Genomic DNA, 57,671 nt, shown 5'->3' with positions numbered 1-57,671 from the left:
AGCAACTCGGCGCCGGCGTCGATGCCGGCACCGAATGGCATCGACTCGTTCGCCGTCCAATCGGCACGGGTCAGGTCTGTCGTCGGGATGGAACTGTGCGAATCGCCGGGTGCCGCGCCGTGCCCGGGGAAGTGTTTGAGCGTGGAGAGCACCGTGCCCTGCTCGCCACTGACGGCGGCTGCGACGCGGGGCGCCGCATCGTCGCCGGTGGCGCCGAGCGTGCGCGAGAAGATGAATGAGCTCGGGTCACCAGTGACGTCGGCGACGATGCCGAAATTGACCGTGATCCCCGACTCGGCAAGGAGCGCCGCACGCCCGGAAGCGGCAGCACGCACGTCTTCGGGTGCAGCGAACTTGAGGGTGTCAGCGCCGGGAAGGGTGTCCCAGGGCAGGCGCGTGACTTCGCCGCCCTCTTCATCGATGCCGATCAGTCGAGGCAGCGCTGGGTCGGGGGAGAGTGCGGCCGTCACGGTGCTCAGCGCAGCGGCGTCGGCAGGCACGTTGGCACCCATCAGCAGGAAGCCGCCGAGTCCGTGCGCATCAGCAAATGACCCCACGGTGGTTGGATCAGCGCTGGGTGTAGACGCCATCATGATGCTTGCAGCGCGCTGCGCCGTGCTTTCGGCGTCGACCATCTCGGTCGCACGTGCGAGTCGCAGTTCCTCAGGGCTCGGGGGAGCCGGGGTCGTGGGTGCTGACGAAGACGTCGGTGCCGGCGATGACGTCGGTGCCGGATCGCCTGCGGGTTCTGGAGCGCACCCCGTCAGGGCAACCACGGCGATCGCCACCCAGGCGATGGCGACCTGGGTGACGGAGCGTCGTGGGTTCACGTGCGAGTGACGACGGTTGGGCACGGCAGCGCCTGCAGCACCCCGTGACTGACCGACCCCAGGAGCAGTCGCGAGATGCCGCCACGCCCGCGGCTGCCCACCACGAGCATCTCGGCCTCCTCAGCCGCCTGCACGAGGGCGGCGACCGGAGCCGACTGCACGATTTCTCGACGCACGTCGAGATCCGGGTACCGCTCGGCGAGACCGGCGATGCCGATCGCGATCGCCTCTTCGGCGACGCTGCGCTGAGACTCCACGAGCTCTTCGCTCCACAGATATTCGAGGCCGGGGGTCAGCGGTGGCATCCATGCGTACACCGCCACGAGCGGAACCTCCCGGATCGAAGCCTGTGCGGCCGCGAATGCGATTGCCTTGCGTGAGGCATCGGATCCGTCGACTCCGACGACCACAGGGGCGTTCGGACGAGCTTCAGTCTTCGGAATCACCGCAACCGGGCAGTGCGACGTCGCCGCAACCTTGACCGCGCGCGTACCGAAGAACGAACCGGAGAACCGGCCGCCCTGGTGGGCACCGAGAATGACGAGGTCCGCGCGTTTCGAGGCCTCTTCGACTTCGGCGATCGGGTGCCCCACGACTGCGGTGCCCGAGATCGCCCCGGCGAAGCCGAGTGCGCGCGCGTGCTCGGTCTCCGCTTGCAGCATCTGCTCGGAAGCTGCCTGCGCCTCCGACAAGAACGCGACGCTTTCCGAGAGGAATGAGTCGTCGGCGACGTGAATCAATTCGACTGAGGCCCCGCGCTCGGTGGCGCGGGCGAGGCCCCAGGCGAGGGCGACCCTGCTCTGCTCGGATCCATCTACTCCGATGAGGTACTTCTCAGACATGATCTGTCCTTTCTCTCTCTGTCGATGTTCGGGGCGAGCAGGGCCGCGGTGCCTCAGCTCTCGAGTGCCGGCAGGTGAGCGGGATGCCCGCCTGCGAGCTGTTCGATGATGCGCACGACCTGGCAGCTGTAGCCGTACTCGTTGTCGTACCAGACGTATACGACGGCACTGTCTCCGGTGACGATGGTCGCGAGACCGTCGACGATGCCAGCGCGGTTGGAACCGACGAAGTCGGTCGAGACGATTTCGTCGGATTCGACGTAGTCGATCTGGGTGCGGAGCGCACCCGTCAGCGAAACCTGCTGCAGTGCGGCGTTGATCTCTTCACGCGTCGTCTCTGCCTCGAGCTGCAGATTCAGCACGGCCATCGACACGTCAGGGGTGGGAACGCGGATCGCGTTGCCGGTCAGCTTGCCGGCGAACTCGGGCAGCGCCTTCGCGACCGCCTTTGCCGCTCCGGTCTCGGCGAGCACCATGTTGAGCGCTGCCGAGCGGCCGCGGCGGGCCCCCTTGTGGAAGTTGTCAGTGAGGTTCTGATCGTTCGTGTAGGAGTGCACGGTCTCGACGTGCCCCCGGGCGACGCCGAAACGGTCGTTCAGTACTTTCAGCACCGGTGTGATCGCGTTGGTGGTGCACGACGCAGCGCTGAGGATGCGCTGGTCATCGGTGATCGCATCGTGGTTCACGCCGAAGACGACGTTGAGCAGGTCGCCCTTGCCCGGTGCGGTGAGCAGGACGCGGTCGATGCCGGGGTTCTCAAGGTGCTTGCCGAGGCCTTCGGCATCGCGCCAACGGCCCGTGTTGTCGACCAGAATCGCGTTCTCGATGCCGTATTGTGCGTAATCGACATTGGCGGGGTCGTCCGAGTAGATCACCTGGATGCGCACGCCGTTGGCGAGGATCACATTCTCGTCTTCGAGAACCTTGATCGTGCCGTTGAAGGGCCCGTGCACCGAGTCGCGCTTCAGCAGGTTGGCGCGCTTCTCGAGGTCGTTCTCTGCGCCGCGGCGCACGACGATCGCACGGAGGTTCAGGCCGTTGCCGCTGCCGGAGTGCTCGATGATGATGCGGGCGAGAAGACGGCCGATGCGGCCGAAGCCGTAGAGCACCACATCGGTACCCGTGCCGGGCTGCGCTCCGATGGCGGGGGCGAGGGCTTCGCGGAGGTACGCGTGCAGGTCGCCCGCGCCTGCGGCGCGGTAATCGTTGGCGAGCAGCGCGAGATCGACCGATGCGGGTCCGGGCTGGATCGCGGCGAGCGCGGAAACGATTGCCGCCGTCTCTTCGAGGGGAAGCTCGGCGTCATCGATCTTGCGGGCGAAGCTGTGCGCGCGAATGATGTCGATCGGGGAACGGCCCACGAGGCTGCGGCCGTGAATGGACATCACGACATCGTGATCGCGATAGAGCTGACCGATGAGCGGGATCATCCGCTCGGCGAGTTCCTGCTTCGCCTTCCAGGCTTCGAGGTGAGCATCAGCACGCTGGTTCATGTGAACGGAGGGTTCCTTCCCTGGGGTTACCTGAGTGGTTCGGCCTGCCCGCCGGAGACGTTGAACGTCCGATTCCAGTATCCCACGATGACGTCCGCGCGTGGCGACCGGCGCGCCACGGGGCGCATGACGCCGTGTGACGCCAAGATTTCTCGGTGTCCACGCCCGTGTCGCATGCTGGAACGGTACCGTGGGCGATCGCCCGCATCCCCAATGACATTGAGGAATCTTATGACCTTCACGAAGCGCGGCACTCTGGCCGCTTCGCTCGCAGCGCTGGCCCTCGCGGCTGCCACGGCGCTGGCCGGCTGCTCGACCTCCGCCTCCGACTCGGGTAGCTCCGACGCGGGCTCCGATACGACCGTCAAGATCGGCGTCGTCGGCGCGAGCGATCCGTACTGGCAGACCTTCATCGATGCCGCCGCCGAGGAGGGCATCACGGTCGAACTCACCGACTTCACCGACTACAACCAGCCCAACCCGGCGCTGAGCGAGGGCGAGCTCGACCTCAACCAGTTCCAGCACATCCAGTACCTCGCCGACTACAACGTGTCGAACGATGACGACCTGGTGCCGGTCGGGGCGACGGCGATCTACCCGCTCGCCATCTTCTCCACGAAGCACACGAAGCTCGACGAGGTTCCGAAGGGCGGAACCGTTGCGGTTCCCTCGGATCCCAGCAACCGCGCTCGCGCGCTGAACGTGCTGCAGTCGGCCGGCCTGATCGAACTCACCGACGGCGGCACGCTCTTCTCGACCCCGGACGACATCGATGCCGCCAAGTCGAAGGTCACGGTGACCGAGATGGATGCGTCGTTCACCGCGACCTCGCTCTCTGACGTCGACGCCGCGGTCGTCAACAACGACTTCGTCACCGATGCGGGCCTGAAGTTCTCGGACGCCCTGTACCAGGACGACCCGAGCGATGAGGGTGCGAAGTACTTCATCAACATCTTCGCGGCTCGTGCCGAAGACAAGGACAACGAGACCTTCAAGAAGCTCGTCGAGATCTACCAGACCAACGCAGACGTTCAGGCGGGCGTGCTCGAGAACTCGGGCGATTCCGCAATCCTCCTCGACACCCCGGTGTCCGAGCTCCAGGAGATCCAGGACGACGCAGAGGCGCAGATCGCGGCGAGCAAGTAAGTCGCAGCCTGACGCGCGAAGCGCATAGGATCGGGGCGTTCGGTTTTCCGAGCGCCCCGTTTCCGTCTATCCGAAGGGAGACGCGATGACCCGCGTCCAGATGATCGGCGTCTCGAAGCGCTACCCGGGCCGTGGCCCCAGCTCAGAACCGATCGTCGCCGTTGACGACGTGTCCATCGACGTCGCCTCGGGCGAGATCCATGCGATCATCGGATACTCTGGCGCCGGGAAGAGCACGCTGCTGCGCCTGGTGAATGGTCTGGAGCGTGCGACGGCGGGGCAGATCCTGGTCGGCGACGATGACATCACCGCTCTGCCCGAGTCGAAGCTTCGCGTCGCGCGAGGCAATATCGGCATGATCTTCCAACAGTTCAACCTGTTCCACTCGAAGAAGGTGGCGAAGAACGTCGAATACCCGCTCATCGTGGCCGGGGTTCCGGCAGAGGAGCGCAAGCGCCGCGTCGCCGAACTGCTGCAGTTCGTGGGTCTCGCCGACAAGGCCGGCGCTTACACGGATCAGCTCTCGGGCGGACAGAAGCAGCGCGTCGGCATCGCACGTGCACTGGCCACGAACCCGGGCGTGCTGCTGGCAGATGAGGCAACGAGCGCCCTCGACCCGCAGACCTCGCACGAGGTGCTCGCGCTGCTCAAACGCGTCAATGCGGAGTTCGGGATCACCATCATCCTCATCACCCATGAGATGGAGGTGGTGCGCGAGATCGCACATCGCGTTACGGTCATGGACAGTGGGCGCGCGGTCGAACAGGGTGATGTCTTCGACGTGTTCTCCGCACCGCAATCGCAGACGACGCAGCGCTTCGTCGCGACTGCGCTGCCGACGCAACCCGAGGCCGAACACTTGGAGGCGCTGCGCGAGCGGCACCGCGGGCGCCTCGTCTCGCTGACGTTCAGGGACGGCGATGTGGATCAGCCCGTCGTCTTCCGCACGCTCGCCGAGCGCGGCGTGGGCGTCAGCATCGTGCACGGCGGCATTACCGATGTCGGCGGCCGCAGCTTCGGCAAACTCACCCTCGAACTGATCGGCGAAGACCTGAAGGTGGAGCACGCCATCGCTGCCCTTGCCCAGGAGACGACCCTGGAGGTGCTCGCGTAATGGACAACCTCATTCAGCTGCTCGAGAGCGGCAAGTTCCTCGAGGCGACGTTTCAGACTCTGGTGTACGTCGTGTTCGCGATGCTCATCGGAGGGGTGCTCGGGCTCCTCATCGGCACGGCACTCACGGTCACGCGACAGGGCGGCATTCTGCAGAATCGCGGCGTATTCCTCGTTTTGAATCTGCTCGTCAACTTCTTCCGACCGATTCCCTTCGTGATTCTGCTGGCGGCGATTCAGCCGCTCGGCCGTGTCATCGTGGGCACGGGCATCGGCGATCGCTTCCTGATCTTCGTGCTCTCGTTCGCCGCGACCTTCGGCATCGCGCGACTCGTCGAACAGAATCTGCTCACGGTGCCTCCGGGGGTGATCGAGGCGGCACGCGCCATGGGTGCTGGGCCGGTGCGCACGATTCTGACCGTCTTGATTCCCGAGGGACTCGGTCCGTTGGTTCTGGGCTACACCTTCGCGTTCATCGCGGTCGTCGACATGACGGCGATGGCGGGCGTCATCGGCGGTGGCGGCCTCGGAAATCTGGCGCTGCAGTACGGCTATCGCCAGTTCAATCCGTGGATCACGTGGGCGGCGGTGCTCGTCATCATCGCCATCGTGCAGCTCGTGCAGCTGCTCGGCAACGTCATTGCACGAAAGCTGTTGCGCCGATGAGCGCCGAGCTGCCGACTGCGTCGGTGCTCTCCGACCTGCGCGCTGCGGCGGAGTCACTGTGGCCAGTGGAGACCGCCGAGAGCTGGGATCGTGTCGGTCTCGTATCGGGTGCCGACGACGCGCCGTTGCGGCGCGTTCTGCTCGCGGTCGACGCAACAGCGGAAACCGTGGGCGAAGCGCTCGACTGGCATGCCGACGCCCTGCTGACGCACCATCCGCTGCTGCTTCGCGGCATTCACAGTGTGGCCGAGGATACGGCGAAGGGGCGTCTGCTCGCAGACCTGATCCGTGGCGGCTGCGCGCTGTACGCGGCGCACACCAACGCTGATCAACCGGCCGGAGGCGTCTCCGCGGTCATCGCCGAACAACTCGGGCTCACGGGTGCCGTTCCCATCGTGCCGCACGCGAGCGATGCCGCGATCGGGATCGGACGCGTCGGGGATCTCGCGTCACCGCTGACACTTCGCGCCTTCGCCGAGCAGGTCGACGCGGTGATGCCCGCGACCGTCTCGGGTGTGCGGGTCGCGGGCGATCCGGAGCGCACGATTCGCCGTGTCGCACTTCTGGGCGGCGCAGGCGACAGTCTGCTCGACCACCCCCTCGTGCGTTCTGCGGACGTGTATCTGACCTCAGACCTCCGCCATCACCCGGCACAGGAGGCGAGCGAAGCCGCGACTGCCGCAGGAGGCCCGGCGCTCATCGATGTGGCCCACTGGGCAAGCGAGTCGTTGTGGCTTGAGGGTGCTGCGGCAACGCTGGGCCGGTTGCTCCCGGGAGTGGAGTTCCGGGTGAGCTCCCTGCGCACCGATCCGTGGATCTTCTCAGTGGGCGCCCACGCCGAGTGAACCGGAGGATCGCCACGCCGCGATAGGCTGAACCTCATGAAGGCCAGCCCGCGACAGCAGCGACTCCTGCTCGATCTCCAAGATCTCGATACGACGCTCGCGCGACTCCGCCGTCAGCGCAAGACGCTGCCGGAACGCGAGCAGCTCGCCGGTCTCGCCGGCGAGACGTCAGACGTGCGCACGCGGTACATGGCGGCGCAGCGCGAGCTCGATGCGCAGAACGCCGAGCTCGAACGTGTCGAGTCCGACGTCGCACTGGTGCAGCAGCGTCGCGACCGCGATCAGCAGCTGCTCGCCGCGAGCACGTCGAGTAAAGAAGCGCAGGCCCTGCAATCGGAACTCGAGACGCTGACTCGACGTCAGTCGGAACTCGAGGACCGCGAGCTCGAGCTCATGGAGGTGCAAGAGCAGGCGCGCATCGCCTTCGACGAGGCACAGGCCGTGCTCGATGGCGTCGACGCGCGCCGCACCGATATTCAGGCCGCGATCACCTCCTCCGAACAGCGCATCGATCGCGACATCGCGTCGCAGCAGGAGGAGCGCGACGGCCTCGCCGCCGAGGTGCAGCGTGACGTGCTCGGCGTCTATGAAGATCTTCGGGCCCGCATCGGCATCGGTGCTGCCCGTCTGCGCGGCAACGTGTCCGAGGCGAGCAACATGGCGCTCGCGCCCGCCGAGCTCAGCGACATCAGGTCGGCGGCCCCCGATGAGCTCGTCTTCTGCCCGGGAACCGGTGCCATTCTCGTGCGCATCGAGGAGTAACAGCCGCAGTGCTCTAAGCTGGTCTCTGGGAATGGGCCGGTGAGACGGTCGCGTCGTTCCGGAGCTTCGGCTTCTGAGCGCCGAGGAACGTCCGGGCTCCGCAGGGGAGAACGGTGGGTAACGCCCACCCGGGGCAACCCGCGAGAAAGTGCAACAGAGAGTAGACCGCCCGCACGGTTCGCCGTGCAGGTAAGGCTGAAAGGGTGGTGTAAGAGACCACCGGCGCTCGTGGTGACACGGGCGGCCAGGTAAACCTCGTTCGGAGCAAGGCCAGACAGAGGATGATGACGCGCCCCGCCGAGTCCTCGGGTAGGCCGCTAGAGGGTGTCGGCAACGGCACTCCGAGAGAGATGACCGTCACTGATCGGCTCGCCGATCATGACAGAACCCGGCGTATGATCCGACCCATTCCCCTCATCGAGCCGAAGCGCCGTGTCAGTCGCCCGACACGGTCAGCAGCTCGAACCCGTCTTCGCGAATCACCACGGTGTGCTCGAACTGCGCGGTGATGCTGCGGTCTCGCGTGGTGACCGTCCAACCGTCCTCCCACTGATCCCACTCGTGCGTGCCGAGGGTCAGCATCGGTTCGACGGTGAACACCATGCCGGGCACGATCACATCGTTGTACGCCGGCGCGGAGTCGTAGTGGGGGATGATGAGTCCGCTGTGGAACGACGTTCCGACACCGTGGCCCGTGAAGTCGCGCACCACGCCGTACCCGAAGCGTTTCGCATAGGTTTCGATGACGCGGCCGATGACGTTGACTTCGCGACCCGGCTTCGCCGCGCGAATTCCGCGCAGCATCGCCTCGTGGGTGCGCTCGATGAGCAGGTCGATCTCCTCGGATACCTCGCCGACGCGGTAGGTACGGTTCGTGTCGCCGTGCACGCCATCGAGGTACGCGGTCACATCCACGTTGACGAGGTCGCCGTCGCGCAGCACGGTATCGTCAGGGATCCCGTGGCAGATGACCTCGTTGACCGAGGTGCATGACGATGCGGGGTAGCCCCGGTACCCGAGCGTCGAGGGGTACGCGCCCTGAGCGATCACGTAGTCGTGCGCCACGCGATCCAACTCGGCCGTGGTCACGCCTGGTCGCACAGCCGCGCCCACTGCGTCGAGTGCCCCCGACGCGATGCGCCCGGCTGCTCGAATGCGATCAATTTCCGGCTCGGAGTAGGTGTTGTCGCCGACGTAGTGCGGCGGCACAGCGAGGCCGACATAGGGCGGCCGTGTGATCGCCGCGGGCACTGCGCGCGGTGCGGGGCGAGTGCCGGGTACGAGATGGCCGTGTGCGTCGAAAGGCATGCCTCTAGTCTAGGAAGTACGTTCGGCACCGCCGACCGCGAACGTCATCTGGCAGCGCGCGAGCGCAGAAGGAAGAGAACGATGAGCAAGCGAGAGTGGGGGATCGAGGATCCTTCGGAGACGTACTGGTACAACTCGCGCACCGGCGACATCGAAGAGGGGCCGCAATCGCTCTCGGTCGATCGCATCGGCCCGTTCGCCACACGCGAAGAGGCTGCGCGCGCCAACGAGATCGTCGCCGAGCGCGCTCGCGCCTGGCGTGAAGAAGAATCGGCCGACGACTGAGACGTAACACGATCGTCATGGTCGCGGGATAGTCTGAGGCCAGCGGCGCGCGCGGGCTTTCCGGGCGGCGCGCACGAGTGCAACATCCTGAGCAACGGACGGAGGAAGCGTGAGCAAGCAGCGAGATTTTGTTCTGCGCACGATCGAGGAGCGCGGTGTCAGGTTCGTTCGGCTGTGGTTCAGCGACGTCTCTGGCACGCTGAAGTCGGTCGCGCTCGCACCGGCAGAGGTCGAGGGAGCCTTCAGCGAGGGCATCGGTTTCGACGGCTCGGCCATTGAAGGCCTGACGCGCGCGTACGAATCCGATCTGCTCGCGGTTCCGGATCCCTCGACCTTCCAGTTGCTGCCCTGGCGCAGCCAGTCGGCGCCGACCGCCCGCATGTTCTGCGACATTCGCACGCCGAACGGAGAACCCGCCGTCGCGGATCCGCGCAACGTGCTCAAGCGCACGCTCGCCACCGCCGCGGAAGAGGGGTTCTCCTTCTACACGCACCCCGAGATCGAGTTCTACCTGCTGAAGTCGAAGGAATTCGATGATCGTGGGCCGGTTCCCGTGGACCGTGCGGGGTACTTCGACAACGTACCCGGCGGAACCGCGCACGATTTCCGGCGCGAGAGCGTCAACATGCTGGAAGAGCTCGGCATCTCGGTGGAGTTCAGCCACCACGAAGCCGGTCCCGGCCAGAACGAGATCGACCTGCGCTACGCCGATGCGTTGACGACCGCCGACAACATCATGACGTTCCGCACGGTCGTCAAAGAGGTCGCCATCGCGCAGGGCGTGCACGCGACCTTCATGCCGAAGCCGCTCGCGGGGCACCCGGGCTCGGGTATGCACACGCACCTCTCGTTGCTTGAGGGCGACACGAATGCGTTCTACGACCCGGGCGCCAAATACCAGATCTCGCAGACCGGTCGTCGGTTCATTGCCGGCCTGCTGCGCCACGCCCCTGAGATCACCGCGGTCACCAACCAGTACATCAACTCGTACAAGCGTCTGTGGGGCGGCGACGAAGCTCCGTCATTCGTGAGCTGGGGGCACAACAACCGCTCCGCACTCGTGCGCGTACCGATGTACAAGCCGGGTAAGGGCGACGCCGCACGCGTCGAGTATCGCGGCATGGACAGCGCAGTGAACCCGTATCTCGGATTCTCGATGCTGCTCGCCGCAGGCTTGAAGGGCATCCGCGAGGAGTACGAGCTGCCGCCCGAGGCCGAGAACAACGTCTGGGCGCTCAGCGATGGCGAGCGTCGGGCGATGGGCTTCGACCCGCTGCCGACAAGCCTGGACCACGCGCTCGCCGTGATGGAGCGATCCGAACTGGTCGCCGAGACGCTCGGGGAGCAGGTCTTCGCCTACTTCATCCGCGACAAGCGCCGCGAAGTCGCCGAGTACCGCAGCCAGGTGACGCCGTACGAGTTGTCGTCGATGCTCGACACCATCTGACGCGTAGTCTGGACGCATGGCACGGGAGCACGCGACGATCACCCTTTCCGAGATCGCACGTGCGGGGTTTCAAGACCTCGGCGAGGCCCGCGACTCGCTGACCGCGCTGGGGGTTCAGCTCGGCTACGCGCCGACTGAGTTTCTGCCGGCGTTGACGGCTGCCGCGGATCCCGACGCCGCGCTTCGCCGGGTGCGCGAGCTGGCAGATCAGCACCGGGGTGTGCTGAGCGAGATCGACTTCGACGAATTCGGGAGATTGTGTCTACTGGTGGGCGCGTCTCCGGCTCTGGGCGACTTTTTCGCACGGCACCCGAACCGCCTGGTCGAAATCTTGCGCGACGGTGGGGCGGTGATCGACGCCGAACGTGCACGGGCCGAGCTCGCCGAGGCAGTCATCGACCCCTCCGACGGTGCGGTGCGGTGCGGTGAATCGGGCTGGATCGCGCTGCGCGCACGGTATCGAGAACTCCTCGCCACACTGATGCTCTACGACCTCGACGCCGGGCGTCGAGGTGTGGCCACCGAGGTCTTCGAAGACGTCGCCGCGTCACTCTCGGGCCTCGCCGCAGCGGCCATCGATGCCTCGTTGACGGTCGCGCGCGCGACGTTCGCCACGGGTGCATCTGGCCCGGCGGTGAGCCGGGAGCGGCTCGACGCATTGCGTTTGGGCATCGTGGCGATGGGCAAGTGCGGTGCCGGTGAACTCAACGTCGTCTCGGACGTCGACGTGGTGTTCGTCGTTGACAGCGCAGACGACGATGTGCTCGGCGGCGATGCGCTGATCCGGCTCGGTACACGGCTCGCCAGTGAAGTGATGCGCGGCATCCATGACCCCGCGGTCGAGCCGCCCCTGTGGCAGCTCGACGCGAATCTGCGACCCGAGGGGCGGCACGGAGCACTCGTGCGCACGCTGAGCTCCATGCGCTCGTACTACGACCGCTGGGCCAAAGCGTGGGAGTTTCAGGCGCTGCTCAAGGCTCGTCCCCTCGCAGGCGACCTCGAGCTCGCGGGCGAGTTCGTGGCGCAGACCCGCGAGGGCGTCTGGGCGTCAGCCACTCGTGACGACTTCGTCGGGTCGGTGCAGCGGATGCGCGAACGCGTGACCGAGCACATCGCCGATACAGATCTCGACGTGCAGTTGAAGCTCGGCCCCGGAGGGCTCCGCGACATCGAGTTCAGTGCCCAGCTGCTGCAGCTTGTGCATGGTCAGTACGACGAGCGCCTCCACGTCGCCGGTACGCTGCCGGCCCTACGTGCGCTGGTCGAAGGTGGATACATCGCACGAGGAGACGGTGACCGGCTCGCCGCGGATTATCGGCAGCTGCGGGTGCTCGAGCACCGACTGCAGCTGCGCGACCTCCGCCGCACAGCGCTGATGCCCGTCGACGAGCACGGACTTCGGGTGCTCGCCCGTGCCAGCGGACTCGCGAAAAGCGCTCCGGAACTGCAGCAGCACTGGGAGCGCATCAAGCGAGAAGTGCGTGAACTGCATGTCAAGATCTTCTATGCCCCGTTGCTGAGCGCCGTTGCGGCGCTGCCGGAAGAGGAGCTCGTACTCGGCAGCGATGCAGCTCGGGCTCGCCTCACGAGCATCGGGTTCACAGACCCCGACGGAGCGATGCGACATATGGCGGCGCTGACGCGCGGCACCACTCGTCGTGCACGTATCCAGCGCAACCTCATGCCCGTTCTCCTGCAGTGGTTGGCCGAGGGTACCGACCCAGATTTCGGCCTGCTGGCGTTTCGTCGGGTCAGTGAGGCAAATCGGGAGTCGCCCTGGTATCTCCGACTGCTGCGTGACGGAACCGAGGCGGCCGAGCGCCTCATGCGTGTGCTCTCGAACTCCCGGTTTGCCGCCGACCTGCTCGAATCGGTGCCCGAGGCCGTCGCCTGGTTGGAGCGCGACGAACGCTTGCAACCGATGCCGCTGCCGCTGCTCTTCGACGAGATGCGCGCCATCGCCTCGCGCCGCGCAGGCCTCGATTCCGCAGCGACCGCGTTACGCACCGTGCACCGACGCGAAGTGCTTCGCCTGGCGCTCGGGCGCGTGGTCGGTGCCATCGACGACGCAGCCGTTGCAGCGGGTCTTGATGCCGCGCACACGGCGCTGCTCGACGCGCTGCTCCTCGCTATACGCGCCGAGGCATCACCCGGGTCTCCGCACGGCCTCGAGATCGCGCTCATCGGGATGGGGCGATACGGCGGGCGCGAGCTCGGGTTCGCATCAGACATCGACCTGGTCGCCATCTATCGGGCCGGATCGGGGACGCCGAACGACATCGCTGCCCGCGAGGCGGTTCGACTCGTCTCGGAACTCCGCCGTGCCGTCGCCGATCCGCGCTTTCCTGTCGATCTCGACTTCGACCTGCGCCCCGAGGGCAAGAACGGGCCTTTGGCGCGGAGCCTGGACGCGTCACGCGCCTACTACGAGCGATGGTCGGTGACCTGGGAAGCGCAGGCGCTCTTGCGCGCCCGCTTCGTCGCCGGCGACGCACAACTCGGCGCTGACTTCATCGCGCTCGCCGACGAGATTCGCTATCCGGCTGAATTTGGTGATGCTGAGACGCGCGAGGTGCGACGCATCAAGGCTCGTGTCGAAGCGGAGCGCCTCCCGCGCGGCGCCGATCCCAAGCGCCATCTGAAGCTGGGGCCCGGTGGGATCAGCGATGTCGAGTGGCTGGTGCAGCTGCTGCAGCTGCGTGGTGCGGCACAGCATCCTGAGCTCAGAACGGTGTCAACAGTGGGTGCGCTCCGCGCAGCCACTGAACTCGATCTCCTCACGCCTGACGATGCGGAACACTTGCTCGAATCCTGGAGATTCGCGAGCCGGGTGCGCACCGCGTTGAAGCTCTGGACCGGACGTGGCTCGGATTCGCTGCCGACCGACTGGAACGATCTCGCCGGAATCGCCGGCGTGCTCGGCCTTCCGCGCGATCGTACGTCAGAGCTTGAGGAGCAGTGGTTCGGGGTAGCCCGCCGCGCGCGTGCCGTGGTGAACCGAGAGTTCTTCGGATACGACGACGACCCGCGATTCCCGTTGCACTGATTCGACACTTCGATGCTTGGGCGACCTCCGCGGTCACGCCATGCAATATTTACACGGCGTTCACACTCAGGGCTAGCGCAATTCGTTATCGAAGTGTAACTTGATCGTTATGCAGTACTTACAAACATTCCTTGAGGCGTTGCTCGCAGAAGACGGCGCCGAGTTCGAAGACGAACTCGAGTCCTAAGTCCCTCCCACCCGATGACGATGACGTCTTCGGTACCAACGAGTGAGCCCCGCTGACCTTTTTAGGTCAGCGGGGCTCACTCGTTTCTCCGAGAGATCAGACGCCGTAGTAGAGCTCGAACTCGAACGGGTGCGGACGGAGCGCCATCGGAGCGATCTCGTTCTCGCGCTTGTACGAGATCCAGGTCTCGACGAGCTCTTCCGTGAAGACGCCGCCCTCGAGCAGGAACTGGTGGTCGGCCGACAGCGCTTCAAGCGCCTCTTCGAGCGATCCCGGAACCTGAGGGATGTTCTTGGCCTCCTCGGGGGGCAGCTCGTACAGGTCCTTGTCGATCGGATCCATCGGCTCGATACGGTTGCGGATACCGTCGAGGCCCGCCATCATCTGTGCGGCGAACGCGAGGTACGGGTTGCCGGAGGCGTCGGGGGCGCGGAACTCGATGCGCTTCGCCTTGGGGTTCGACCCGGTCAGCGGAATGCGCACTGCGGCCGAGCGGTTGCCCGCCGAGTAGGCAAGGTTCACCGGAGCCTCGTAGCCCTTGACCAGGCGACGGTAGCTGTTGATCGTCGGGTTCGTGAATGCGAGGAGCGCGGGTGCGTGGTGCAGGATGCCGCCGATGTACCAGCGGGCGATGTCGGAAAGCTGCGCGTAGCCGTTCTCATCATAGAAGAGGGGCTCGCCACCCTTCCAGAGCGACATGTGCGTGTGCATGCCCGAGCCATTGTCGCCGAAGACCGGCTTCGGCATGAAGGTCGCAGTCTTGCCCCAGAGCTCGGCCGTGTTCTTCACCACGTACTTGAACTTCAGGACATCGTCGGCGGCCTTGACGAGGGTGTCGAAGCGGTAGTTGATCTCCGCCTGGCCGGGTGCGCCCACCTCGTGGTGCGAGCGCTCCAGCTCGAGTCCGGCTTCGATGAGGCGCAGCGAGATGTCGTCACGCAGATCCGCCTGCTTGTCGACGGGGGAGACGGGGAAGTAACCGCCCTTGTCGGGGGTGGTGTTGCCGAGGTTGCCGCCTTCGATCTTGCGGGCCGAGTTCCAGTTCGCCTCTTCGGAATCGATTTCGTACATCGTGCGACGCGGCGTCGTCTCGTACCGCACGGAATCCAGAATGTAGAACTCGGCCTCAGGGGCGAAGAACGCGGTGTCGGCGATGCCGGTCGAAGCCAGGTACTGCTCGGCCTTCTTGGCGACCTGGCGGGGGTCCTTGGAGTAGATCTCGCCCGTGCGCGGGTTGAAGATGTCGCAGATCACGATCAGCGTGCGCTCGGCGCGGAACTGGTCGAGGTACGCCGTCGTGACGTCGGGGATGAGCTGCATGTCGGACTCGGCGATGCCGGCGAACCCGCGAATGGAAGAGCCATCGAACATCTGGCCGACCTCGAAGAAATCATCATCTACCGTCGCTGCGGGGATGTTGAAGTGCTGCTGCACCCCCGGCAGATCGGTGAAACGAATGTCGACGAACTTGACGTCGGTTTCCTTGATGAAGTCGATGACTTCCTGCGGGGTAGTGAACATGCTGCTCCTCGGGTGTTGTTCGGCCGGAGGCATTCGGTTCCTCAGCGCGCCGATCGTGTGGTTCCACCCTACGCGAGCATGATTTCAGAACCGTGAGTCCCATGTTTCGCGCGTGTTACGCGATGTTCATCGGCATACGCTCGGCGAACACGGCTGACGCAGGGCGGTCAGCCGCGGACGAGCACGGTTCCGGCGATCTTGTCGTGGAACGCACGCTGATCTGAGTCCCACACCAGTACAGGGATGACGAGACAGAGCAGCAGCGTGCGAACGACTGGGCGCCACAGGCCGACCCAGCCGCCGGTCAGCGGTACAACGCGCAAGCCGAGCAACCGGTGGCCGAGAGACCCGCCGATCGTTGGAATGAACACGACCTGCATCACGGCGAAGACGACCACGTTCCAGAGTTCGGGGTGCAACCCACCGATCAACAGGTACGCCGGGAGGGCGGCAAGCGCCCAATCGATCAGGATCGCAAGAACTCGACGACCGAAGCGAGCTACCGAACGCTGCCCGGTCTCCGGGAGTCCGAGTCGTTCGCCAGGCCACTCGCTGGGTTCGAGCTCTCCGAATCGCTGCGGCGACGATGCGGGCATTGGTTAGCGGGGTCGCTGTGAACGGACGCGGTTCGGATCCATGCCCTTGGGGATGCCGACCGGGGTGCTCTGGAGTGAGGTGAGTCGACTGTGCACGGCATCGACTTCTGCACGACTCATCACCGTCTTGAGCTTGACGAGTGTGCGCGACAGCTTCGGCAGCGGCACCCCGTCACCATCAGGGCCGACGTACAAATGCACAACGGCGACATTGCGGAGTGCGCGCTTCACTTTGCGCTCCTCGTCTGCGGCCATGCGCTGCGTGCGCTGTTTCGACCCCTCAGAGATGAGCACGACGCCACCGCGGCCGACGACGCGGTACACCGCATCCTGCGCGCGATTGATCGCGACCGGAACCTCGGAGCCGCGCCAGGATCGACGCAGCGCGCTCTGTACGACCGCGCCCACGGCGCCCGGGCGCCCGGAGATCTGCTCATACGCGGTGTGCTCTGCGCGACGGCCCAGCACGATCATCACCAGGAGGATGCCGACGAGTACGCCGGTGATCGGCCACAACACCCACGCGAACCAGCTGCCGGGAAGCAGCCAGGCGAGGAGCACCGCCACGAGAATCGGAGCGATGAAGCACAGCAGCAAGATCCACGGCAGATTCGTGTCGTGCACCTTCGTGGTGCGGTAAATCTCGATCATCTGCCGAATGCGGCCGTTGCGCTTCGCCTGCTCTGCTGCCATACCCTCCAGGATACCGGCAAACGGGGCGAGTGTTGACGCACTGCGAGCGGACCGACGCTCAGAAAAGCTTGACGCGCTCACACCCACCGTTCGGAACCGTAGCGCTTGACTTGTCCACGTTCGCGCATGAGTACTCGGGGCGATGGCCGATCGCGCGGCAGACTGCCACCTATGAACCAGGGCTCGACCTCGCGCACTGAGCCGGATCTGTCGCGAGGTGCTGCGCGCTTTCGGCCACACGCGCCGAACACGGCGCGTGCCGGCGCGGCGCAGGCGCTCGTGAGCAGGGCGTGGCAGTGGCTCGAATCGGCGTGGGAGCGCCGCGCGACGGGGAGGTGCGGAGTACCGAGAGGTGCCGAACGCAGGCACCGAAAATCGGGCCACGATGTGGGCTGCGCAGGGCTCGGCTTGCCGATGCACGAACTCCGACGCATGCTCCGACGGGCTGACACCGTCGAGGTCGCAGACATTCTGGGCGACGTGATCGGTCTCGCTGCCGCAGAGCTGGCGAACCCTCGACAACCATGGTCAGTCGAACGGGCGCGCGAGGCGGTCGCTGAGGCGTGCGAACGAACGTTCGAGTTCGACGATCACAAGTGGCCGCCGAGGAGCGCTGTGGTTTCGACGGAAAACGCGCTGCGCCGCGATCGATTCAGAGAACGACCGCGGCGCAGCGCGTAACGGGGCGGGCGTGAGCCCAGATGGCCTAGATTCCGAGGTTGCCCTCGAACTGTCCGGCCTCGAGCCGTTCGCGCACGAGCGACAGGAAGCGCGCCGCGTCCGCTCCATCGACGATCCGGTGATCGTACGAGAGCGCGAGGTACACGGTCGAACGCACCGAAATGGAATCACCCTCGGGGCCCGAGATGACGACCGGCTTCTTCACGACTGCGCCGGTGCCGAGAATCGCGACCTGCGGCAGGAAGACGAGCGGGGTGTCGAAGAGCGCCCCACGCGATCCCGTATTCGTGAGCGTGAAGGTGCCACCGCTGAGCTCATCAGGCGTGAGCTTGTTGTCGCGCGTGCGCGCCGCGAGGTCGGCAATTTCGCCCGAGATCTGAGCGAGATTCTTCTCGCCTGCCTCCCGCAGCACCGGTGTGAGCAGCCCGCGCTCGGTATCAACAGCGATGCTGATGTTCTCGGTGTCGGGGTAGACGATCGAGTCGCCGTCGACCGTGGCGTTGATGATCGGGTAGGTGCGAAGCGCCTCTGCCGCCGCGAGTGCGAAGAACGGCAGGAACGAAAGCTTTGAGCCGGACTTCGCCAGGAACTCGTCCTTCTTCTTCTGCCGCAGCTGGGCAATGCGCGTCACGTCGACTTCGACCACGGTCGTGAGCTGAGCAGTCGACTGCAGCGACGCCACCGCGCGCTCAGCGATCACCTTGCGGAGACGGCTCATCTTCTGCGTCGTGCCGCGCAGCTCGGACACCTCGACCGTCGGAGTCGATGCCGCAGGAGCCGCGCTTGCTGCACCTGCGGGTGCCGCGACTCGCTCTGCAGCTGCCAGCACGTCCTCCTTGCGGATTCGACCGCCAACGCCGGTGCCGGAGATGGTGCCGAGATCGACACCCTTCTCGTTCGCCAGCTTGCGGACGATCGGCGTGACGTACCCGGCGTTGCTCTCGGTTTCGGCGGGAGCGGCGTGCGACGCCGCGGGAGCCGGAGCAGCCGGAGCTGTGCTGGCCGGAGCCTCGACTGCAGGTGCAGGTGCAGGTGCAGCAGGAGCAGCGGGCGCGGCCGGTGCCGGAGCCGCAGCGGGAGCGGCTTCAGCAACCGGAGCCTGAGCAGCCGGCGCAGACGGAGCCGCTCCGCTGCCAATGCGAGCGAGTTCGGCGCCCACCTCGATGGTCTCGTCTTCCTGTACGAGGATCTCCTGAAGTACCCCAGCGATCGGCGAGGGAACTTCGGTGTCGACCTTGTCCGTCGATACCTCGAGCAAAGGCTCATCGACATCGACGGTGTCGCCGACGCTCTTCAGCCAGCGGGTGACGGTGCCCTCGGTGATGCTCTCACCGAGCGACGGCAGGGTGATGCTCTGCGAATCGCCACCAGCGGGAGCAGGTGCCGACTCGGTCGCCGTCGCTGCAGCGGGTGCCGGCTCTGCGGCAGCGGGCGTCTCGGCCGCGACCGGCTCAGGGGCCGAGGAGGCCTCGGCCGGGGAAGCTGCAGGCGCTGCTGCTGCTGCTGCAGAACCGCTTCCGTCTCCGACCTTGGCGAGCACCGCTCCCACTTCAGCGGTTTCGTCCTCTTGCACGAGAATCTCCTCGAGCACGCCCGCGACGGGCGACGGGATCTCGGTATCGACCTTGTCGGTCGAGACTTCGAGCAACGGTTCATCGACCTCGACGGTGTCGCCGACGTTCTTCAACCAGCGGGTCACCGTGCCCTCAGTCACGCTCTCGCCCAGTGCGGGGAGGACCACCGATTCACTCATCGTGCATATCTCCGTTCGTAGTAATCAGTCTGTGCGCAGCGCTTAGATGGCGTGCAGCGGCTTGCCGGCGAGCTTCAACATGGACTCGCCGATCGTCTCGTTCTGCGTCGGGTGGCCGTGCACGAAGGGGGCAACATCTTCGGGGTAGGCCTCCCAGTTCACGATCAGCTGCGCTTCGCCGACCAGCTCACCGACGCGGGCGCCGATCATGTGGACGCCGACGACGGGGCCGTCAACGACGCGCACTGCCTTAACGCTGCCCGCCGTACCGAGAATCGAGCTCTTCGCGTTGCCGGCGAGGTTGTACTCGTAGCTGACCACGCGGTCGTCGCCGAACTGCGCCTTCGCCTTCGCTTCGGTCAGGCCGACTGAAGCGATTTCCGGGTCGCAGTACGTGACCTTCGGGATGTTGACGTCTTCGACGATGACGGGGTTGAGGCCCGCGATCTCCTCTGCAACGAAGATGCCCTGCTGATAGCCGCGATGCGCGAGCTGCAGTCCGGGCACGATGTCGCCGATGGCGTACACGCCCGCGACGTTCGTCGAGAGGCGCTCGTTCGTGAGCACGAAGCCCCTGTCCATTTCGATGCCGACCTCTTCATATCCGAGGCCCTGGGTGACGGGCCCGCGGCCGACGGCGACGAGCAGGTAATCAGCCTCGACGGTGTTGCCGTCTTCGAGAGCGACCGTCACGGTGTTAGCATCCTGGGTGACCGACTGGAAGCGGACGCCGAGCTTGAAGTCGATGCCGCGCTTGCGGAAGGCGCGCTCAAGCTGCTTCGAGATGGACTCCTCCTCGTTCGGCACGAGATGGGGGAGACCCTCGATGATGGTCACCTCTGCACCGAACGACTTCCAGACGCTCGCGAATTCGACGCCGATGACGCCGCCGCCGAGAATGGCGACGCGCTTCGGGATCTCCTGCAGCTCGAGAGCCTGCTCGCTCGTGATCACGCGACCCTCGATGGCGAGGCCGGGGAGTGACCGCGAGAAGGAACCCGTCGCGAGCACCACGTTCTTGCCGATGATGCGATCTTCGCCCACTTGCACCGTGTTCGCGGCAACCAGCTTGCCCTCGCCCGCGATCACCGTGATGTTGTTGGCTTTCAGGAGGCCCTGGAGACCTTTGAACTTGCCGGCGACGAGGTTCTCGCGGAACCGAGTGACGCCCGCGATATCGACGCCCGAAACGCTGGACAGCACGCCGTACTTCTCGCCTTCGCGAGCGACATCGGCAATCTCTGCGGAGTGCAGCAGCGCCTTCGTCGGGACGCAGCCGCGGTGCAAGCACGTGCCGCCCAACTTGTCCTTCTCGATGACGGCGGCGCTGAATCCCAGCTGCGTCGCGCGGATCGCCGCGGCGTAGCCGGCGCTTCCGCCGCCCAGAACCACGATGTCAAACTGCTGATCGGCCAAGTGGGGTCTCCCTCGGAATACTCGCAATGTGAAGGGCGTCCGAAATGTGCAGGGCGCGCCTCGACCAGCCTACACCGGAGCGCCCGAGTACCATTGCGCAGGGTTTCGCTGAGGGCGTGATGATTTCGCGGCTCGTGATGCGCGCCGTTCGTAGGATTGAAGCGTGACGGAATCGATCTTTTCTGCTGATTACTCGGAACGCCGAGCTCGGGTACCGCGCGGCCTGCCCCTGGTCGTGGCGATGCAGGGCCTGAGTGATGCCGGCGGCGCCATCGCGCAGCTTGAAGAATTCCTGTGGAAGCACGGTGAACCCGAAGAACTGGTGCGGTTCAACGCCGATCTGCTGCTCGACTACCGGGCGCGACGTCCCATCATTACGTTCGATGAAGATCACTTCGTCGACTACGCCCCCGAAGAGTTGACGCTGTCCTTGTTGCACGACGAGCTCGGTGCCCCGTTCCTGCTGCTCAGCGGGTACGAGCCCGACTTCCGATGGGAGCAGTTCATCGACACGGTTCTGCTGCTCGTGCACGAGTTTGAGGTCTCGATCACCGTCTGGTCGCACGCGATCCCGATGCCCGTGCCGCACACGCGGCCGATCTCGATGACCGTCAGCGGTTCCCGCGATGATCTGATCGAAGCGCGGTCCGTGTGGAAGCCGACCACGAAGCTCTCGGCCTCGGCGTCGCATGTACTCGAATATCGCTTGCACGGGCTCGGTGAGGAGGTGGCTGGGTTTGCCTTGCTGATCCCGCACTATCTGGCGAACACGGAATACCCCGATGCGCTCTACTCCGCGCTCGACGGCATCATGGCGGCGACCGGACTTATTCTGCCCACCGACGAGGTGCGAAGGCTGGCGCGACAGTTCACCGCTCAGGTCGACACGCAGATCGCGGAAAACGAGGAGTCTGCGGAGATGGTGCGCAACTTGGAGCAGCGCTATGACGCATACATGGAAGACCAGAGCCCGCGATCGCCCTTGGTTGCGGAAGACGGTTCGATTCCGACGGCCGACCAGCTCGCAAGCGAGTTGGAGCGGTACCTGGCGGAGCATCAGCGTCGACGCCCCGAAGATGACGCCCCGGAAGCGGTGTGAAAATAGCACCCGGCGCGTCGAGTGGCAAGAACTTCCTGGGGTCCGTGCAATAATTGATGTGCAGCCCATGCAATCCGGCTCTCATTCTCGCTCGCGGGAATACGCCGGGCTTGACATGGGTTTTCATGCTGTGAGCACCTGACGGCGATTTCACCGTCAGCACAGGCCGAGATCTGAACGAGAGAGGCGGCTGCGTGGCAACTGCATCCACGACCACGACTCGAGCATCCAAAGCGGGTGCGACCCAGCAGGCAGGACAGACCGAGGAGGCCGGCGAGATGACCGAGACCACTGCGGCTCCGCGCAAGACGGCAGCAGCCAAGAAGACCACTGCTGCAGCGAAGAAGGCATCGACGGCGGCGAAGAAGCCAGCGGCGACCAAAGCGAAGCGCGCGACGAAAAAGACCGAGGACGAGATCGATCTCGACGCTCCCGAGGTCGATGAAGAAGCCGAAGCCGCCGAAGAGGAGAAGGCGGCTCCGGTGATCACCGAGCCGCTGCCGACCGGCGCGATCGTGCTGAAGGCCGGTGACGAGGAAGACGTTCCGACCATCACGACCGCGATTCCCGGTGCGACCGCTGATCCGGTGAAGGATTACCTGAAGCAGATCGGCAAGGTGGCGTTGCTGAACGCCGCTGAAGAAGTCGAGCTCGCCATGCGTATCGAGGCCGGCCTCTTCGCTGAAGAGAAGCTCTCGACGGAAAAGGGTCTGGCGAAGAAGCTTGAGCGCGAGCTCAAGTGGGTGGCGCGCGACGGCCAGCGCGCGAAGAGTCACTTGCTCGGAGCAAACCTCCGCCTCGTCGTGTCGCTTGCAAAGCGCTACACCGGCCGCGGCATGCAGTTCCTGGACCTCATTCAAGAGGGCAACTTGGGTCTGATCCGCGCGGTCGAGAAGTTCGACTACACCAAGGGCTTCAAGTTCTCGACCTATGCGACCTGGTGGATCCGTCAGGCCATCACGCGCGCAATGGCCGATCAGGCGCGCACGATCCGTATTCCGGTGCACATGGTCGAGGTCATCAACAAGCTCGCCCGTGTGCAGCGGCAGATGCTGCAGGATCTCGGTCGCGAGCCCACGCCTGAAGAGCTGAGCCGTGAGCTCGATATGACTCCTGAGAAGGTCGTCGAGGTGCAGAAGTACGGGCGCGAGCCCATTTCGCTGCACACGCCACTCGGCGAAGACGGCGACAGCGAGTTCGGTGACCTCATTGAAGACACTGAAGCGGTGGTTCCGGCCGACGCGGTGGGCTTCACGATGCTGCAGCAGCAGCTCGAACAGCTGCTCGATTCGCTCTCAGAGCGCGAGGCCGGCGTGATCCGCATGCGGTTCGGCCTGGGCGACGGTATGCCGAAGACGCTCGACCAGATCGGTGACACCTTCGGCGTCACGCGTGAGCGTATTCGCCAGATCGAATCGAAGACGATGGCGAAGCTGCGGCATCCGTCGCGCAGCCAGCAGCTCCGCGACTACCTCGACTGAGTGATTTGCGGCGTCGATCGACGCCCATGAGAAAGGGCCCCGGTGAAGATCACTTCACCGGGGCCCTTTCTGTCTCGCGAGTTACGCGTTGAGCTTATGGGTCTCGTCGTGCCAGGTCTCCGCCATCGGGCGCAGTTTTGACTCGTGCTTGTTCGCGTGATGCGCGCAGAAGAGCAATTCGCTTCCGCCCAGCAGCACCCGGACGTATGCCTGCGCACCGCAGCTATCGCAACGGTCCAGCGCACTCAGGGGACGATCTGCGGACTCAACCTCTTGGGTTCGATCCTGCTCGAGTGTCGTCATGGCATCCTCCTCTTCTTTCATCACTACGCCACCATCCAAGCACGACCTCCCGAAAATTCCCGCATTCTGTCGCCGTGGTTCGCTGACCGCGTAGCACGGGGACTCGACCTGGGCACTCGCCGGATCGCCTGACCGCCGATGTCCGTGGTGTGGCCTAGGGTAGATCCGTCATCAACCTGAGGAGATCCGAGTCGTGGCAGATTCCAGCTATTCCGCGAGACATCTCACCGTGCTCGAGGGGCTCGAAGCGGTGCGTAAGCGGCCGGGCATGTATATCGGCACCACCGATTCGCGTGGATTGATGCACTGCCTCTGGGAAATCATCGACAACTCGGTCGATGAAGCGCTGGGCGGTTTCGGCAACGCCATCGGCGTGGTGCTGCACGATGATGGCAGCGTGACCGTTGCCGACAACGGCCGCGGCGTACCCATCGATATCGAACCCAAGAGTGGGCTCAGCGGCGTCGAGCTCGTCTACACGAAGCTGCACGCGGGCGGAAAGTTCGGTGGCGGTGGCTACCAATCGTCAGGTGGCCTACACGGCGTCGGTGCGTCTGTGGTGAACGCGCTCTCCTCACGACTCGACGTCGAGGTCGACCGAGAGGGCAAGACCTGGGCGATGTCGTTCCGTCACGGTGAGCCCGGGATCTTCGCTGGCGATGGGCCTGACAGCGCTTTTACGCCCTTCGAAGAGGCGTCTGAACTCCGCGTCGTCGGCAAGGTGAAACGGGGGGTGACCGGAACGCGTGTTCGCTACTGGGCCGACCCGCAGATCTTCTTGGCGTCGGCACGATTCGAGCCGGAGTCGCTGGTCGCGCGCGCGCGGCAGACGGCGTTCCTCGTTCCGGGCCTCGCGATCGCGATCACCGATGAACGGTCAGAATCCCGAGGCGACGACGGTGTCGCTCCGGTGCATGAATTCGCGTACGAGGGTGGCATTTCGGAGTTCGTCGACTTCCTCGCGGTCGATGCTCCGCTGACCGAGACCTGGCGCGTCACCGATACGGGCACGTTCCGTGAGACCGTTCCGGTCATGGACGCGGAAACGGGTCATCTGGTTTCACGAGAGGTCGAACGCGAGTGCGAGGTCGACGTCGCACTGCGCTGGGGAACCGGGTACGACACCGAGATTCAGAGTTTCGTCAATATCATCTCGACGCCCAAGGGCGGCACGCACCTCACCGGCTTCGAGCAGGGACTGACCCGCTTCTTCCGCAAGCAGATCGAGACCAACGCTCGGAAGTTGAAAGCGGGCAGCGACAAGCCGGAGAAGGATGACATTCTGACCGGACTCACCGCGGTCGTGACCGTGCGGGTCCCCGAACCCCAGTTCGAGGGGCAGACGAAAGAGGTGCTCGGCACTGCAGCCGTGCGCGCGATCGTGACGAAAGCGATCGTTCAAGGGCTGACCGAGCGCTACGAGTCCTCGAAGAAGGCCGACAAAACCCAAACGGCAGCGCTGCTCGAGAAGATGGTCTCTGAGATGAAGGCGCGGATCGCGTTGCGCGCGCAACGCGACACCGCGCGGCGCAAGAGTTCGCTGGAGAGCTCGTCATTGCCGGCGAAACTCATCGATTGCCGCTCCAAAGAGGTCGCGGAGACGGAACTGTTCATCGTCGAGGGTGACAGCGCGCTCGGCACGGCCCGCCCGGCGCGCGACAGCGAGTTCCAGGCGCTGCTTCCGATTCGCGGCAAGATTTTGAATGTGCAGAAGGCTTCGGTCGCCGAAATGCTCAATAACACAGAGTGCGGCGCCATTATCAAGGTGCTCGGCGCAGGTTCGGGGCGCGACTTCGAACTCGAATCCGCACGCTACGGCAAGGTCATCCTGATGAGCGACGCCGACGTCGATGGTGCGCACATTCGCACACTGCTGCTCACGCTGTTCTTCCGCTACATGCGACCGATGCTCGAAGCGGGTCGCGTGTACGCTGCCGTGCCTCCGCTGCATCGCGTCATCGTGCAGAATGCCGGCCGGAAGCCCAATGATGTGATCTACACGTACAGCGAACGCGAACTCAACGCCTTGCTTGCTGATCTAAAGAAGCGCGGAAAGAAGTATCAGGAGCCGATCCAGCGGTACAAGGGTCTGGGCGAGATGGATGCCGATCAACTCGCGGAGACCACGATGGATCGAGAGCATCGTGCGCTGCGGCGCGTTCGCGTCGAAGACGCCCACTCGGCCTCGCAGATCTTCGAGTTGCTCATGGGCAACGATGTGGCACCGCGCAAGGAGTTCATCATCGAGAATGCCGATGACCTGGATCGCGAGCGCATCGACGCCTAACTCGAGCGAGGCGTTCTCTCCGAAGTTTCTGGTGTGAGGATGCATCCGGCCCCGTGCTCCCGCGTTTGCGGAGGCACGGGGCCGAAGTGTCGCCGGTGCGGCGAACGTCAGGGAGCGACGCCCACGTAGGCAGCCGAGCCATCGATGGGCTGGCCTGAGCCGTCGCGTTTGCCGAGTTCGACGGGAAGCTTGCGAGCGGTGCCATCAGAGGCCAGAGCGCGCGGCTCTCCCGTACCCACCCAAGCGCACGCGATCTGGTCTTCCCACTTGAGGAAGCGTTGAGCACGGACGCCGCCGGTGCCGCGGCCCTTTGCCGGGAACTCGGCCCAGTCAGAAACTTTCGCCGTTGCGACATCGGTGCCGGGAAGGGTGATCGAGCTGTCGGCGATGGTGACGACGCGGGCCTCGGCATCAGCCGCAACCGATCCGGCGAACACGACGCGTGCGTCGGCAGCGAGACGAATGCCCGCCATACCCGCAGCGGGCCGGCCCTGGGGGCGAACCGACCCGGCGCCGAACCTCAGCAGCTGCGCGTCGCTGGTCACGATCGCGAACTCATCAGAGTCTGCGGCGACGAATGCGCCGACCAGAGAATCACCGCTCTTCAACGCGATCACTTCGAAGCTCGGCTTGGCGGGCAGGTCGGTGAGTACGACGCGCTTGACAGTTCCCTGCAGAGTGAAGAGCCCGATGGGGGCCTCCGTGTCGAGCGGAACGATGCCGACGACGCGGAGCTTCTTATCGGTGACTCCGATGTACTCCGCAAGTTTTGCACCCGCGGAGAATGCGATGCTCGCGGCGGGAACCGACGGAAGGTCGACCGGGGTGAATCGCTGCAGTGTGCCGTCAGAGAGAATCGCCCCGAGCTCACCGCGAACCGTGCCGTCAATGCTCGCGAGCACGGCGCCATGCTTCGTGGCGCGCGGTGCCGGCCGGGTCGACTCGGGGGCTTCGGGATCACGCTCGATGCGCAGGGCCCGACCGGTGACCGAGAGCAACACGGTGCAGGGGGAGTCGGCGACCTCAAGCGAGGCCGTTGAAGCCGCCGAACGGGTCGGGCGCATGACCGCTCCGGTCAGAACGGTACGCCGCGGGGTGCCGAATGCTTCCGCTGCAGCGTCCATCTCGTCGGCGACCACGCCGCGGAGTCGCTCGTCGCTGCCAAGGATGGCCAGCAGCGACTCGATTTCTGATTGCAGCTCGTCACGCTCGGCTTCGAGCTCGACCCGCGAAAACTTCGTCAGGCGACGCAGGCGCAATTCAAGGATGTACTCGGCCTGCAACTCGGACAGGTCAAAGACCTGCATGAGTCGAGTGCGAGCGGTTTCGGCATCATCGCTTGTGCGAATGAGCTGAATGACTTCGTCGATGTCGAGGATGGCGATGAGCAGCCCCTCGACCAGGTGCAGACGTTCGCGACGCTTCCGCAAGCGGAACTCGGTGCGTCGGGTGACGACGGAGATGCGGTGATCGAGGAAGACCCGCAGCATTTCGCGGAGTCCGAGCGTCTGCGGCTGCCCTTCGACGAGCGCCACCGAGTTGATGCTGAACGAGTCTTCGAGCGGCGTGTATCGATAGAGCTGCTCGAGCACGGCTTCGGGGGAGAACCCGGTTTTCAACGTGATGACCAACCGCAGCCCATTCTTGCGATCGGTCAGGTCGGCGACATCGGAGATGCCGGAGAGTTTCTTCGCGTCGACACCCTGCTTGATCTTCTCGATCACGCGCTCGGGACCCACGAGGTAGGGCAGCTCGGTGACGACGAGCCCGGTGCGTCGTGGTCCGAGCTGCTCGACGGACGCCTTGGCGCGGGTGCGGAAGGCTCCGCGCCCGGAGCGGTAGGCGTCTTTCACGCCGTCGAGGCCGACGATCGTGCCGCCGCCAGGAAGGTCGGGACCGGGGATGAACTCCATCAGCTCGTCGACGGTCGCCTCGGGATGGTGCAACAGGTGTTTGGCGCCATCGACAACCTCGATGAGGTTGTGCGGTGCCAGGTTCGTCGCCATGCCGACCGCGATGCCGCTGGCTCCGTTGACGAGCAGGTTGGGAACCGCAGACGGCAGCACCTCGGGCTGCATGATCTGGTTGTCGTAGTTCGGCACGAAATCGACGACGTTCTCGTCGAGCGACTCCGTCATGGCGAGCGCTGCGCCCGCGAGCCGTGCTTCGGTGTATCGGGACGCGGCTGGTCCGTCATCGAGCGAACCGAAATTGCCGTGCCCGTCGATCAGCGGCAATCGGAGGGCGAATCCCTGTGCGAGACGCACCAGCGCGTCGTAGATCGACGAATCACCGTGCGGATGCAGCTTGCCCATGACCTCGCCGACCACGCGAGCGGACTTCACATGCCCCTTCTCGGGGCGCAGACCCATGTCTTGCATCATGAAGAGGATGCGGCGCTGCACCGGCTTCAACCCGTCGCGCGCGTCAGGAAGCGCGCGCGAATAGATCACCGAATAGGCGTACTCGAGGAAAGAGCCCTCCATCTCTTGCGAGATGTCGATATCTTCGATGCGTTCGCCGGCGAGCTCATGGGGTGCATCCGGTGTGCCGGCGGATGACGTGCGGGGGTCGGTCATAATGGAAATCATGCTACCGACGACGACCGACAACGGTGCGAGGCTTGCCGCGATTCTGCCAAGCGGCCTGGCGGCGATGGCCCGCGGTGCCGGGCACGCGGTGCCCGAGGAGTTGCGCATCGCGTCCGATGTCACCCTCCCGGCGATCCGCTCGTTCGTCATGATCGTGGTCGACGGTTTGGGGAGCGCGAATCTTTCAGCCACAATCGGTCATGCGCCGACCCTCGGGCGATTGCAGCGCAAACGCATTGAAACGGTGGCCCCGTCGACGACGGGAGCCGCGCTCACCACTCTGGTGACGGGAGCACTCCCGGGGCAGCATGGGCTGATCGGCTATCGAATTCGGCACCCCGAACTCGGGTTGATCACGACACTGCGTGATTGGGACGGGATCGCGGATCGTGCGGCGTGGCAACGCGTGCGACCGCTGTTCCATCTCGCCGGCGATATCGGAGCGCGCGCCTTCGCGATCGGTCGCCCGGCGCACGCGTCAGGCGGGCTGACCGAGGCGATCCTCGCCGGGGCGGAGTACGTCGGCGGGCAGCGAATCGAGGATCGCTTCTCGGCCGCATCTCAGCTGCTGCGCGGCGACGAGCCGGCAGTCGTCTACCTCTACGTCGATGAGCTCGACAAGGCGGCGCATGAATTCGGCTGGCAGAGCGACACGTGGCGGCACCGTCTCGAGCAGTTCGACGGCGCACTCGAATCGCTGCTCAGAGGGTTGCCCGGCGATGTCGGCGTCGTGGTGACCGCGGACCACGGCATGGTCGATGTCGCGGCGCATCAGCAGGTCGTGATCGGCGCCGATTCACCGCTGCTCTCCGGGGTCGAGGACATCGGCGGGGAGCCGCGCTTTCGCGCTTTGTATCTCAGCGATGGCGCCGATGCAGAGGAGGTCGCTCTTCGCTGGCAAGAGGCCGAAGGTGGACGTGCGTGGATCTTCACGCGTGATGAGGCCGTGCGATCCGGAGCGTTCGGCAATATCGCACCGGAGGTCGCTCCGCGTCTCGGCGATGTGATGGTCGCCGCACGCAAACAGATCGCCTACTACTCGCATCTCGACGACCCGAGATCGCTCTCGATGGTGGGGCAGCACGGATCATTCACCGATGAGGAACGCGGAGTGCCGCTCGCGCTTGCCGGCGCGCTCGCCGGAACAGGATTCGCGAACGCCGTGGCCGCGGTAGCTCGAGCGCGAGTCGGGGCCTGAGCGGCCATCCACTCAGCGTCTACTGCGCCGGATCTTCGTCGCTGCGGGTGCCGAACAGGATGTCGTCCCAACTCGGAATCGACGCCCGACCTTTCTTCGCAGGGCGCTCGGACTCGCAGGACGAAGCCGGTTCGTTCGGGCGCATCGAGCTCGGTCGCTCCTGGATTTCAGGGGTGCCCGAATTACGCTGGGGTGCCTGATCGCGCGTCGAGCCGGGGGCCGACACCCCGGCGTTGCCCCAGATGCTGCGAGGGGACGCAGCGCGCTCTGAGACTTCCGGAAGCGAGACGGGTGCGGTCGCGTCGTTCGTCGAGTCGTCGTCCTTGTGTTCCACGGGAGACGGTGTAACCGCCGGTCCAGAATCTGCGAGAGCGTCCAGATCAAGCTCCTGAGGCTGCAGCGCGGCATCGCGTTTGACCTGGTCCCGCTCCCCGCGCCGCTTTCGAAGCGCATCGAGCAGATCTGCAGTCTGGCTGAGATCCGCCGGTGCTGCGGCGTCTGATGAGATTGCGCGCTGATCGATCTCCTTGCGGCGCTCGTACTCGGCATTCGAATCTGCGGGCGGCGTGGCGTCGGTGTCCGCTTCGGGATCCGACTCGGTCCCGATGCCGGAAGCGTCGGCAGAGAAATCTTCGCCGGTATCTTCTGCGAACGTATTCGCCTCGAAGCGGCCGCTACGTTCCCCACCGTCGACTGCGCGCAGCTTCGGAATCAATCGATCGCCGACTTCGCCCTGCTTCGACAGGTTCACCGCGTCCGGATTGATCGGCGCGAGAATGTTCTTGCGATGATCGAACGTCCACACCGCGCGATGTGCAACGTCATGCGAGATGAACTCGAGACTGACCATCCACCCCCGCTCCTCATCGCGCCACGAACTCCACTCGCTCGTGTCCGACGCGAGCCCGATGAGTCGCTCGGCGATGACCGCACCGAAACGCTCATCCGCCTCGTCAAGCGCATCGGTGCGCACCGGCACAGCGTGCGCACGCTCAAGGATGTAGCGACGTTCGGCGAGTACTGGCTCCTCGTAGCGTTCGACGTCGGCCTCGTCGAGCCCGGTCTCCGCAATCACCTCGGCGCGTGACTTCCCGGAGCGGATGAGCGCCTGGATTTCACGTGGCCCGACTTTTCCGGGCTCACGCTCGCGACGCGACAAGTGACGAAGCTCGCTCAGCGCGGCCTCGTCTACCAGGAAGCGGAACTCGTCGCCGGCGTCGTTCGCGACGATCAGCGACCGGTCATCTCGGCGCACAAAGCGCAGTTCGTCCATCGGCGCATCTCCTTCGTGAGTCGCGAACCAGAGTGACATAGAGTGTTGGCGATTCTGCGCATTGACGCGGGCGCGTGGCGATATGCCTGCGCGGAGGGTGTGCGCGACTTCGCGCTCAGAGAACTCTGAGCGGAACAGTTTGCGCCAGACGAGGTTCGTGCGGCAGACTATGGCCGCTCGAAGGATAAGGTGCCGATAGACCGGCACGGGAATGCAGGAGAGAATGGCCACCGATTACGACGCCCCGCGCAAGACCGAAGAAGACGCCGATTCGATCGAGGCGTTGAAAGAGCGTGGACCAGCCAAGGGCGCCTCGGGCCTCGATTCAGAGGATGCCGACAACCCCAGCTTCGATCTGGGAGGCAACGACCTCTCCGACGTCGAACTCGATGTCGTCGTGCTGCCGCAGCAGGATGACGAGTTCACCTGCGTGAGCTGCTTCCTAGTGCGTCACCGTTCACAGATCGACCACGAGACCGATCTCGGTCCGATCTGTCGGGAGTGCGCAGCGTAATTCCCGCTGAAATGACTGTGGCTGCGTGCCGCCCGGAATCGGGCGAACACGCAGCCACAGTCGTAGTGCGTGAGATTCAGGCCTCGTGCGCGTCGCTTCGCGTCGACGCGATCGCCGCGGAGAGCTTCTGCGGGTGTCGGGTCGTCAGAATCCAGAACGGCGCCGGGTCGTTCGCATCCGTGACCTCGATCCGCACACCCCGATGAATCCATCCGCGCAAGAGCAGGTAGTTCCGCGCGTCGGCTCCCGGTCCGATCGCCGCTTTCAGTGCCTCGGCTCCGAGAAGTTCGACGGCTCCGAGGTGATGGAGCGGGATCCGCGCACGCCCGGCGACGAGTGAATCGTCAGCGACCTCGATCGATGGGCTGAGCAGCAAGAACGTGAACGCAAGAATGACGTACACGATGATGCCCGTCGGAATCGCCCACTGCGCATTGATCGGAGTCAACACCAGGGCTACCGCCGGGATCACCAGGATGAGTGAAATGAACAGGCTCGGGCCGGGAAGCAGCCGTTCCCGGTAGGAGGAAGTCGTCGGCGCGGAGGCATCACGGGTCATGCTGCCATTATCTCGCGGACCGAGCTGGGAGCGGTCGATCCAGCGCATGCGCGGCCCGATCAGATACGCTGAGCGGGTGAGTGATGTTGTTGAGGTGCCGATTGTCGCCGAGTTCGCCCCCACGTATGCCCATCCCGGAGATGCGGGAGCAGATCTCAGGGCCGCGGAGTCAGTCGTGCTCGAACCGGGCGAGCGAGCGCTCATCGGAACTGGTGTCTCAATCGCCCTTCCCGATGGGTACGTCGCGTTCGTCGTTCCGCGCAGCGGCTTGGCGGCGAAACACGGCATCACCGTGGTGAATTCGCCCGGCACCGTCGATGCGGGCTATCGCGGAGAACTCAAGGTCACGTTGCTGAACACGGATCGCTCGGCTGCGTTTGCCGTGGAGGTGGGGGATCGCATTGCCCAGGTCATCATCATGCCCGTGAGCCGTGCGGTGTTCACTCCGGTGCCGGAGCTTCCGGAGAGCGTCCGCGGCACCGGCGGCTTCGGCTCGACCGGCGTACAGAACTGAAGACAGACAGTCGGCGCATGAGCGCCGCAATCGGCCGATACCGGCCGCAGGAGGAGACGCAATCATGAGTGATGCACAGACGCCCGAGTCTGACGAGCTCGACCCGAACGCCGCTGACGCGTTGGAGGTGCGCGACGCAGAGCTTGCCGCGCCCGACGACAGCAAGTCTGCGCCCACGGATCGCGAAACGGCGGGTCCGTTCGATGTCAGCGAAGTCCCTGCCATGCGTCCGTATGTCGACCTGGGCGGCATCAAGGTTGCGCCTCGTGAGGGGTTGCAGTTGCGCCTCGAGGTCGATGAGCGTGCGAATCGTGTCGTCGCCGTGTCACTGGAGTACGCGGAGTCGCTGCTGCAGGTGCAGGCATTCGCCGCACCGAAGACGACCGGCCTCTGGCACGGGGTGCGCTCAGAACTCGCCCATCAGATGACCACTCAGGGCGGCACCGCGACGGAAGAGGAGGGTGTGCTGGGAACGGAGCTGTTCGTGCAGACCCCCGCGCCTGATGAGCAAGCAGGCACTCGTGCAGCGCGCTTCATCGCCGTCGATGGACCGCGGTGGATGCTCCGCGGCGTCATCATGGGCAAGGCCGCTGTCGATGCAGGTGCGCGTGAACGGGTCTTCGACCTGTTCCGTGAGCTTGTCGTGGTGCGCGGTGATCAGCCCATGCCGCCGAGCGAACTGCTGCCGCTGAAGGTACCCGCCGGAGTGCAAGGCGAACGCCAGGCACCCGAAGGCGGAACGCTCGCAGTGTGACCGGCCCCGAAGGTTCTGCAGAACCGGAACGCAGCGCGCCTGAGGGCGCACAGCCGGAATCTGAGCGGACTCCGCTGATCCCGCCTCCTGCGACCGAACCCGTGTCGGCGACGCGTGAGTTCGGAGGCGCGCTGGGGCGCACCGTGCGCGCCGGAATGTCTGGAGAGGCGCTTTCGGGTCGTGGCGTCCTCGAAGCGATTGGAGGGTGGCGGGGTATCGCCGAAACCCTCGTGCCCGGCCTGCTCTTTCTCGTGCTCTTCACGCTCACCCGCGACGCGAGACTGTCGGCGATTGCGCCGGCCGCTCTCGTCGTCGTGCTCATCGTGATTCGACTGCTGCGGCGCGAACCGCTTGTGTCGGTCTTCTCTGGGGCGGCCGGCGTCGCAGTTGCCGTCGCGGCAACGATTTTCACGGGGCGAGGAGCCGACTACTACGTTCCGGGCTTCATCACGAATATCGTCTGGTCTCTGGGCCTGCTCCTGTCGGCGGCGGTCGGATGGCCGCTCATCGGACTCGCTCTCGGAGCACTGCGCGGCGATCTGACCGGCTGGCGCCGGGTGCGGGCGCTGAAGCGCATCGCGACGTGGCTCACCCTGCTCTGGGCGGCGCTGTTCGTGGCGCGACTCGCCGTGCAGCTCCCGCTCTACTTCGCCGCGCGTGGCGACGACGGGGGAGTGGCGACCGATGCGCTCGGGATCGCTCGCCTGGTCATGGGGGTGCCGCTCTTCGCCCTGGTGGTGGTCTTCACGTGGATGGTGCTCAATCGCCTGCCCCGATCATCTGATGATCCAAGCGGAGAATCTGAGGAGAACACTGGGCAAAACGCCCCGTCGGCGTGACAATGGTGGTGTCGGTTCGGGTATAGAATTATCTCGACATCGAGACACATTGGAGGAGCTCAATGGGAGCCGTCAACAGCTTCGACGCGAAGAGCACCCTCGCCGTCGGCGAGAACGAATACGGAATCTATCGCATCGATCAGGTCCCTGGCCACGAGCGGCTGCCGTACAGCCTGAAGGTGCTGCTGGAGAACCTGCTCCGCACGGAAGACGGCGCGAACGTCACCCGTGAGCACATCGAAGCCCTGGGCAATTGGGATCCTTCGGCGCAGCCCGATACGGAGATTCAGTTCACCCCCGCGCGCGTCATCATGCAGGACTTCACTGGCGTGCCCTGCGTCGTCGATCTCGCGACGATGCGCGAGGCCGTTGTCGACCTGGGTGGCACCCCTGACAAGATCAACCCGCTGGCGCCCGCCGAGATGGTCATCGACCACTCGGTCATTTCCGATGTGTACGGCACTCCCGGTGCGGCAGCGCGCAACGTCGAGATCGAGTACCAGCGCAATGGCGAGCGTTACCAGTTCCTTCGCTGGGGCCAGGGCGCGTTCGACGAGTTCAAGGTCGTTCCGCCCGGAACCGGTATCGTGCACCAGGTCAACATCGAGTACCTCGCTCGTGTGACGTTCACCCGCGACATCGACGGCGAAACCTTCGCATACCCCGATACCTGCGTGGGCACCGACTCGCACACCACGATGGAGAACGGCCTCGGTGTGCTCGGTTGGGGTGTTGGTGGTATCGAGGCCGAGGCGGCCATGCTGGGTCAGCCCATCTCGATGCTGATTCCCCGAGTGGTCGGCTTTAAGCTCTCCGGCCAGATCCCCGCGGGCGTCACCGCCACCGACGTGGTGCTCACGATCACCCAGATGCTGCGCAAGCACGGTGTGGTCGGCAAGTTCGTCGAGTTCTACGGCGAGGGTGTCGGATCGGTTCCGCTTGCGAACCGCGCGACGATCGGCAACATGAGCCCCGAATTCGGCTCGACCGCGGCGATGTTCCCCGTCGACGATGTGACGCTCGATTACCTGCGTCTGACCGGCCGCTCAGAAGAGCAGCTCGAACTCATCAAGGCCTACACGCAGGCGCAGGGCATGTGGCACGACGCGTCGCGCGAGCCCGAGTTCAGCGAGTACCTCGAGCTCGATCTGGGTACCGTGGTCTCGTCGATCGCCGGCCCGAAGCGCCCGCAGGATCGCATCGAGCTGTGGCACTCGAAGTCGCAGTTCGAGACGGACCTCAAGAATTACGCCCAGGCGGCCAACCCCGCCAAGGTGAAAGACGCGCAGGGGCGGGAGTTCGAGATCGACCACGGCGCGGTGACGCTTGCGTCTATCACCTCGTGCACCAACACCTCGAACCCTTCGGTGATGCTCGCTGCGGGCGTGCTCGCTCGCAATGCGGCAGCGCGCGGTCTCCAGGCGAAGCCGTGGGTCAAGACGACGCTGGCTCCCGGGTCGAAGGTCGTCACCGACTACTACGAGAAGTCAGGCCTGAAGGTTGACCTCGAGAAGCTCGGCTTCTACACCGTCGGCTACGGCTGCGTCACCTGCATCGGCAACTCGGGTCCGTTGAACCAGGAGATCTCCGACGCCGTCAACGATCACGATCTCGCGGTGACCGCGGTGCTCTCTGGCAACCGCAACTTCGAAGGTCGCATCAACCCCGATATCAAGATGAACTACCTCGCCAGCCCGCCGCTGGTGATCGCGTACTCGCTTGCCGGAACGATGGACTTCGACTTCGAGACCCAGGCCCTCGGCCAGGACTCCGAGGGCAACGACGTGTTCCTCCGCGACATCTGGCCTGACCCCGTCGAGGTGCAGAAGATCGCCGACGAGTCGATCGACTCCGACATGTTCACGCAGAAGTACGCCACGGTATTCGATGGTGACGAGCACTGGACCTCGTTGCCGACCCCCGATGGCAACACGTTCGCGTGGGATGAGAAGTCGACCTACGTGCGCAAGGCGCCCTACTTCGACGGCATGGAGCTCACGCCGTCACCGGTCACCGATATCTCGGGCGCACGTGTGCTCGCGAAGCTCGGCGACTCCGTGACGACCGACCACATCAGCCCTGCGGGCAGCTTCAAGGCCGAGACGCCGGCGGGTCAGTACCTCGTCGAAAACGGCATCGCACCGAAGGACTTCAACACTTACGGCTCGCGCCGCGGCAATCACGAGGTCATGATCCGCGGCACGTTCGCGAACATCCGTCTCCGCAACCAGCTCCTGGCTTCGGAGAACGACGGTGCAGGCGTCGAGGGCGGCTTCACGCGCGACTTCACGCAGGCCGATGCGCCGAAGTCGTACATCTATGATGCATCGCAGAACTACCAGAACGCGGGTATTCCGCTGGTGGTGCTCGGCGGCAAGGAGTACGGTTCGGGCTCGTCGCGCGACTGGGCGGCGAAGGGTACCCGACTGCTGGGCGTGAAGGCAGTCATTACCGAGAGCTTCGAGCGTATCCACCGCTCGAACCTCATCGGCATGGGCGTGCTTCCGCTGCAGTTCCCCGAAGGGCAGAGCGCCGATGACCTCGGTCTTGACGGCACCGAGACCTTCGACATCTCGGGCATCACTGCGCTCAACGATGGCGAGACGCCACGCACGGTCGCTGTGACGGCAACCAAGGCCGACGGTTCGCAGATCGCCTTCGACGCGGTGGTTCGCATCGACACCCCGGGCGAAGCGGATTACTACCGCAACGGTGGCATCCTGCAGTACGTGCTGCGTTCGCTGGTCTAGCCGCTGCGTGCATTGCGCGGGCCCGGTCGCTTCGGCGATCCGGGCCCGCGCTCGTTTACGGCGCTACTAGACTGATCAGATTCGCGGTTCTCATGCGGCGAAACGGAACGGAGGCCAAGTTCATGGCGATCCTGGATCGAATCTCAGGGCCTCGAGATCTCGACGCGCTCACACTGGATGAGTGCCAAGACCTTGCCGCGGAAATCCGTGAATTCCTCATCGCTGCCGTCTCGCGAACCGGAGGTCATCTCGGGCCGAACCTGGGGGTCGTCGAGCTGACGATTGCACTGCACCGCGTGTTTCAGTCGCCGCGTGACCCCATCGTGTTCGACACCGGTCATCAGAGTTATGTGCACAAGCTCTTGACCGGGCGGAAAGACTTTTCCGGACTCCGCAGTCGTGGGGGCTTGGCCGGGTATCCTCAGCGCACAGAATCCGAGCACGACATCGTCGAGAGCTCGCACGCGTCAAGCTCGCTGAGCTGGGCAGATGGAATCTCTCGAGCCTTCGCGCGCCGCGCCCAATCTGACCCCACCCAGCTGCATCGGCACGTCGTCGCCGTGGTGGGTGACGGCGCGCTCACCGGCGGGATGACCTGGGAAGCACTGAACAACATCACCGACGACAACGACCGGAACCTCGTCTTGGTCGTCAACGACAATGGGCGTTCATACGCGCCGACGATCGGCGGCATGGCACGCTTCCTGAATTCCGTGCGCTCGAAAGACGCCTACCGCGACCTCCAAGAGGGCAGCGAGAAGCTGTTTTCACGTCTCGGCGCTCCCGGTCGCACGGTCTACCGCGCGGCACGAGGAGCGATGCGCGGTATGGTCAGTCGGGCATCGGACAACCAAGACCTCTACTCGAATCTCGACATCAAGTATCTCGGCCCCGTTGACGGCCACGACCTCGCCGCGGTGGAAGAAGTACTGCAGCAGGCCAAGGGATACGGTCGCCCGACTCTGGTCCATGTGATCACCGAGAAGGGGCGCGGATACGCTCCGGCGGAGAACGATCTCGCTGACCAGTTCCACGCGATCGGGCAGATCGATCCGGGCAGCGGCGAGCCCGTCGAACCAGCGCATGGACGCAGTTGGACGTCGGTCTTCCGCGATCGGATCATCGAGCTCGCCGCAGACGATGACCGCATCGTCGGGATCACCGCTGCGATGCTGGCGCCGACGGGACTGGACGGCCTCGCCGCAGCGTATCCCGGCCGCGTGATCGACGTCGGCATCGCCGAGCAGCACGCAGTCACCAGTGCCGCCGGGCTCGCCTACGGCGGGATGCACCCGGTCGTCGCGGTCTACGCGACGTTCATGAATCGTGCGTTCGACCAGCTGCTCATGGACGTGGCCCTGCATCGAGCCGGCGTGACGTTCGTGCTGGACCGCGCCGGAATCACGGGGCCCGATGGGGCGAGCCATAACGGCGTGTGGGATCTCGCAACCCTGCAGGTCGTGCCGGGCATTCGGATCGCTGCGCCTCGCGATGCAGCGCGCCTGGACGAACTCCTGGCCGAGGCCGTGCGCGTCGACGACGCACCCACCGTGCTTCGGTACCCCAAAGGCGCAGTCGGTGACGACATCAGCGCGCTTCGACGTACCGTCGACGGTGTCGATGTGCTCCGAGATGCGGTGCGTTCGTCGAGCCACTCTGAGCACAGCGCTGGCGGCGACGTGCTGTTCGTTCCCGTCGGGCCGCTCGCCGAGGTCGCGTTGGAAGCGGCTGACGTGCTTGAGCACGACGGAATCACTGCCTCAGTGATCGATCCGCGATGGGTGGTGCCCGTCCCCGCATCAGTGATCGACGCAGCGCGGAACCATCGACTGGTCATCACCCTGGAAGACGGCATTCGCGTCGGTGGAATCGGCACCCGTATTCGTCAAGCACTTCGAGATGCGGGCGTCGACACCGCGGTGAGCGAGCTGGGAACGCCGGATGCGTTTCCCGACCATGCTTCGCGCGCCGAATTGCTCCACGATGCCGGATTGACGGCTTCGCAGATCGCTGCGAATGTCGTACAGCAGGTGCAGGGCACCCGTATTCCGGTCGCGCGCCCCGAGACGGGAACCGTCCCCGAGAACTGAGAGGAGCGGGGCGCCCTCGTTGAACCTGAGGACGCCCCGCCCGCCAGCCGCGCTACGACCGGTGTGCCCCGGCAATACGCGGATCGTGGAACGTGCCGCCGAACGCTCGCTCGCTTGCCCCTGACCGATCCAGGTAGGGTGTCGCCCCGCCGGCCTGGAATGGCCAGCCTGCGCCAAAGATCAGACACAGATCGATGTCTTCCGCCGCCGCGACCACGCCCTCGTCGAGCATGATCCTGATCTCGTTCGCCAGTTCGTCCTCGACACGGCGCAGGATCTCATCTTCACCGACGGCGTGCTTGCCGAAGACGCCGGTCTTCTTGGCGGCCTTTGACAGCTCCTCGACCTTGCCGAGCTTCGTCTTCACCAGGGGCGTCTCGACCTCGGCGAGACGGTGCAGATTCTCTGACGCGTAGAACCGGTCGGGGAACGCATGGACCATCGTGTCCTGCACGTGTGCCGCGACCTTCCATCCGACGAGATCGATGAGTTCGAACGGCCCCATCGGCAGTCCGATCGGTGCGAGCGCGCGTTCCACGATGGGGAGCGGGGTTCCCTCATCGAGAGCACGTGCGGCTTCGCCCATGACCTTCGCCAACAGACGGTTGACCACGAAGCCGGGGCGATCCGCGGTGATGACCGCGTTCTTCCCCAGCTTGCGAGCCGTGACCATTGCCGTGGAGAGTGACGCGTCGTCCGTTGCGGGAGTGCGCACCACCTCGATGAGCGGCATCACGGCGACCGGGTTGAAGAAGTGGAACCCGACGAGTCGCTCAGGGTGAGCGAGATTCGCGCCGATCTCTTCGACTGATAGGGAAGAGGTGTTCGTTGCGAGCACGGCAGTCTCGGAAATGATCGGCTCGATCTCCGCGAATACCTGCTGCTTAACACCCAGCTCCTCGAACACCGCTTCGATGACCCAATCACAGTCCGAGAACTGCGTCTTATCGGTCGTGCCGCGCACAAGTTCGGTGATCTGATTGGCATCGTCCGCGCTCAGGCGCCCCTTGTCGCGCAGCTTCGCGATCTCGCCGCGGATGTACTCCAGACCCTTGTCGACGCGTGACTGGTCAAGGTCGGTGATCAGTACCGGCACCCGCAGTTTCCGGGCGAAGAGCAGTGCGAATTGGCTCGCCATGAGCCCGGCACCGATCACGCCGACCTTGAGTACCGGCTTGGCGAGCGCCTTATCGGGCGCGCCGGCGGGGCGCTTCGCACGCTTCTGCACCAGATCAAAGGCATAGATCGAAGCTGCAAACTGGTCGCCGGAGATCAACTCGGCGAGTGCATCGTCTTCACATTCGAATCCACGCTTCAGGTCATTGTCTTTTGCGGCACTCAGCAGATCGAGCGCGACGTACGGCGCCCGGGTTGCGGTGCCCAGTCGCGCTTTCAACGTGTCGCGTGCGATCTTGATCGCGGCGGGCCACTTGGTCAGGCGCTCCAGCTTGCCCGGCACGTGCGGTCGCTGCACGGAGATGGATCCTCCCAGCACCCCGTCGGCCCAGGCCAGGGAGCGCTCGAGGAAACTTGCGGCCCCGAACATCGCGTCGAAGAGACCCATTTCGAGTGCCTGCTGTGGCTTCAACATCCGATTGTTCTTGAGCGGGTTCGAGACGATGACCTCGAGTGCCTGCTCGATACCGATGAGGTTCGGAACAATGGTCGCTCCGCCCCACCCCGGAATGATGCCCAGGAACACCTCGGGGAAAGCGAGCGCAGCAGCTGAAGAATCGAGAGTGCGGTAGGTGCAATGGAGGGCGATCTCCATCGCGCCACCGAGGGCGAGGCCGTTCACGAATGCGAATGAGGGAACTCCGAGCTCGCCGAACTTGCCGAGCACGAAGTGGCCGTACTGCGCCATGAGTCGGGCATTCTGCTCGGTCGCGAGCGTGGATACCTTCGAAAGATCGGCTCCCGCGGCGAAGATGAACGGCTTGCCCGTCACCGCGACGGCAACGATCTCACCGGCGGCCGCGCGGCGTCGCAGATCGTCGAGCACAATCGCGAGTGACTGGAGGGTGCGCGGTCCGAGAGTGTTCGGTCGGGTATGGTCTCGTCCGTTGTCGAGCGTGATCAGCGCGAGTGTGCCGCCGGACGGCAGGGGGACATCGCGCACGAACGACTCCGTGATGACCTCGTCGTCAGACGCTTCGATCAGCGGAGTGAAATCGATGCTGCTGTAGTCGGTCATTGCGCTACTTGCCCTTCTTGCCGTCGAAATGCGGATTTTCCCAAATCGCCGTGCCGCCCTGTCCGAGGCCGACGCACATCGCGGTCACGCCGTATCGCACGTCGGGCCGCTGCGCGAACTGGCGCGCGAGCTGCGTCATCAGACGGACGCCCGATGCAGCGAGCGGATGCCCGATGGCGATCGCGCCGCCCCAGGGGTTGACGCGCGGGTCGTCGTCGGAAATGCCGAAATGGTCGGTGAATGACAGCACCTGGACGGCGAACGCCTCATTGAGTTCGAAGAGGCCGATGTCGTCGATGGTAAGGCCGGCGCGGCGCAGCGCTTTCTCCGTCGACGGCACCGGGCCGAGGCCCATGACTTCGGGCTCGACACCAGCGAAGCCGAAGCCGACGAGTCGCATCTTTGCACCGAGGCCGAGTTCGCGGGCGGTGTCGGCGCCGGCGAGCAACGAGACGGTTGCGCCGTCGGTCAACGGGGACGCGTTGCCCGCGGTGACGCGACCATGCGGGCGGAACGGGGTCTTCAGCGTTGCGAGGCCCTCCATCGTCGTCTCCGGTCGGCGCCCCTGATCTTCGGTTGCGAGACCCCAGCCGGTTTCCGAGCGAGTCGCCACCGGAATCAGGTCGGCCTGGATATCGCCGCGGTCGTAGGCGGCCTGCACTTTCTGCTGGCTCAGCATGCCAAAACGATCCGCGCGCTCCTTGGTCAATGCCGGGAAGCGGTCGTGCAGTCGTTCCGCGGTGATGCCCATGTTCAGTGCATCCGGGCTCACCAGTTTCTCGGCAACAAAGCGAGGATTCGGATCTGCGTCGAGTCCGATGGGGTGCTTGCCCATGTGCTCGACTCCGCCGGCAAACGCGAGGTCGTACTGACCCGATCCGATCGCGGCGCCCATGAACGACGCAACCGTAAGTGCGCCGGCGCACATGCGGTCAAGTGCGAACCCGGGCACCGTGACGGGGATGCCCGCAAGCATCGATACTGTGCGGCCGAGCGTGAGCCCCTGGTCGCCTTGCTGGGTCGTCGCGGCGATGCCCACGTCGTCGATGCGCTCGAGCGGTAGCTCGGGGTTGCGCTCGATCAGCCCTTGCAGCGCCTTGACTGCCAGGTCATCGGCACGAGTCCCTGCGTAGATTCCCTTGTCGCCGGCACGCCCGAACGGGGTGCGGACACCGTCCACGAACACAACTTCTCTCATTGCGGCCACTTCGCCTCCATCAGCATTGGTGATCTGCGTTTCCTCCATCCTAGAGAGACGGAGTCTCACGCGTCACGACCTGGCGCCGAGAATGCTGAAAATCTGCGGGAATCACCGCACAGTGTTATGGGAGATCTACAATTACGCCGGCAATAATTGGTGCGGTTATGCCAACCTGCCAGGGGCGCGCTCCGAGCTCCGTGAGACGGAGTGCGATGCTTTCCGCAGAGCGGTCGGCGGGCGGCTGGAACACGACCCGGCGAAGCGTGTCGGGGGTGAGCAGGTTCTCCAGAGGAATCGAGCGCGCCTCGGCTTCGGCCTCGATTGCTGGTCGGGCGGCCTCGAGTCGTGCGGCAGCTTCGGGATGACGCTGCGCCCACGCGCGGTGATGCGGGATCGCCTCGGGATCGCGCTGCTTCGGCCCCGGCAAGTCCGTGGTCGTCTTCCCGCGCAGGATCGCTGCCCACCAGCGCTCGAGCTCGCTGCGGCTGGCACGCCCGCGGAATGTCTGCAGGCGCGCGAGGTCGCCGCTCGACCGAGGATTGGCGGCCGCGGCAGCGACGATCGAGGCGTCCGGGATCAGTCGACCGGGTGCCACGTCGCGTTCGCGAGCGAGTGCGTCGCGGGCGTTCCAGAGCTCCCGGGCGAGTGCCAGGGCACGCGCAGATTTGAGGAGGTGGCCGCCGGAGAGCTTGCGCCACGGTTCTGCGGGGCGCGGCTTCTCGGGTTTGGTGCGCGCCGCTTCGAATTCCTCGATCGCGAACTCTGCTTTCTGCTGTCCGTCAAGATCCGCCGCGATGGCGTCGCGCAGGTCAGGCAGGAGCGCAACGTCGAGCGCCGCGTACTCCAGCCAGGATTCTGGGAGTGGACGCTGCGACCAGTCCGCGGCGGAGTGCGCTTTTTCGAGTGTGATGCCGAGCTTGAGTTCAACGATCGCCCCGAGGCCAACGCGTTCGTACCCGAGGAGTCGCGCAGCCAGCTCGGTGTCGAAGATGCGTTGCGGCACGAGCCCGATCGAAGCCAGGCAGGGGAGATCCTGAGTCGCCGCGTGGAAGATCCATTCCTCCGCCGCGAGGGCGTGCTGCAGCGGCGCAAAATCTGGAATGTCGATGGGGTCGATCAGGAACGTGCCTGCACCACGACGAAACACCTGCACCAGGTAGGCCTCGGACCCGTAGGTGAAGCCCGACGCGCGCTCGGCGTCAACGCCGACTGGTCCGGTTCCGCCGGCGAGGGCGTCAGCGGCGCGCTCGAGCCCTTCGGAGTCGCTGACCATGGTCCAGTGGGTATCGAGCTCCGACTGGGAGACCGTCATGCGTTATGCCCCTTCCGCGGCTTGGCGCGAGCGTCGCGCCGCGATGGAGTCTATGCCCTCCGCGTGGGGGAGTCCGGCCAAGAGGCACAAGAGCTCCGACCATGCCTGGGCGTGGACCCCGAAGTCGTTGCCGATCGGCGTCCACGACGCGCGCAGTTCGATCTGGGCGGATTCTCCACGCGCCTCCAGGGCGCCGTAACTGCTCGAGAGCGTCTTCGTGGCGGTAGCGGAAAGGTAGGTGTACTGGGCGCCGCGAGAGTCCAGCGCATCGACGAGCCAGGACCAGGCGACATCGGAGATGAACGGGTCGACGCCGATCTCCAGTTCGAGCGGCGCCTGGGCGAAGCAAACGATGCGGAATTGGCCGCCCCATTCGTCGAAAGCGTCGGGGTCGTGCATGAGCACGATGCGCCCGGCTCCATACGGAGAATCGGTGGCCGTACTCGATGCAGGGCCGTGCTCCGACGTGCGCGACACCCCTGCGGCGAGCGCGATCGAGTGCGGCGCGATGCGCTCGGGCGCCGCGATCTCTTGAGAGACCAGTTCGCCGCGCAAGCGCGCGGAACGGAGCTGCTCTGCAGCCGTGTCGAAGTCGACGGGGGCGCCACCGATGCGTGCCATCACACTGGTGACACTAGAGTTTGCTGTGAACTTCGGGTCGATGCCACGCCGGGATCGGCGAAGCGAAGGAGGAGGCCGTCACCATGGTGGATTCTGAGTCGCGACGGGGCCGGGCGGTCGGGCTCGGGGTGCTGGGCGCGCTTGCGGGAACGGTGCTCGCCGGAGCTGCGGGCGCCGTGCTCGGTGGGGTCGCCCTCGCACGACGCGCCGTGACCCCGGCTGCCGCGCCCGAGTCGCCAGTCGAAGTCGTCTCGGTCGATGCCGCGGGGCTCGATGGCACGACTCGGCCGCAAGGGGGCGCGCCCACGGTGCGGCTTTGCGGAACCGATGCCGACCTGCCGGGGCGATACTCGTACCTGTTCCAGGGCGTGGAGGGTCACGCGCGCGTCGGCGAGGTCGTGGCGCATCTCGGCGGTGACGTCGTGCGCGAGCTCATCGCAGTCGATCGGGGTGAACTGCTCCCCGGCGTGCTGGGGCGCATCACGGGCTGGTGGTACTCGGAACCCGAAGAACTCGGAATGCGCACCGAGCACATCACCTACGCGACGGAACTCGGCGATGCCGATGCCTGGATCGTGCACCCGCGCTGGCCCCGGAAACGTCGGTGGGCGATCCACGTGCACGGCCGCGGCGCGTTACCTGGCGAGACGCTGCGCGGCGTGTCTGCGCTCGCGCAGAGCGGGGTTACGAATCTGATCATCAGTTACCGGAATGATCCCGGTGCGCCGCAAGGCTTGCGCGGTCGGTACGGAGTCGGCTTCTCCGAGAGTCGGGACGTCGATGCGGCCGTCGCGGAGGCCGTGCGTCGCGGGGCGGAACGCGTGACCCTGGTCGGTTGGTCCATGGGGGGCACCGCCTGCCTGGTGGCGGCCACTCGCGGTCCGCACCGCGGCGTCATCGACGGTCTGATTCTCGATTCTCCAGCCGTTGATTGGAACGCGCTCCTCCGCTATCACGCTGCGGCAGCCTCGGTGCCTGAGGCGATTGCCGGTATCGGTGTGGGCATGCTCTCGCGCGGGTGGGTCGGCGCTGGTGAGAACGGCGGGCTCCCGATCGCGCAATTGCGCCCCGAAACTTTCGCCCGCGATCTCCGCATTCCGGTGCTGATACACGCAAGCCGCGGTGACACGTTCGTTCCGTCTGATGGCGCGGAGCGTCTTGCCGATCTGCGACCGGATTTGGTGCACTTGCGCCTGATGCAGCGAGCGGAGCACGTGAAGCTGTGGAATATGGACCAGGAAGGGTGGGAGCGTACGACGCGCGTCTTCGCACGCGCGTTGCCGCATCCTCCCTGGCGCGGATAAGCACGGTCACGCGGGTACACTGGCTCCGATGGTCTCAGACACCCAGCACAACGCCGCCCGGCTCGTCGACCGGCGACCCACGATCTCCGGTACCGAACTCGTCGCGACCCTGGTGCCTCCGCCCCAGTTCGATCGTGCCTCTTTCGATTCGTACCGGCCGGATCCCGACTACCCCTCCCAGGACGAAGCCCGCGAGCTGCTGCGCGCGTTCGCCGCGCCCGCACCAACGGTGTCTCGCGGAGGGTTCTTCGGATTCGGGAAAAAGAAGTCGGCTGACTCAGCCGCTCCTGCGACGACGAAGCCGGGCATCTACCTCGATGGCGGTTTCGGCGTCGGCAAGACCCACCTGCTCGCGGCCACGTGGCACGCCACGGCCGGTCGCAAGTACTTCGGCACCTTCATCGAATACACCGCGCTGGTCGGTGCGCTGGGCTACAGCGGCGCCGTCGGTGTGCTGCAGGGAGCCCGGCTGATCTGCATCGATGAGTTCGAACTCGACGATCCGGGCGACACCATGCTCATGACGCGTCTCATCGGTGACCTCACCGCGACCGGCACCAAGTTCGTCGCCACCTCGAACACGCCGCCCAACGCGCTCGGCGAGGGGCGGTTCGCAGCTGCCGACTTCATGCGCGAGATTCAAGCGATGTCCGATCGCTTCGTGACGATTCGTATCGACGGCGTCGATTACCGTCAGCGCGACCTCGAGAGCGACGCCATCGCATTGACTGATGACGAGTATCGCTTCGTGCTGGCGGATGTGGCCTCCGCGCACGAGCGCATGACCGACGATGATTTCTCCGAATTGATCGAGCATTTGGCCACCGTGCACCCGTCGAGCTACAGCGGGCTGCTGTCGGGCGTGCACTGCATCGGCCTGCGGAATGTGCATGAGCTCACCGATCAGTCATCGGCACTCAGATTCGTCGCGTTCATCGACCGTGTGTACGACGCGCAGATTCCCATTCGCGCGACCGGCGCGCAGCTCACGACGATTTTTGGCGGCGGCATGCTCGACGGCGGGTATCGCAAGAAGTACCTGCGCTGCATGTCGCGCTTGAACGCACTGACGGCCAGCGAAGTTTCTCAGTAGCGCCATCCGCACCGTCGAATCAGGAGACGATATGAACGGGACCCCGTCGAACAGAGGGTGGGCGCGAGCGCTCGGTGAATTCGGTCGTTCGTTTCTGACGGCGTTTCTCAAGTCTTCGGGCCGGCAGAATTCCGATCAGCGTTCGGGTTCAGGTCTGAGACCATCTGCACAGGATCGCCGCAACCGACCGGCAACTGCGACGGCCTCGCACGACGAGCGTCTGAGCCCGGGGCGCGAGGGCCAAACGGCAACGCGCGAGCTCACCGCGTCGGAGACACGTCTCTTGCGGCCGAGCTACGAGCCGAACCCTGACGGTGATCCTGACCCCGGCGAGGTCATCTGGACCTGGGTGCCCTACGTCGAGAATGATGGTCGCGGCAAAGATCGACCGGTGCTCATCATCGCGCGCATCGACGACGAGACCACTGCGGGGTGCTACCTGAGTACCAAGCAGCACCGTGGCTTCGTTTCAGTCGGCACCGGCGGCTGGGACAGTCAGGGGCGCGAGAGCTTCCTCTCACCCGAACGCGTACTCCGTGTCACGAACGATGGGATGCGCCGCGAAGGGCACGTGCTTGACCGGAGCCGCTTTGTCGATGCAGTCGCCGCGGTCGTGCGCGAACACGGGATCCGTGGGTGAGCCTGAGCGGTTGATACTCCGTTCCCTCATGCACCGTTCCGGGCGCCGCCTCGCTGTGCGAACGCTCGCGGCTCAGCCGCGCACCGTGCAGAACAGGTGCCCGACCGGATCGCGGTAGACGCGGAACGTCTCGTGGTCGGCCGCGAAGCGCGCCCCAATTTCGAGGAGTGCACGGTGCGCTTCATCGAGGTTGTCGACACGAATGTCGAGGTGCGCCTGTTGCGCGCCGTCATCGCCCGGCCAGTTTGGCGGCACATAACCGGGGGACTCCTGGAACGCGAGTGTCGTGGCGAGCCCATGGATCTCGAGGTCGACCCAGTCGTCGCCGTCAGCCACCACCGTGCCCCCAAAGATACGCTGATAGAACTCTGCCAGAGCGGCAGGTTCGGGGCAGTCAAATACGAAACTGTGTAACTTCGCGATCGGGCTCATGCGGGTCTCCGTTCTCAGCGGTGCGTGTGCCACCAGTCTGCGCGGAGCTGCTGCACGCTGCAATCACTTGCGCAGGATGCCCGTCACGTCTTCGGAGGTGGGGCGACGTCGGGGGAACGGCGAGCTTCGATGATGCACTGGGGACGAGCGCCCGGTTCGTGGCGTTCGGTGACCGAGAGCACGCTGAAGCCCGCTTCGTGCAGCACACGAGAAAACTGCCCGGAGGGCCAGCGATACGCCCGGATAACCGCGTGCTCGAAGGTTTCGAGATGCGACCAGGCAAACAGGCCGACAAGCAAGCTCCCGCCAGGGCGCAGCACGCGGCGGAACTCCGCAAGCACCGCAGCAAGCTCTTCGGGGCGGGTATGGATCACCGAGTACCAGGCGAGGACGCCGTCCAGGCTCGCATCGGCACACCCGGTCTGCTCGAGGGATGCTTGGCGGAATCGAGCGTCCGGAAAACGGCTTTCGGCGATGGCCAGGAACTCGGGGGAGTGATCGATGCCTTCGACATCGACTCGGTGCTGACGCAGCTCCTCAGTCCAGTGCCCCGGGCCGCAGCCGGCGTCGAGCACGGGCCCGGAACGTGCGAGGGCCCAAGCGCGGATATGCGCGCGGTCATCGGGATGAGCAGTCGCGACGTCCGCGAAGTGCTCCGCGTATTCGACGGCGCGCTGGTCATAGGCCCGGCGCACCGCGATGGGGGTTGGGTCTAAGGCTCGCATTGTTCCAGCGTATGCCGAAGCGCTGCAGTGCCTGGACATGTGGGTCTTCCCTCAGCAGATGCCATGGAGTCATAATGAGAGAAGATGCGCCGCGACCGGCCGGTGCGCTGACGAAAAGGACGAACGAATGGGCATCGAAGATCTGAGCAAGAAGGCCTCCGACCTCGCCGGCAAGGCCGGTGAAGTGGTGAACGAGAATGCTGAGAAGCTGCAGGATGCGCTGAAGAGTGATCAGGCCGAGGAAATCAGCGACAAGGTGCTTGACGGCGTCGCCGGTTTCGCCGACAAGATCACCGGCGGCAAGTTCAGCGACAAGATCACTGAAGTTCGCGACAACATCGACGGCGCGATCGGTAACGAGTAGTTTTTCGCGGCACTGCCGCAATTTCGGCCCCCGACTGCGTGAGCGCTCGGGGGTCGAAGTGTGTTTGGCAGCGCGTTCGCGATTCTCGTGAGGTCACGGAACGCAAAAAGCCCCGGGGAAACCGGGGCTTTTCTTCTGTGCGCGATACTGGGATCGAACCAGCGTGAGAATCTGGGGCGAACGCAGCGCGTTCGCGATTCTCGCGAGGTCACGGAATGCAAAAAGCCCCGGAGAAACCGGGGCTTTTCTTCTGTGCGCGATACTGGGATCGAACCAGTGACCTCTTCCGTGTCAGGGAAGCGCGCTACCGCTGCGCCAATCGCGCCTGTACAGGCTATGAAATTATAGACGAGGTGGCGACGGGATTCGAACCCGTGTATACGGCTTTGCAGGCCGCTGCCTCGCCTCTCGGCCACGCCACCGTAGTGGTTGTTACCACAAGCGGCCGAGCAAGCTCGGCCACTGGAGCGGATGACGAGACTCGAACTCGCGACCCTCACCTTGGCAAGGTGATGCGCTACCAACTGCGCTACATCCGCATTTCCGCCGCGTTTCCGCGACCTGATTAACTATAGGGAAGCCTGAGCGGGGGTGCAAATCAGGCTCACCATCCCGGGCGCGCCGCACGAAATATTGGCGTGATTTCGCCGTTTTTGGAAGTTTTCGCATGCGTGTCGGTGGCCCCGGATACTGTGGATGCATGTCCGAAAGCGCGGGGTCGGTGGTGAAGCGATGGGTGGGCTTCACGGTCTTCCTGCTCGTCGTCGCGCTCGTGGCATTCGTCATGATGCATCGGCAGGAGCTCAAAGATCGCTTCGCTGCACTCGGGTTTGAGAGCAGCCCGAAGGTGGCAGAACTCTCGGAGTCGCTGCAGCTGACCGACGAGGGCCTGCGCATCTTCACCGCGACGCACCCGACCATCGACGGGAGCCAGCACTTCAATGAGCAATGCGCCGAAGTCGACCACTCCGAGCAGGGTCACGTGCTCGGGTGTTACGCGGGCGACCGAATCCATTTGTTCGACGTCACTGATGAGCGCGTGAGCGGCATCGTCGAGGTCACCGCGGCTCACGAGCTGCTGCACGCCGTGTGGTCGCGCATGGGGGAGGGCGATCGCACCCTCATGACGGCGAAGCTGCGTGAGGTCTACGATGACCTGGTTCCCGCGCACCCCGAACTCGCGGAGCGTATGTCGGTGTACGAGCATCTGTCAGATACCGCGTTCGCAAACGAACTGCATTCGGTCTTCGGTACCGAGGTGCGCGACCTTCCGCCCTGGCTCGAAGAGCACTACGCGCAGTGGTTCAAGCAGCGATCAGACCTGATCGACGGGTTCGACACGTACCACACGGTGTTTCAGGAGTTGCAGCAGCAAGCCGATCACTTGCAGTCCGAAATGACGGCGCTGCGCGCCGATGTGGAGTCGCGCAAGCAATCGTACGGTCAGGCGGTGGAAGTCTTCAACGCTGACGCGAGCGCATTCTCGGCCGATGTTGCGGCCGGCACGTATGCGGAAGACCCCGACGCGCAGACTGCGGTCTCCGGCGCACTCACCGAGCGTCGCGCGGCCCTCGACACGGAACTTGCCGATCTGCAGGGCGACATCGACCGATACAACGGGCTCCGCCATGATCTGCAGCAGCTCAGCGAGGTGAGCGCCGAACTGGATGAACAACTCAACAGTGACCTCGCGCCGATCACGACACGCCCGACCGAATAGCCCCGATTCCGCGAAATACTGCGCCTCGAGACTGGTGGGGCAGAGTGCGCCTGCGATCCGTGTATGATCGATCAGGTTGGCACCGCGCAGTTTCGCTCGTGAAACTCAAGTGCAGACGGGCGATTGGCGCAGTTGGTAGCGCGCTTCCTTCACACGGAAGAGGTCATCAGTTCGAGTCTGGTATCGCCCACCACACCAGCATCAGGCCCGCAGCGCATACGCGTTGTGGGCCTGATGCGTTTCACCCCATTGCGTTCTTCCGGCGAATCTGGGACAGTTGACCCACATTCTCGAAGAGGAGGATCGATGGGCGTTCCTGTGCATCAGCGTCGAGCCGCGCTCGTCGATGCCGCATTGCGGGTGCTCAGCCGAGAGGGGCTCGCGGCGACATCCACTCGCGCGATCGTTGAGGAGGCGGGCATGAGCCTTGCGAGCCTCCACTACGCGTTCGACTCCCGCGATGCACTGCTCGAGGCGGTCGTCGAGAGAGTCGTCAGAGACGAACGCGAAGCGGTGCACGCGGTGCTCGCGAGCGGGGGAGACTCGCAACGCGATGACGCAGCCTCAGGCGCCACTGGCGACGCTGTGCTGCAGCAACTCGTCCGCAACGGCATGGAGCGCTACGTGCAGACCGTGGTGCAGCATCCCGGACGCGAACACGGCATGCTCGAGTTGACGCTCGATGCGTCGCGGCATGATGACTCCCGGGCGCTCGTGCGCTCGCAGTACGACAGCTACCGGTCGCTCGTCGCCGATCTGCTCGTCGAGGCCGGGCAGATCTCGGGAACCCGGTGGCGGGTTCCCGTGGATGAGATCGCGACCGTCGTGGTCGCGTTGACCGACGGCCTGACCATCGCGCACATCGTCGACGGTGTCACGCCCGTACTCGCGCTGGATACCGTGGTCGCGGCGATCCTCGTGCACGCGGAATCGCGGTCACTGTGAGTCGTGAGCGCGGCCGGGCACCCGCGACCGAGGTGCCGTCGTCGGTTGAGGTGGAAGCGGTTACGACACCCTCACGCCGGGTCTCGGCCCCGTGGATCGCTGCATTCTCGGTTGCGTGGCTGGGCGTGTGGATGGCCCAGCTCGCGCCGATGCAACTGCTCCTCCCGACGCAAGTCGAACGATTGGTGCGGGCCGACGGTTGGGTCGGGAGCGTCGTCGCCTTCGGCACGGTGAGCGGGATCTCTGCCGTCTGCGCGATCATCGCGTATCCGCTGGCGGGGGCGCTTTCCGACCGCACGACGTCGCGGTGGGGGCGACGTCGACCCTGGGTCGCCGGGGGAGCCCTGCTGTTCGGCTGCAGCCTGGTGGCTCTCGGGCTGCAGGAGTCGTTCTGGGGCGTCGCAGTCTGCTGGTCACTCGCAATTTCCGGGTTCTGCGCGCTGACAGCTGCGCTGACCGCGATGATCGCGGACCAGGTGCCCGTGTCTCAGCGCGGCCTCGTCTCCGGGTTCGTTTCGGCGCCGCAGGGCGTCGGGGTGGTGCTCGGACTGCTGCTGGTGACCGTGGTGCTGACGGGCATCAGCGCCGGGTACATCGGCCTCGCGGTGGCGCTCTGCGTGCTGGTGCTCCCAGCACTGCGGCTGCCGGATCCGCCGCTCGACCGCCGTCACCGCGCGCCCTGGAGCGCCGTTGCCGTCGCTCGCGGGTTCTGGATCAGCCCGCGTCGCTTCCCCGACTTCGGTTGGACGCTGCTGTCGCGCATTCTGGTGAATACGGGCAATGCACTCGGCACGGGCCTCCTGCTGTACTTCCTGATGTTCGGGCTCCACCGGGCACACGCTGACGACGACCTGCTCGTCCTGTCGCTCATGTACACCGCCATGACCGTCGTGGCCTCCCTCGTATGCGGCAGGCTCTCGGATCGTCTCGGCCGGCGCAAGGTGTTCGTTGCTGTCTCGGCCGGTTTGCAGGCGGTCGGCGGACTGCTGCTTGCGGTGTGGCCGGGCTATTCGCTCGCGCTGGTGGCCGCAGTACTGCTCGGTCTCGGGTACGGGTGCTTCCTTGCCGTCGATCAGGCGCTTGCGACGCAGGTGCTTCCTGACGCCGCGACCCGCGGCAAAGATCTCGGCATCATGAACATTGCGAACGCCGTGCCGCAGGCGCTCGCACCACTGCTCGGGGCGATCGTCGTGAGCGCTACCGGAGGATTTCTCGCACTGTTTCTCGTCAGCGGCGTGTGCTCGCTGCTCGGCGCTTGGAGCGTGCACTACGTGAGGAGTGTTCGATGATCGATCTGACAGCGCCACGAGGGGACCCCTGGGCGAACCCTGCGGCGTACTGGCCGCGCATCGATGCGGCGACGAGCGAGCTCGATCCGCCATTCGGCGTGCTGCACCGGGGTGCCCTCGCGCATAATGCTCACGATCTGCTGCGGCGAGCGCAGGGGACGCCGATACGTGTCGCGAGCAAGTCGTTGCGGGTGCGGGCCGTGCTCGAATCGGTGCTCGCGATTCCCGGGTTTGCGGGAGTGCTCGCATACACCCTGCCTGAGGCGCTCTGGCTCGCGGATGCCGGGTTCGACGACATCGTGGTCGCTTACCCCACATCGGATCGCGGGGCGATCGCGGCGCTCGCGACCGACGAGCGGCGGGCCGCCGCGATCACCCTGATGGTCGATGATGTGTCTCAGCTGGACTGTATCGACAGCGTGCTGCCGCCAGCGCAGCGCGAGACCGTTCGGGTGGCGTTGGAGCTCGACGCCTCGCTGCACTCGCCGGTGCTGGGGCACGTCGGGGTCTTCCGATCCCCGGTAGGGTCGCCGGCGGCTCTCGCGAGCCTGGCCTCGGCGGCTGCGGGGCGTGCGGGGTTTCGGGTGGTCGGCATCATGGCGTACGAGGCGCAGGTCGCGGGCGTTCCCAATGCGGGTCCGGGCAGGATCGCGATTCGCGCCATGCAGCGCGCGTCAATAGCTGAACTCGCCGAACGGCGAGCGGAGGCGGTCGCCCTGGTGCGGTCGGTCGTCCGAGCACACGGCAACGACCTCGAATTCGTGAACGGGGGCGGCACGGGGTCGATTGAATCCACTCGGCTCGATGATTCCGTCACGGAAATCGCGGCGGGGTCCGGTCTCTTCGGCCCAGGTCTGTTCGATCACTACGAACAGTTCGCGCCGGCTCCCGCGGTGGGTTTCGCGCTCTCCGTGGTGCGCCGCCCCGCTCCAGCGGTCGCGACGGTGCTCGGCGGTGGGTGGATTGCGTCGGGACCACCGACGGCCAATCGCCAACCGCTCCCGGTGTGGCCTCCAGGGCTGAGCACGTTGCCGCGCGAGGCCGCAGGCGAGGTGCAGACTCCGCTGCGCGGCGCCGCCGCGCGCGGCCTCGAGGTCGGCGATCGGGTGTGGCTGCGACACGCGAAATCGGGGGAGGTCTCAGAACATCTGAATGTGCTGCACGTCGTCGATGGAGATCAGGTGATCGATTCGGTACCCACCTATCGCGGCGAAGGGAAGGCGTTCCTGTGACTGACTCGAAATCGTCGTCGGATCCGAAACTCGACCGCCTGCGAACTCGTCGCGGTCGCATCGTCGAGAACTGGGGGCGCAGCGCCCGTGCTCAGCCCATACGGATTCTGGCACCGACATCCGCCCAAGAGCTCTCTGACATCGTGCGTCGTGCAGCGGCAGACGGTGAGACCCTGAAAGCGATCGGCGCCGGGCATTCGTTCAGCGACATTGCGATGACGGATGGCGTGCTCGTCGATGTCGCAGCGCTCTCCGGGCTGATCGCACACGATCCGGAGTCGAGGCGCGTCACCATCGGTGCCGGCACACGCTTGCGACAACTCCCGATGATCCTGCGTCCTCTCGGATTGGCCGTCCAGAATCTCGGCGACATTGACACGCAGACGATCGCCGGCGCCGTCTCGACCGGTACTCACGGTACGGGGATCGGCTTCGGCGGCATCGCGACGCAGATCACTGCGGTGACGCTGGTCGACGGCACCGGGGAGATTCGCAGGATCGCGACCGATACGCACCCCGAATGGCTTCCGGCCGTGCAACTGGGACTCGGCGCACTCGGCGTGCTCGTCGCCGTCGAACTGCAGTGCGTCCCGACGTTTCTGCTGCACGCCGTCGAGCGCTCCGAACCGTTCGCAGTCATCGACGAGCTGCTCGACCGTGCGCGCGCGATTGACCACGTCGAAGCGTACTGGTGGCCGCACACGGACCGATTGTCGACCAAGTCGAACGCGCGCCTCACCCCAGACGCGGCATTTGCCGCGCCGCACCCGGTGCGGGGCTGGCTGGAGGACGAACTGCTCGGAACGGCGGCGCACTGGGCGATCTGCAGCGTCGGCACCGTGGCGGGGTTTGCCACACCCGCGATCAACCGATTCGCCGCTGCGGTCTACGGCAGGCGCTCGTTCACCGACGACTCCCACGCGGTGTTCACCAGCCCGCGACGCGTACGCTTCCGTGAGATGGAGTACGCCATTCCTGCGGAAGCTCTGCCCGAGGCACTCCGCGAGGTGCGCGCGCTGATCGAACGACGACGGTGGCGGGTATCGTTCCCGATCGAGGTGCGCTTCGCCGCAGCAGACGACCTGTGGCTCTCGACCGCATACGGTCGCGAGAGCGCGTACATCGCGGTGCACCGGTACTGGCGAGAGAATCCGGAGCCCTACTTCTCAGCAGTCGAATCGATCTTGCGCGGCTACGACGGCCGCCCGCACTGGGGCAAGATGCACGGTCGTAGGCGGGCTGATCTCAAGTCTGCGTACCCTCGATTCGACGACTTCCTCGCCGCCCGCGACGTCTTCGACCCCGAGCGAACGTTCGCGAACGACTACACCCGCCGCGTGCTCGGGCGCTGACCGGCGCAAGTAGGCTGAGAGGCATGCTTCCTCCGGCCATCACCGCGCTCGACGTGATTCCCGGCGTCTTCGCCTTGACGCATGCCGCCATCGGACTCACTGCGATCCTGTCGCTCGCCAAGTTCGAAACGCAGCTGACGTGGCCGAAGATGATCGCCTGGATCGTGTTCATCGCCGTCGTTCCGCTGGTCGGCGCGATCGTATGGTTCACCGCAGGTCGACCGCGGTTCCGCTCTGCATCAGGTGTCGACGCGGCGGAGGACTCAGCGCCGCACGTCGGGGGAACGCAGTAGGATCGTACGGTGATCGGCGCAGTGCCGATCCTGCGCGACCGCAACGGTGTGCGCAGCATTTCCGACACCCACAGTGCAGGAGTTCACCCGTGGCCGATGGCTTCTCCCGGTTCCCCGATCGTTCGATCGTCGCGATGCGCGTCAATGGCGAGTTGCGCGACCTTGCGACGGAGCTGACGGAGACGGACACGGCTGAGCCGATCTCGATCGAGTCGGCCGACGGTCTCAACATTCTGCGCCACTCGGCGGCCCACGTGCTCGCGCAGGCGGTGCAGCGCATCAACCCCGAGGCACGCCTCGGCATTGGCCCGCCCATCACCGACGGGTTCTACTACGACTTCGACCCGAAGACGCCGTTCACGCCTGAAGACTTGAAAGCGATCTCCGCTGAGATGCAGAAGATCGTCAAGCAGGGGCAGCGCTTCGTGCGTCGCGTCGTCACCGAAGACGAAGCGCGCGCCGAGCTCGCGAACGAGCCGTACAAGCTCGAACTGATCGGGCTGAAGGGCGGCTCGGCGGGTGACGAGAACAGCGAGAGCGTCGAGGTCGGCGGCGCCGAGCTTACGATCTACGACAACGTCGACCCGAAGACCGGCGAGCTGTGCTGGAAAGATCTTTGCCGCGGCCCGCACGTGCCCAACACGCGCCTGCTCGGCAACGGATGGGCGCTCATGCGCTCGGCAGGCGCCTACTGGCGCGGCAGCGAGAAGAACCCGATGCTGCAGCGCATCTACGGCACCGCCTGGCCGACCAAAGACGAGTTGCGCGCCTACCAGACGCGCCTCGAAGAGGCTGCGAAGCGCGATCATCGCAAGCTGGGCGTCGAACTCGATCTCTTCAGCTTCCCCGACGAAATCGGGTCGGGCCTCGCGGTCTTCCACCCGAAGGGCGGCATCATCCGCCACGAGATCGAAACGTTCATGCGTGAAGAGCTGCTGAAGAACGGCTACGAGGTCGTGAACAGCCCCCACATCACAAAGGGCTCGCTCTTCGAGACCAGCCAGCACCTGAACTGGTACAAGGACGGGATGTTCCCGGCGATGCACCTCGACGAGGTCGAAGACGCCGAGGGCAACGTCATCAAGCAGGGCCAGGACTACTACCTGAAGCCGATGAACTGCCCGTTCCACAACCTCATCTTCCGCTCCCGGGCGCGCAGTTATCGCGAACTGCCGCTGCGTCTCGCCGAGTTCGGCACGGTGTACCGGTACGAGAAGAGCGGCACGCTGTCGGGCCTCACCCGCGTGCGCGGCCTCACTCAAGACGATGCGCACATCTACGTCACCGACGATCAGGTGAAGGGCGAGATCAAGCAGCAGCTCGAGTTCGTGTTCGCGACGCTTCGTGCGTACGGTCTCGATGACTTCTATCTCGAGCTGTCGACGCGGGATCCCGAGAAGTCGGTCGGCTCCGACGAACAGTGGGAGATCGCGACAGAGACCTTGCGCGAGGTCGGAGAAGAGTCGGGGCTCGAGCTCGTCGCTGACCCCGGTGGCGCGGCCTTCTACGGCCCGAAGATCTCCGTGCAGGCCCGAGACGCGATCGGCCGCACCTGGCAGCTCTCGACGGTGCAGCTCGACTTCAACCAGCCCGAGCTGTTCGAGCTCGAGTACCAGGCGGCCGACGGCACGCGTAAGCAGCCGATCATGATTCACCGCGCCCTGCTCGGCTCGGTGGAGCGCTTCTTCGCGATCCTGCTCGAGCACTACGCCGGCGCGTTCCCCGTCTGGCTTTCGCCGACCCAGGTCGTGGGCATCCCCGTGGCCGAGCAGTACGGCGAGTACCTCGACGGTGTCATCGCGCAGCTCCGTGAGCACGGCGTGCGCGCCGAGGTCGATCACGGCGACGACCGCATGCCGAAGAAGATCCGCACGCACACGAAGGCCAAGATCCCCTTCCAGCTCATCGCCGGAGAAGAGGACCGCGCGGCGGGTGCCGTCAGCTTCCGCTTCCGCGACGGCACCCAGATGAACGGCGTGCCGGTCGCGGAGGCGATCGCGCGCATCACCGGCGCGATTCGTTCGCACGAGCAGGTCTCCACCGCATGGTCGGAGTAGGCGACCGCGCCGACG

General features: G+C 65.3%; 48 protein-coding genes, 4 tRNA genes and 1 other RNA gene (1 of these 53 running past the window's edge). 31 read left to right on the top strand and 22 right to left on the bottom strand.

The window, feature by feature from the left end; genetic code table 11:
* The 3 genes in view from AMS67_RS12785 to AMS67_RS12775 are tightly spaced (at most 53 nt apart) and all read right to left on the bottom strand, a layout consistent with a single transcriptional unit that may run on beyond the window.
* On the bottom strand, positions 1-854 hold the 5' portion of the coding sequence (locus AMS67_RS12785; protein ID WP_241488080.1) for a glycoside hydrolase family 3 N-terminal domain-containing protein. The gene continues 355 nt to the left of window position 1, outside the view; 854 of the gene's 1,209 nt are visible here — the first part of the coding sequence; the start codon lies at positions 852-854; its stop codon lies off the left edge, out of view.
* On the bottom strand, positions 827-1,672 hold the full coding sequence (locus AMS67_RS12780; RefSeq protein ID WP_053387727.1) for a universal stress protein: 846 nt from the start codon (positions 1,670-1,672) through the stop codon (positions 827-829). The genes AMS67_RS12785 and AMS67_RS12780 overlap by 28 nt, the downstream gene beginning before the upstream one ends.
* A 53-nt stretch (positions 1,673-1,725) precedes the next feature.
* Entirely contained in the window at positions 1,726-3,165 is a 1,440-nt protein-coding gene (locus tag AMS67_RS12775) for a glyceraldehyde-3-phosphate dehydrogenase (RefSeq protein ID WP_053387726.1), read from the bottom strand.
* 231 nt (positions 3,166-3,396) lie between these two features.
* Here AMS67_RS12775 and AMS67_RS12770 point away from each other — a divergent pair, with 231 nt between their 5' ends.
* From AMS67_RS12770 to rnpB, 6 genes are all read left to right on the top strand, one after another.
* Positions 3,397-4,311 carry a MetQ/NlpA family ABC transporter substrate-binding protein gene (locus AMS67_RS12770; RefSeq protein WP_053387725.1) on the top strand — a complete coding sequence of 305 codons (915 nt, stop codon included), beginning with the start codon at positions 3,397-3,399 and terminating at the stop codon, positions 4,309-4,311.
* Between the two features lie 85 nt (positions 4,312-4,396).
* A complete protein-coding gene (locus AMS67_RS12765; RefSeq protein WP_053387724.1) occupies positions 4,397-5,425 on the top strand; it encodes a methionine ABC transporter ATP-binding protein in 1,029 nt (342 codons plus the stop codon).
* Positions 5,425-6,090, top strand: a complete 666-nt coding sequence (locus AMS67_RS12760; protein ID WP_053387723.1) for a methionine ABC transporter permease — start codon at positions 5,425-5,427, stop codon at positions 6,088-6,090. The genes AMS67_RS12765 and AMS67_RS12760 overlap by 1 nt, the downstream gene beginning before the upstream one ends.
* Positions 6,087-6,935, top strand: coding sequence for a Nif3-like dinuclear metal center hexameric protein (locus AMS67_RS12755; RefSeq protein ID WP_053387722.1), 849 nt, complete (start codon positions 6,087-6,089; stop codon positions 6,933-6,935). Before AMS67_RS12760 ends, AMS67_RS12755 begins: the two co-directional genes overlap by 4 nt.
* 36 nt (positions 6,936-6,971) lie before the next feature.
* Complete coding sequence (locus AMS67_RS12750; protein WP_053387721.1) at positions 6,972-7,697, top strand: zinc ribbon domain-containing protein; 726 nt, start codon at positions 6,972-6,974, stop codon at positions 7,695-7,697.
* 32 nt (positions 7,698-7,729) lie between these two features.
* Positions 7,730-8,109, top strand: an RNA gene (rnpB, locus tag AMS67_RS12950) — RNase P RNA component class A.
* 23 nt (positions 8,110-8,132) lie between these two features.
* Here rnpB and map read toward each other — a convergent pair.
* Positions 8,133-9,005: a type I methionyl aminopeptidase gene (map, locus tag AMS67_RS12745; RefSeq protein ID WP_053387720.1), complete on the bottom strand. Its 873-nt coding sequence runs from the start codon at positions 9,003-9,005 to the stop codon at positions 8,133-8,135.
* 81 nt (positions 9,006-9,086) lie between these two features.
* Here map and AMS67_RS12740 point away from each other — a divergent pair, with 81 nt between their 5' ends.
* From AMS67_RS12740 to AMS67_RS12730, 3 genes are all read left to right on the top strand, one after another.
* Positions 9,087-9,290 carry a hypothetical protein gene (locus tag AMS67_RS12740; protein ID WP_053353106.1) on the top strand — a complete coding sequence of 68 codons (204 nt, stop codon included), beginning with the start codon at positions 9,087-9,089 and terminating at the stop codon, positions 9,288-9,290.
* A gap of 109 nt (positions 9,291-9,399) precedes the next feature.
* Positions 9,400-10,737 (top strand): type I glutamate--ammonia ligase, encoded by a 1,338-nt coding sequence (gene glnA, locus AMS67_RS12735; protein WP_053387719.1) that lies wholly within the window; start codon positions 9,400-9,402, stop codon positions 10,735-10,737.
* 16 nt (positions 10,738-10,753) lie between these two features.
* Positions 10,754-13,783, top strand: coding sequence for a bifunctional [glutamine synthetase] adenylyltransferase/[glutamine synthetase]-adenylyl-L-tyrosine phosphorylase (locus tag AMS67_RS12730; RefSeq protein WP_053387718.1), 3,030 nt, complete (start codon positions 10,754-10,756; stop codon positions 13,781-13,783).
* A 283-nt stretch (positions 13,784-14,066) separates the two neighbouring features.
* Here AMS67_RS12730 and glnA (AMS67_RS12725) read toward each other — a convergent pair whose 3' ends face one another.
* The 5 genes from glnA (AMS67_RS12725) to lpdA all read right to left on the bottom strand — a co-directional run bounded on the left by glnA (AMS67_RS12725) (position 14,067) and on the right by lpdA (position 20,630).
* Positions 14,067-15,491 carry a type I glutamate--ammonia ligase gene (glnA, locus tag AMS67_RS12725; protein WP_053387717.1) on the bottom strand — a complete coding sequence of 475 codons (1,425 nt, stop codon included), beginning with the start codon at positions 15,489-15,491 and terminating at the stop codon, positions 14,067-14,069.
* A gap of 167 nt (positions 15,492-15,658) precedes the next feature.
* Positions 15,659-16,087, bottom strand: coding sequence for an RDD family protein (locus AMS67_RS12720; protein ID WP_053353102.1), 429 nt, complete (start codon positions 16,085-16,087; stop codon positions 15,659-15,661).
* Positions 16,088-16,090: 3 nt separating this feature from the next.
* Entirely contained in the window at positions 16,091-16,780 is a 690-nt protein-coding gene (locus tag AMS67_RS12715; protein ID WP_053387716.1) for a DUF4191 domain-containing protein, read from the bottom strand.
* Between the two features lie 706 nt (positions 16,781-17,486).
* Complete coding sequence (sucB, locus tag AMS67_RS12705; protein ID WP_053387714.1) at positions 17,487-19,214, bottom strand: 2-oxoglutarate dehydrogenase, E2 component, dihydrolipoamide succinyltransferase; 1,728 nt, start codon at positions 19,212-19,214, stop codon at positions 17,487-17,489.
* A 42-nt stretch (positions 19,215-19,256) separates the two neighbouring features.
* Positions 19,257-20,630 (bottom strand): dihydrolipoyl dehydrogenase, encoded by a 1,374-nt coding sequence (lpdA, locus tag AMS67_RS12700; RefSeq protein ID WP_053387713.1) that lies wholly within the window; start codon positions 20,628-20,630, stop codon positions 19,257-19,259.
* Positions 20,631-20,793: 163 nt separating this feature from the next.
* Between lpdA and AMS67_RS12695 the strand changes: the two genes are divergently transcribed.
* Both AMS67_RS12695 and AMS67_RS12690 read left to right on the top strand, forming a co-directional pair.
* Positions 20,794-21,729, top strand: coding sequence for a proteasome assembly chaperone family protein (locus AMS67_RS12695; protein WP_053387712.1), 936 nt, complete (start codon positions 20,794-20,796; stop codon positions 21,727-21,729).
* Between the two features lie 194 nt (positions 21,730-21,923).
* Complete coding sequence (locus AMS67_RS12690) at positions 21,924-23,210, top strand: RNA polymerase sigma factor (protein WP_053353096.1); 1,287 nt, start codon at positions 21,924-21,926, stop codon at positions 23,208-23,210.
* 81 nt (positions 23,211-23,291) lie between these two features.
* Here the strand turns inward: AMS67_RS12690 and AMS67_RS12685 are convergent, their stop codons facing one another.
* Positions 23,292-23,513 (bottom strand): DUF7455 domain-containing protein, encoded by a 222-nt coding sequence (locus tag AMS67_RS12685; RefSeq protein ID WP_053353570.1) that lies wholly within the window; start codon positions 23,511-23,513, stop codon positions 23,292-23,294.
* A 193-nt stretch (positions 23,514-23,706) separates the two neighbouring features.
* On the opposite strand from AMS67_RS12685, the gene AMS67_RS12680 reads away from it, so the two are divergent.
* Positions 23,707-25,800, top strand: coding sequence for a DNA gyrase/topoisomerase IV subunit B (locus AMS67_RS12680; protein WP_053353095.1), 2,094 nt, complete (start codon positions 23,707-23,709; stop codon positions 25,798-25,800).
* Between the two features lie 107 nt (positions 25,801-25,907).
* On the opposite strand, the gene AMS67_RS12675 is transcribed toward AMS67_RS12680, so the two are convergent.
* Positions 25,908-28,379, bottom strand: a complete 2,472-nt coding sequence (locus AMS67_RS12675) for a DNA gyrase/topoisomerase IV subunit A (protein WP_053387711.1) — start codon at positions 28,377-28,379, stop codon at positions 25,908-25,910.
* 10 nt (positions 28,380-28,389) lie between these two features.
* On the opposite strand from AMS67_RS12675, the gene AMS67_RS12670 reads away from it, so the two are divergent.
* Positions 28,390-29,589, top strand: coding sequence for an alkaline phosphatase family protein (locus AMS67_RS12670; protein ID WP_053387754.1), 1,200 nt, complete (start codon positions 28,390-28,392; stop codon positions 29,587-29,589).
* A gap of 19 nt (positions 29,590-29,608) precedes the next feature.
* On the opposite strand, the gene sepH is transcribed toward AMS67_RS12670, so the two are convergent.
* The gene (gene sepH / locus AMS67_RS12665) at positions 29,609-30,862 is read right to left on the bottom strand and encodes a septation protein SepH (protein ID WP_053387710.1); all 1,254 of its coding nucleotides are present in this window, start codon (positions 30,860-30,862) and stop codon (positions 29,609-29,611) included.
* Positions 30,863-31,085: 223 nt separating this feature from the next.
* On the opposite strand from sepH, the gene AMS67_RS12660 reads away from it, so the two are divergent.
* The gene (locus tag AMS67_RS12660; RefSeq protein ID WP_053353093.1) at positions 31,086-31,376 is read left to right on the top strand and encodes a DUF4193 domain-containing protein; all 291 of its coding nucleotides are present in this window, start codon (positions 31,086-31,088) and stop codon (positions 31,374-31,376) included.
* Positions 31,377-31,452: 76 nt separating this feature from the next.
* On the opposite strand, the gene AMS67_RS12655 is transcribed toward AMS67_RS12660, so the two are convergent.
* Positions 31,453-31,935, bottom strand: coding sequence for a DUF3093 domain-containing protein (locus AMS67_RS12655; RefSeq protein ID WP_053387753.1), 483 nt, complete (start codon positions 31,933-31,935; stop codon positions 31,453-31,455).
* A 46-nt stretch (positions 31,936-31,981) separates the two neighbouring features.
* Here AMS67_RS12655 and dut point away from each other — a divergent pair, with 46 nt between their 5' ends.
* The 5 genes from dut to dxs all read left to right on the top strand — a co-directional run bounded on the left by dut (position 31,982) and on the right by dxs (position 38,882).
* Positions 31,982-32,449: a dUTP diphosphatase gene (gene dut / locus AMS67_RS12650; protein WP_082305508.1), complete on the top strand. Its 468-nt coding sequence runs from the start codon at positions 31,982-31,984 to the stop codon at positions 32,447-32,449.
* Between the two features lie 64 nt (positions 32,450-32,513).
* Positions 32,514-33,203, top strand: coding sequence for a DUF3710 domain-containing protein (locus AMS67_RS12645; RefSeq protein ID WP_053353092.1), 690 nt, complete (start codon positions 32,514-32,516; stop codon positions 33,201-33,203).
* The gene (locus AMS67_RS12640) at positions 33,200-34,042 is read left to right on the top strand and encodes a DUF3159 domain-containing protein (RefSeq protein ID WP_053387709.1); all 843 of its coding nucleotides are present in this window, start codon (positions 33,200-33,202) and stop codon (positions 34,040-34,042) included. Before AMS67_RS12645 ends, AMS67_RS12640 begins: the two co-directional genes overlap by 4 nt.
* 62 nt (positions 34,043-34,104) lie before the next feature.
* Complete coding sequence (gene acnA, locus AMS67_RS12635; RefSeq protein ID WP_053387708.1) at positions 34,105-36,792, top strand: aconitate hydratase AcnA; 2,688 nt, start codon at positions 34,105-34,107, stop codon at positions 36,790-36,792.
* Positions 36,793-36,914: 122 nt separating this feature from the next.
* Positions 36,915-38,882: a 1-deoxy-D-xylulose-5-phosphate synthase gene (gene dxs, locus AMS67_RS12630; protein ID WP_053387707.1), complete on the top strand. Its 1,968-nt coding sequence runs from the start codon at positions 36,915-36,917 to the stop codon at positions 38,880-38,882.
* Between the two features lie 52 nt (positions 38,883-38,934).
* On the opposite strand, the gene AMS67_RS12625 is transcribed toward dxs, so the two are convergent.
* From AMS67_RS12625 to AMS67_RS12610, 4 genes are all read right to left on the bottom strand, one after another.
* Complete coding sequence (locus tag AMS67_RS12625) at positions 38,935-41,076, bottom strand: 3-hydroxyacyl-CoA dehydrogenase NAD-binding domain-containing protein (RefSeq protein ID WP_053387706.1); 2,142 nt, start codon at positions 41,074-41,076, stop codon at positions 38,935-38,937.
* A gap of 4 nt (positions 41,077-41,080) precedes the next feature.
* The gene (locus AMS67_RS12620) at positions 41,081-42,274 is read right to left on the bottom strand and encodes a thiolase family protein (protein ID WP_370726594.1); all 1,194 of its coding nucleotides are present in this window, start codon (positions 42,272-42,274) and stop codon (positions 41,081-41,083) included.
* Between the two features lie 124 nt (positions 42,275-42,398).
* Positions 42,399-43,589 (bottom strand): HRDC domain-containing protein, encoded by a 1,191-nt coding sequence (locus AMS67_RS12615; protein ID WP_053387704.1) that lies wholly within the window; start codon positions 43,587-43,589, stop codon positions 42,399-42,401.
* 3 nt (positions 43,590-43,592) lie between these two features.
* Positions 43,593-44,210 (bottom strand): DUF3000 domain-containing protein, encoded by a 618-nt coding sequence (locus AMS67_RS12610; protein ID WP_053387703.1) that lies wholly within the window; start codon positions 44,208-44,210, stop codon positions 43,593-43,595.
* A gap of 83 nt (positions 44,211-44,293) precedes the next feature.
* On the opposite strand from AMS67_RS12610, the gene AMS67_RS12605 reads away from it, so the two are divergent.
* From AMS67_RS12605 to AMS67_RS12595, 3 genes are read left to right on the top strand one after another with little or no spacing between them, the layout of a single operon-like run.
* Positions 44,294-45,514, top strand: a complete 1,221-nt coding sequence (locus AMS67_RS12605; protein WP_053387702.1) for an alpha/beta hydrolase family protein — start codon at positions 44,294-44,296, stop codon at positions 45,512-45,514.
* Positions 45,515-45,542: 28 nt separating this feature from the next.
* Positions 45,543-46,607 carry a cell division protein ZapE gene (gene zapE / locus AMS67_RS12600; RefSeq protein ID WP_053387701.1) on the top strand — a complete coding sequence of 355 codons (1,065 nt, stop codon included), beginning with the start codon at positions 45,543-45,545 and terminating at the stop codon, positions 46,605-46,607.
* Between the two features lie 31 nt (positions 46,608-46,638).
* Complete coding sequence (locus tag AMS67_RS12595) at positions 46,639-47,247, top strand: hypothetical protein (protein WP_241488079.1); 609 nt, start codon at positions 46,639-46,641, stop codon at positions 47,245-47,247.
* A gap of 72 nt (positions 47,248-47,319) precedes the next feature.
* Here AMS67_RS12595 and AMS67_RS12590 read toward each other — a convergent pair whose 3' ends face one another.
* Together AMS67_RS12590 and AMS67_RS12585 are read right to left on the bottom strand one after the other, a co-directional pair.
* The gene (locus AMS67_RS12590) at positions 47,320-47,679 is read right to left on the bottom strand and encodes a VOC family protein (protein WP_053387700.1); all 360 of its coding nucleotides are present in this window, start codon (positions 47,677-47,679) and stop codon (positions 47,320-47,322) included.
* 83 nt (positions 47,680-47,762) lie between these two features.
* Positions 47,763-48,404: a class I SAM-dependent methyltransferase gene (locus tag AMS67_RS12585; RefSeq protein WP_053387699.1), complete on the bottom strand. Its 642-nt coding sequence runs from the start codon at positions 48,402-48,404 to the stop codon at positions 47,763-47,765.
* Between the two features lie 127 nt (positions 48,405-48,531).
* Here AMS67_RS12585 and AMS67_RS12580 point away from each other — a divergent pair, with 127 nt between their 5' ends.
* Positions 48,532-48,768 carry an antitoxin gene (locus AMS67_RS12580; RefSeq protein WP_053353082.1) on the top strand — a complete coding sequence of 79 codons (237 nt, stop codon included), beginning with the start codon at positions 48,532-48,534 and terminating at the stop codon, positions 48,766-48,768.
* Between the two features lie 253 nt (positions 48,769-49,021).
* Here the strand turns inward: AMS67_RS12580 and AMS67_RS12575 are convergent.
* The 3 genes from AMS67_RS12575 to AMS67_RS12565 form a co-directional block, all read right to left on the bottom strand.
* Positions 49,022-49,093, bottom strand: a tRNA-Val gene (locus AMS67_RS12575).
* 26 nt (positions 49,094-49,119) lie between these two features.
* Positions 49,120-49,190: transfer RNA gene (locus AMS67_RS12570), tRNA-Cys, on the bottom strand.
* 41 nt (positions 49,191-49,231) lie between these two features.
* Positions 49,232-49,307 (bottom strand) — tRNA-Gly (locus tag AMS67_RS12565).
* Between the two features lie 161 nt (positions 49,308-49,468).
* Here AMS67_RS12565 and AMS67_RS12560 point away from each other — a divergent pair.
* The 8 genes from AMS67_RS12560 to thrS all read left to right on the top strand — a co-directional run bounded on the left by AMS67_RS12560 (position 49,469) and on the right by thrS (position 57,656).
* Positions 49,469-50,488, top strand: a complete 1,020-nt coding sequence (locus AMS67_RS12560; protein ID WP_053387698.1) for a hypothetical protein — start codon at positions 49,469-49,471, stop codon at positions 50,486-50,488.
* 117 nt (positions 50,489-50,605) lie between these two features.
* A tRNA-Val gene (locus tag AMS67_RS12555) sits at positions 50,606-50,681 on the top strand.
* 113 nt (positions 50,682-50,794) lie between these two features.
* Positions 50,795-51,433, top strand: coding sequence for a TetR/AcrR family transcriptional regulator (locus AMS67_RS12550; RefSeq protein ID WP_053387697.1), 639 nt, complete (start codon positions 50,795-50,797; stop codon positions 51,431-51,433).
* Positions 51,430-52,722: an MFS transporter gene (locus AMS67_RS12545; protein ID WP_241488078.1), complete on the top strand. Its 1,293-nt coding sequence runs from the start codon at positions 51,430-51,432 to the stop codon at positions 52,720-52,722. Before AMS67_RS12550 ends, AMS67_RS12545 begins: the two co-directional genes overlap by 4 nt.
* Positions 52,719-53,954 (top strand): amino acid deaminase/aldolase, encoded by a 1,236-nt coding sequence (locus AMS67_RS12540; RefSeq protein ID WP_053387696.1) that lies wholly within the window; start codon positions 52,719-52,721, stop codon positions 53,952-53,954. The genes AMS67_RS12545 and AMS67_RS12540 overlap by 4 nt, the downstream gene beginning before the upstream one ends.
* Positions 53,951-55,306 (top strand): D-arabinono-1,4-lactone oxidase, encoded by a 1,356-nt coding sequence (locus AMS67_RS12535; protein ID WP_241488077.1) that lies wholly within the window; start codon positions 53,951-53,953, stop codon positions 55,304-55,306. Before AMS67_RS12540 ends, AMS67_RS12535 begins: the two co-directional genes overlap by 4 nt.
* Positions 55,307-55,329: 23 nt before the next feature.
* On the top strand, positions 55,330-55,599 hold the full coding sequence (locus tag AMS67_RS12530) for a PLD nuclease N-terminal domain-containing protein (protein ID WP_053387695.1): 270 nt from the start codon (positions 55,330-55,332) through the stop codon (positions 55,597-55,599).
* 89 nt (positions 55,600-55,688) lie between these two features.
* Positions 55,689-57,656 carry a threonine--tRNA ligase gene (gene thrS, locus AMS67_RS12525; RefSeq protein ID WP_053387694.1) on the top strand — a complete coding sequence of 656 codons (1,968 nt, stop codon included), beginning with the start codon at positions 55,689-55,691 and terminating at the stop codon, positions 57,654-57,656.
* The last annotated feature ends 15 nt before the right edge of the window (positions 57,657-57,671 follow it).

It is taken from the genome of Leucobacter japonicus, assembly GCF_001273855.1.
Classification (GTDB): domain Bacteria; phylum Actinomycetota; class Actinomycetes; order Actinomycetales; family Microbacteriaceae; genus Leucobacter; species Leucobacter japonicus.
The sequence above is the reverse complement of the archived record's forward strand: the minus strand, read 5'-3'. Positions and strand labels throughout refer to the sequence as shown.

Bases quoted from the DNA above. Each gene is read 5' to 3' on its own strand.
- AMS67_RS12780 (WP_053387727.1), bottom strand. From the start codon at position 1,672: ATGTCTGAGAAGTACCTCATCGGAGTAGATGGATCCGAGCAGAGCAGG.
- AMS67_RS12775 (WP_053387726.1), bottom strand. From the start codon at position 3,165: ATGAACCAGCGTGCTGATGCTCACCTCGAAGCCTGGAAGGCGAAGCAG.
- AMS67_RS12770 (WP_053387725.1), top strand. From the start codon at position 3,397: ATGACCTTCACGAAGCGCGGCACTCTGGCCGCTTCGCTCGCAGCGCTG.
- AMS67_RS12765 (WP_053387724.1), top strand. From the start codon at position 4,397: ATGACCCGCGTCCAGATGATCGGCGTCTCGAAGCGCTACCCGGGCCGT.
- AMS67_RS12760 (WP_053387723.1), top strand. From the start codon at position 5,425: ATGGACAACCTCATTCAGCTGCTCGAGAGCGGCAAGTTCCTCGAGGCG.
- AMS67_RS12755 (WP_053387722.1), top strand. From the start codon at position 6,087: ATGAGCGCCGAGCTGCCGACTGCGTCGGTGCTCTCCGACCTGCGCGCT.
- AMS67_RS12750 (WP_053387721.1), top strand. From the start codon at position 6,972: ATGAAGGCCAGCCCGCGACAGCAGCGACTCCTGCTCGATCTCCAAGAT.
- map (WP_053387720.1), bottom strand. From the start codon at position 9,005: ATGCCTTTCGACGCACACGGCCATCTCGTACCCGGCACTCGCCCCGCA.
- AMS67_RS12740 (WP_053353106.1), top strand. From the start codon at position 9,087: ATGAGCAAGCGAGAGTGGGGGATCGAGGATCCTTCGGAGACGTACTGG.
- AMS67_RS12730 (WP_053387718.1), top strand. From the start codon at position 10,754: ATGGCACGGGAGCACGCGACGATCACCCTTTCCGAGATCGCACGTGCG.
- glnA (WP_053387717.1), bottom strand. From the start codon at position 15,491: ATGTTCACTACCCCGCAGGAAGTCATCGACTTCATCAAGGAAACCGAC.
- AMS67_RS12720 (WP_053353102.1), bottom strand. From the start codon at position 16,087: ATGCCCGCATCGTCGCCGCAGCGATTCGGAGAGCTCGAACCCAGCGAG.
- AMS67_RS12715 (WP_053387716.1), bottom strand. From the start codon at position 16,780: ATGGCAGCAGAGCAGGCGAAGCGCAACGGCCGCATTCGGCAGATGATC.
- sucB (WP_053387714.1), bottom strand. From the start codon at position 19,214: ATGAGTGAATCGGTGGTCCTCCCCGCACTGGGCGAGAGCGTGACTGAG.
- AMS67_RS12685 (WP_053353570.1), bottom strand. From the start codon at position 23,513: ATGACGACACTCGAGCAGGATCGAACCCAAGAGGTTGAGTCCGCAGAT.
- AMS67_RS12675 (WP_053387711.1), bottom strand. From the start codon at position 28,379: ATGACCGACCCCCGCACGTCATCCGCCGGCACACCGGATGCACCCCAT.
- AMS67_RS12670 (WP_053387754.1), top strand. From the start codon at position 28,390: ATGCTACCGACGACGACCGACAACGGTGCGAGGCTTGCCGCGATTCTG.
- sepH (WP_053387710.1), bottom strand. From the start codon at position 30,862: ATGGACGAACTGCGCTTTGTGCGCCGAGATGACCGGTCGCTGATCGTC.
- AMS67_RS12660 (WP_053353093.1), top strand. From the start codon at position 31,086: ATGGCCACCGATTACGACGCCCCGCGCAAGACCGAAGAAGACGCCGAT.
- AMS67_RS12655 (WP_053387753.1), bottom strand. From the start codon at position 31,935: ATGACCCGTGATGCCTCCGCGCCGACGACTTCCTCCTACCGGGAACGG.
- dut (WP_082305508.1), top strand. From the start codon at position 31,982: ATGCGCGGCCCGATCAGATACGCTGAGCGGGTGAGTGATGTTGTTGAG.
- AMS67_RS12645 (WP_053353092.1), top strand. From the start codon at position 32,514: ATGAGTGATGCACAGACGCCCGAGTCTGACGAGCTCGACCCGAACGCC.
- acnA (WP_053387708.1), top strand. From the start codon at position 34,105: ATGGGAGCCGTCAACAGCTTCGACGCGAAGAGCACCCTCGCCGTCGGC.
- dxs (WP_053387707.1), top strand. From the start codon at position 36,915: ATGGCGATCCTGGATCGAATCTCAGGGCCTCGAGATCTCGACGCGCTC.
- AMS67_RS12625 (WP_053387706.1), bottom strand. From the start codon at position 41,076: ATGACCGACTACAGCAGCATCGATTTCACTCCGCTGATCGAAGCGTCT.
- AMS67_RS12620 (WP_370726594.1), bottom strand. From the start codon at position 42,274: ATGAGAGAAGTTGTGTTCGTGGACGGTGTCCGCACCCCGTTCGGGCGT.
- AMS67_RS12615 (WP_053387704.1), bottom strand. From the start codon at position 43,589: ATGACGGTCTCCCAGTCGGAGCTCGATACCCACTGGACCATGGTCAGC.
- AMS67_RS12610 (WP_053387703.1), bottom strand. From the start codon at position 44,210: ATGGCACGCATCGGTGGCGCCCCCGTCGACTTCGACACGGCTGCAGAG.
- AMS67_RS12605 (WP_053387702.1), top strand. From the start codon at position 44,294: ATGGTGGATTCTGAGTCGCGACGGGGCCGGGCGGTCGGGCTCGGGGTG.
- zapE (WP_053387701.1), top strand. From the start codon at position 45,543: ATGGTCTCAGACACCCAGCACAACGCCGCCCGGCTCGTCGACCGGCGA.
- AMS67_RS12595 (WP_241488079.1), top strand. From the start codon at position 46,639: ATGAACGGGACCCCGTCGAACAGAGGGTGGGCGCGAGCGCTCGGTGAA.
- AMS67_RS12590 (WP_053387700.1), bottom strand. From the start codon at position 47,679: ATGAGCCCGATCGCGAAGTTACACAGTTTCGTATTTGACTGCCCCGAA.
- AMS67_RS12585 (WP_053387699.1), bottom strand. From the start codon at position 48,404: ATGCGAGCCTTAGACCCAACCCCCATCGCGGTGCGCCGGGCCTATGAC.
- AMS67_RS12580 (WP_053353082.1), top strand. From the start codon at position 48,532: ATGGGCATCGAAGATCTGAGCAAGAAGGCCTCCGACCTCGCCGGCAAG.
- AMS67_RS12560 (WP_053387698.1), top strand. From the start codon at position 49,469: ATGTCCGAAAGCGCGGGGTCGGTGGTGAAGCGATGGGTGGGCTTCACG.
- AMS67_RS12550 (WP_053387697.1), top strand. From the start codon at position 50,795: ATGGGCGTTCCTGTGCATCAGCGTCGAGCCGCGCTCGTCGATGCCGCA.
- AMS67_RS12540 (WP_053387696.1), top strand. From the start codon at position 52,719: ATGATCGATCTGACAGCGCCACGAGGGGACCCCTGGGCGAACCCTGCG.
- AMS67_RS12530 (WP_053387695.1), top strand. From the start codon at position 55,330: ATGCTTCCTCCGGCCATCACCGCGCTCGACGTGATTCCCGGCGTCTTC.